Source organism: Kitasatospora sp. NPDC088346 (genome assembly GCF_044740765.1).
Taxonomy (GTDB): Bacteria; Actinomycetota; Actinomycetes; order Streptomycetales; family Streptomycetaceae; genus Kitasatospora.
Genome location: NZ_JBIURH010000001.1, coordinates 171,287 through 227,036, shown reverse-complemented (window position 1 = coordinate 227,036; position 55,750 = coordinate 171,287). Strand labels below are relative to the sequence as shown.

Annotated in this window: 49 protein-coding genes and 3 tRNA genes (2 of these 52 cut by a window edge); 24 read left to right on the top strand and 28 right to left on the bottom strand. The window is 74.0% G+C overall.

The window, feature by feature from the left end:
- The 5 genes from ACIOFR_RS00995 to fabF form a co-directional block, all read left to right on the top strand.
- A protein-coding gene (locus ACIOFR_RS00995) for a PucR family transcriptional regulator (RefSeq protein WP_400992105.1) crosses the window boundary here: on the top strand, positions 1–102 show its 3' portion. Its footprint begins 1,095 nt before the window's first position; only the last 102 of its 1,197 coding nucleotides appear in the window; its start codon lies off the left edge, out of view; the stop codon is at positions 100–102.
- A 91-nt stretch (positions 103–193) separates the two neighbouring features.
- On the top strand, positions 194–1,138 hold the full coding sequence (locus ACIOFR_RS00990; RefSeq protein ID WP_400991498.1) for an ACP S-malonyltransferase: 945 nt from the start codon (positions 194–196) through the stop codon (positions 1,136–1,138).
- Positions 1,135–2,166 carry a beta-ketoacyl-ACP synthase III gene (locus ACIOFR_RS00985; protein ID WP_400991497.1) on the top strand — a complete coding sequence of 344 codons (1,032 nt, stop codon included), beginning with the start codon at positions 1,135–1,137 and terminating at the stop codon, positions 2,164–2,166. The genes ACIOFR_RS00990 and ACIOFR_RS00985 overlap by 4 nt, the downstream gene beginning before the upstream one ends.
- A gap of 76 nt (positions 2,167–2,242) precedes the next feature.
- Complete coding sequence (locus ACIOFR_RS00980; protein ID WP_371496905.1) at positions 2,243–2,485, top strand: acyl carrier protein; 243 nt, start codon at positions 2,243–2,245, stop codon at positions 2,483–2,485.
- Between the two features lie 93 nt (positions 2,486–2,578).
- The gene (gene fabF / locus ACIOFR_RS00975; protein WP_400991496.1) at positions 2,579–3,844 is read left to right on the top strand and encodes a beta-ketoacyl-ACP synthase II; all 1,266 of its coding nucleotides are present in this window, start codon (positions 2,579–2,581) and stop codon (positions 3,842–3,844) included.
- 86 nt (positions 3,845–3,930) lie between these two features.
- On the opposite strand, the gene ACIOFR_RS00970 is transcribed toward fabF, so the two are convergent.
- Positions 3,931–4,425 (bottom strand): DUF3145 domain-containing protein, encoded by a 495-nt coding sequence (locus tag ACIOFR_RS00970; RefSeq protein ID WP_400991495.1) that lies wholly within the window; start codon positions 4,423–4,425, stop codon positions 3,931–3,933.
- Between the two features lie 408 nt (positions 4,426–4,833).
- Complete coding sequence (locus ACIOFR_RS00965) at positions 4,834–5,853, bottom strand: NADP-dependent oxidoreductase (RefSeq protein ID WP_400991494.1); 1,020 nt, start codon at positions 5,851–5,853, stop codon at positions 4,834–4,836.
- A gap of 114 nt (positions 5,854–5,967) precedes the next feature.
- Here ACIOFR_RS00965 and ACIOFR_RS00960 point away from each other — a divergent pair, with 114 nt between their 5' ends.
- Both ACIOFR_RS00960 and ACIOFR_RS00955 read left to right on the top strand, forming a co-directional pair.
- Complete coding sequence (locus tag ACIOFR_RS00960) at positions 5,968–6,411, top strand: MarR family winged helix-turn-helix transcriptional regulator (RefSeq protein ID WP_400991493.1); 444 nt, start codon at positions 5,968–5,970, stop codon at positions 6,409–6,411.
- Positions 6,412–6,565: 154 nt separating this feature from the next.
- On the top strand, positions 6,566–8,065 hold the full coding sequence (locus ACIOFR_RS00955) for an LCP family protein (RefSeq protein ID WP_400991492.1): 1,500 nt from the start codon (positions 6,566–6,568) through the stop codon (positions 8,063–8,065).
- Here ACIOFR_RS00955 and ACIOFR_RS00950 read toward each other — a convergent pair.
- The 3 genes from ACIOFR_RS00950 to ACIOFR_RS00940 form a co-directional block, all read right to left on the bottom strand.
- The gene (locus tag ACIOFR_RS00950) at positions 8,052–8,963 is read right to left on the bottom strand and encodes a 1-aminocyclopropane-1-carboxylate deaminase/D-cysteine desulfhydrase (RefSeq protein ID WP_400991491.1); all 912 of its coding nucleotides are present in this window, start codon (positions 8,961–8,963) and stop codon (positions 8,052–8,054) included. The two genes, ACIOFR_RS00955 and ACIOFR_RS00950, sit on opposite strands and share 14 nt — an antisense overlap.
- Before the next feature lie 27 nt (positions 8,964–8,990).
- Positions 8,991–9,308 (bottom strand): PqqD family protein, encoded by a 318-nt coding sequence (locus ACIOFR_RS00945; RefSeq protein ID WP_400991490.1) that lies wholly within the window; start codon positions 9,306–9,308, stop codon positions 8,991–8,993.
- A 341-nt stretch (positions 9,309–9,649) separates the two neighbouring features.
- A tRNA-Ile gene (locus tag ACIOFR_RS00940) sits at positions 9,650–9,723 on the bottom strand.
- Between the two features lie 233 nt (positions 9,724–9,956).
- On the opposite strand from ACIOFR_RS00940, the gene ACIOFR_RS00935 reads away from it, so the two are divergent.
- Entirely contained in the window at positions 9,957–10,715 is a 759-nt protein-coding gene (locus tag ACIOFR_RS00935; protein WP_400991489.1) for a trypsin-like serine peptidase, read from the top strand.
- A gap of 100 nt (positions 10,716–10,815) precedes the next feature.
- Here ACIOFR_RS00935 and ACIOFR_RS00930 read toward each other — a convergent pair.
- Together ACIOFR_RS00930 and ACIOFR_RS00925 are read right to left on the bottom strand one after the other, a co-directional pair.
- Positions 10,816–10,888 (bottom strand) — tRNA-Asn (locus ACIOFR_RS00930).
- A gap of 36 nt (positions 10,889–10,924) precedes the next feature.
- Positions 10,925–10,997: transfer RNA gene (locus ACIOFR_RS00925), tRNA-Asn, on the bottom strand.
- A gap of 300 nt (positions 10,998–11,297) precedes the next feature.
- Between ACIOFR_RS00925 and ACIOFR_RS00920 the strand changes: the two genes are divergently transcribed.
- From ACIOFR_RS00920 to ACIOFR_RS00910, 3 genes are all read left to right on the top strand, one after another.
- Positions 11,298–11,588, top strand: coding sequence for a hypothetical protein (locus tag ACIOFR_RS00920; protein WP_371496914.1), 291 nt, complete (start codon positions 11,298–11,300; stop codon positions 11,586–11,588).
- Positions 11,589–11,676: 88 nt separating this feature from the next.
- Positions 11,677–13,110 carry an FGGY family carbohydrate kinase gene (locus ACIOFR_RS00915; RefSeq protein WP_400991488.1) on the top strand — a complete coding sequence of 478 codons (1,434 nt, stop codon included), beginning with the start codon at positions 11,677–11,679 and terminating at the stop codon, positions 13,108–13,110.
- Positions 13,111–13,203: 93 nt separating this feature from the next.
- The gene (locus ACIOFR_RS00910) at positions 13,204–14,604 is read left to right on the top strand and encodes a glutamate decarboxylase (RefSeq protein WP_400991487.1); all 1,401 of its coding nucleotides are present in this window, start codon (positions 13,204–13,206) and stop codon (positions 14,602–14,604) included.
- 267 nt (positions 14,605–14,871) lie between these two features.
- Here the strand turns inward: ACIOFR_RS00910 and ACIOFR_RS00905 are convergent, their stop codons facing one another.
- The 4 genes from ACIOFR_RS00905 to ACIOFR_RS00890 all read right to left on the bottom strand — a co-directional run bounded on the left by ACIOFR_RS00905 (position 14,872) and on the right by ACIOFR_RS00890 (position 20,192).
- A complete protein-coding gene (locus ACIOFR_RS00905; RefSeq protein WP_400991486.1) occupies positions 14,872–15,963 on the bottom strand; it encodes an RNA polymerase sigma factor in 1,092 nt (363 codons plus the stop codon).
- A 99-nt stretch (positions 15,964–16,062) separates the two neighbouring features.
- Positions 16,063–17,976, bottom strand: coding sequence for a DNA primase (dnaG, locus tag ACIOFR_RS00900; protein WP_400991485.1), 1,914 nt, complete (start codon positions 17,974–17,976; stop codon positions 16,063–16,065).
- Between the two features lie 44 nt (positions 17,977–18,020).
- Positions 18,021–19,319 (bottom strand): deoxyguanosinetriphosphate triphosphohydrolase, encoded by a 1,299-nt coding sequence (locus ACIOFR_RS00895; RefSeq protein WP_400991484.1) that lies wholly within the window; start codon positions 19,317–19,319, stop codon positions 18,021–18,023.
- A 102-nt stretch (positions 19,320–19,421) separates the two neighbouring features.
- Positions 19,422–20,192, bottom strand: coding sequence for a sirohydrochlorin chelatase (locus ACIOFR_RS00890; protein ID WP_400991483.1), 771 nt, complete (start codon positions 20,190–20,192; stop codon positions 19,422–19,424).
- Positions 20,193–20,351: 159 nt separating this feature from the next.
- Between ACIOFR_RS00890 and ACIOFR_RS00885 the strand changes: the two genes are divergently transcribed.
- From ACIOFR_RS00885 to nirD, 4 genes are all read left to right on the top strand, one after another.
- Positions 20,352–22,418, top strand: coding sequence for a molybdopterin oxidoreductase family protein (locus tag ACIOFR_RS00885; protein WP_400991482.1), 2,067 nt, complete (start codon positions 20,352–20,354; stop codon positions 22,416–22,418).
- A 137-nt stretch (positions 22,419–22,555) separates the two neighbouring features.
- Positions 22,556–23,839, top strand: coding sequence for an NAD(P)/FAD-dependent oxidoreductase (locus tag ACIOFR_RS00880; RefSeq protein ID WP_400991481.1), 1,284 nt, complete (start codon positions 22,556–22,558; stop codon positions 23,837–23,839).
- Positions 23,839–26,448, top strand: a complete 2,610-nt coding sequence (gene nirB, locus ACIOFR_RS00875; RefSeq protein ID WP_400991480.1) for a nitrite reductase large subunit NirB — start codon at positions 23,839–23,841, stop codon at positions 26,446–26,448. Before ACIOFR_RS00880 ends, nirB begins: the two co-directional genes overlap by 1 nt.
- On the top strand, positions 26,445–26,795 hold the full coding sequence (gene nirD / locus ACIOFR_RS00870) for a nitrite reductase small subunit NirD (RefSeq protein WP_400991479.1): 351 nt from the start codon (positions 26,445–26,447) through the stop codon (positions 26,793–26,795). Before nirB ends, nirD begins: the two co-directional genes overlap by 4 nt.
- Before the next feature lie 21 nt (positions 26,796–26,816).
- Here the strand turns inward: nirD and ACIOFR_RS00865 are convergent, their stop codons facing one another.
- Together ACIOFR_RS00865 and ACIOFR_RS00860 are read right to left on the bottom strand one after the other, a co-directional pair.
- Complete coding sequence (locus tag ACIOFR_RS00865) at positions 26,817–27,806, bottom strand: SGNH/GDSL hydrolase family protein (protein ID WP_400991478.1); 990 nt, start codon at positions 27,804–27,806, stop codon at positions 26,817–26,819.
- A gap of 167 nt (positions 27,807–27,973) precedes the next feature.
- Complete coding sequence (locus tag ACIOFR_RS00860) at positions 27,974–28,918, bottom strand: PAC2 family protein (RefSeq protein WP_400991477.1); 945 nt, start codon at positions 28,916–28,918, stop codon at positions 27,974–27,976.
- 686 nt (positions 28,919–29,604) lie between these two features.
- Between ACIOFR_RS00860 and ACIOFR_RS00855 the strand changes: the two genes are divergently transcribed.
- Positions 29,605–30,324, top strand: a complete 720-nt coding sequence (locus ACIOFR_RS00855; RefSeq protein ID WP_400991476.1) for a GNAT family N-acetyltransferase — start codon at positions 29,605–29,607, stop codon at positions 30,322–30,324.
- Between the two features lie 112 nt (positions 30,325–30,436).
- On the opposite strand, the gene ACIOFR_RS00850 is transcribed toward ACIOFR_RS00855, so the two are convergent.
- The 6 genes from ACIOFR_RS00850 to dusB all read right to left on the bottom strand — a co-directional run bounded on the left by ACIOFR_RS00850 (position 30,437) and on the right by dusB (position 38,557).
- The gene (locus tag ACIOFR_RS00850) at positions 30,437–31,135 is read right to left on the bottom strand and encodes an MOSC domain-containing protein (protein WP_400991475.1); all 699 of its coding nucleotides are present in this window, start codon (positions 31,133–31,135) and stop codon (positions 30,437–30,439) included.
- Between the two features lie 75 nt (positions 31,136–31,210).
- Positions 31,211–32,437 carry an ADP-ribosylglycohydrolase family protein gene (locus ACIOFR_RS00845; RefSeq protein ID WP_400991474.1) on the bottom strand — a complete coding sequence of 409 codons (1,227 nt, stop codon included), beginning with the start codon at positions 32,435–32,437 and terminating at the stop codon, positions 31,211–31,213.
- Positions 32,438–32,465: 28 nt separating this feature from the next.
- Positions 32,466–33,308: an alpha/beta fold hydrolase gene (locus ACIOFR_RS00840; protein WP_400991473.1), complete on the bottom strand. Its 843-nt coding sequence runs from the start codon at positions 33,306–33,308 to the stop codon at positions 32,466–32,468.
- Positions 33,309–33,489: 181 nt separating this feature from the next.
- Positions 33,490–33,915, bottom strand: coding sequence for a ribonuclease domain-containing protein (locus tag ACIOFR_RS00835; protein WP_400991472.1), 426 nt, complete (start codon positions 33,913–33,915; stop codon positions 33,490–33,492).
- A 198-nt stretch (positions 33,916–34,113) separates the two neighbouring features.
- The gene (gene ppdK / locus ACIOFR_RS00830) at positions 34,114–36,840 is read right to left on the bottom strand and encodes a pyruvate, phosphate dikinase (protein WP_400991471.1); all 2,727 of its coding nucleotides are present in this window, start codon (positions 36,838–36,840) and stop codon (positions 34,114–34,116) included.
- A 547-nt stretch (positions 36,841–37,387) separates the two neighbouring features.
- Complete coding sequence (dusB, locus tag ACIOFR_RS00825; protein ID WP_400991470.1) at positions 37,388–38,557, bottom strand: tRNA dihydrouridine synthase DusB; 1,170 nt, start codon at positions 38,555–38,557, stop codon at positions 37,388–37,390.
- A gap of 181 nt (positions 38,558–38,738) precedes the next feature.
- On the opposite strand from dusB, the gene ACIOFR_RS00820 reads away from it, so the two are divergent.
- Together ACIOFR_RS00820 and ACIOFR_RS00815 are read left to right on the top strand one after the other, a co-directional pair.
- The gene (locus ACIOFR_RS00820) at positions 38,739–39,362 is read left to right on the top strand and encodes an NADAR family protein (RefSeq protein ID WP_400991469.1); all 624 of its coding nucleotides are present in this window, start codon (positions 38,739–38,741) and stop codon (positions 39,360–39,362) included.
- 169 nt (positions 39,363–39,531) lie between these two features.
- Positions 39,532–40,812, top strand: a complete 1,281-nt coding sequence (locus ACIOFR_RS00815; protein ID WP_400991468.1) for a hypothetical protein — start codon at positions 39,532–39,534, stop codon at positions 40,810–40,812.
- Between the two features lie 64 nt (positions 40,813–40,876).
- Here the strand turns inward: ACIOFR_RS00815 and ACIOFR_RS00810 are convergent, their stop codons facing one another.
- On the bottom strand, positions 40,877–42,259 hold the full coding sequence (locus ACIOFR_RS00810) for a glycine--tRNA ligase (RefSeq protein ID WP_400991467.1): 1,383 nt from the start codon (positions 42,257–42,259) through the stop codon (positions 40,877–40,879).
- A 219-nt stretch (positions 42,260–42,478) separates the two neighbouring features.
- Between ACIOFR_RS00810 and ACIOFR_RS00805 the strand changes: the two genes are divergently transcribed.
- The 4 genes from ACIOFR_RS00805 to ACIOFR_RS00790 are packed head-to-tail and all read left to right on the top strand — an operon-like array spanning position 42,479 to position 45,646.
- On the top strand, positions 42,479–43,426 hold the full coding sequence (locus ACIOFR_RS00805) for a metal ABC transporter substrate-binding protein (protein WP_400991466.1): 948 nt from the start codon (positions 42,479–42,481) through the stop codon (positions 43,424–43,426).
- A gap of 14 nt (positions 43,427–43,440) precedes the next feature.
- Positions 43,441–44,280: a metal ABC transporter ATP-binding protein gene (locus ACIOFR_RS00800; protein WP_400991465.1), complete on the top strand. Its 840-nt coding sequence runs from the start codon at positions 43,441–43,443 to the stop codon at positions 44,278–44,280.
- Complete coding sequence (locus tag ACIOFR_RS00795; protein WP_400991464.1) at positions 44,277–45,200, top strand: metal ABC transporter permease; 924 nt, start codon at positions 44,277–44,279, stop codon at positions 45,198–45,200. Before ACIOFR_RS00800 ends, ACIOFR_RS00795 begins: the two co-directional genes overlap by 4 nt.
- A gap of 35 nt (positions 45,201–45,235) precedes the next feature.
- Positions 45,236–45,646, top strand: coding sequence for a Fur family transcriptional regulator (locus tag ACIOFR_RS00790; protein WP_371496938.1), 411 nt, complete (start codon positions 45,236–45,238; stop codon positions 45,644–45,646).
- A gap of 64 nt (positions 45,647–45,710) precedes the next feature.
- Here ACIOFR_RS00790 and ACIOFR_RS00785 read toward each other — a convergent pair whose 3' ends face one another.
- The 4 genes from ACIOFR_RS00785 to leuA form a co-directional block, all read right to left on the bottom strand.
- Complete coding sequence (locus tag ACIOFR_RS00785) at positions 45,711–46,550, bottom strand: isoprenyl transferase (RefSeq protein WP_400991463.1); 840 nt, start codon at positions 46,548–46,550, stop codon at positions 45,711–45,713.
- A gap of 2 nt (positions 46,551–46,552) precedes the next feature.
- Positions 46,553–47,299 (bottom strand): DNA repair protein RecO, encoded by a 747-nt coding sequence (recO, locus tag ACIOFR_RS00780; protein WP_400991462.1) that lies wholly within the window; start codon positions 47,297–47,299, stop codon positions 46,553–46,555.
- Between the two features lie 109 nt (positions 47,300–47,408).
- Positions 47,409–48,074 carry a TerB family tellurite resistance protein gene (locus tag ACIOFR_RS00775; RefSeq protein WP_400991461.1) on the bottom strand — a complete coding sequence of 222 codons (666 nt, stop codon included), beginning with the start codon at positions 48,072–48,074 and terminating at the stop codon, positions 47,409–47,411.
- A 237-nt stretch (positions 48,075–48,311) separates the two neighbouring features.
- Complete coding sequence (gene leuA / locus ACIOFR_RS00770) at positions 48,312–50,093, bottom strand: 2-isopropylmalate synthase (RefSeq protein ID WP_400991460.1); 1,782 nt, start codon at positions 50,091–50,093, stop codon at positions 48,312–48,314.
- A 329-nt stretch (positions 50,094–50,422) separates the two neighbouring features.
- On the opposite strand from leuA, the gene ACIOFR_RS00765 reads away from it, so the two are divergent.
- Entirely contained in the window at positions 50,423–51,442 is a 1,020-nt protein-coding gene (locus ACIOFR_RS00765) for a M4 family metallopeptidase (protein ID WP_400991459.1), read from the top strand.
- 92 nt (positions 51,443–51,534) lie between these two features.
- A complete protein-coding gene (locus ACIOFR_RS00760; RefSeq protein ID WP_400991458.1) occupies positions 51,535–51,801 on the top strand; it encodes a protealysin inhibitor emfourin in 267 nt (88 codons plus the stop codon).
- A gap of 45 nt (positions 51,802–51,846) precedes the next feature.
- Here the strand turns inward: ACIOFR_RS00760 and ACIOFR_RS00755 are convergent, their stop codons facing one another.
- From ACIOFR_RS00755 to ACIOFR_RS00740, 4 genes are all read right to left on the bottom strand, one after another.
- A complete protein-coding gene (locus ACIOFR_RS00755) occupies positions 51,847–52,689 on the bottom strand; it encodes a phosphate ABC transporter ATP-binding protein (protein WP_400991457.1) in 843 nt (280 codons plus the stop codon).
- A gap of 28 nt (positions 52,690–52,717) precedes the next feature.
- Positions 52,718–53,677 carry a sortase gene (locus ACIOFR_RS00750; RefSeq protein ID WP_400991456.1) on the bottom strand — a complete coding sequence of 320 codons (960 nt, stop codon included), beginning with the start codon at positions 53,675–53,677 and terminating at the stop codon, positions 52,718–52,720.
- Entirely contained in the window at positions 53,674–55,389 is a 1,716-nt protein-coding gene (locus ACIOFR_RS00745) for a hypothetical protein (protein WP_400991455.1), read from the bottom strand. The genes ACIOFR_RS00750 and ACIOFR_RS00745 overlap by 4 nt, the downstream gene beginning before the upstream one ends.
- Positions 55,390–55,540: 151 nt before the next feature.
- Positions 55,541–55,750, bottom strand: partial view of an Ig-like domain-containing protein gene (locus tag ACIOFR_RS00740; RefSeq protein WP_400991454.1) — the 3' end only. The gene runs 1,392 nt beyond the window's last position; only the last 210 of its 1,602 coding nucleotides appear in the window; its start codon lies off the right edge, out of view — the gene reads right to left on this strand; it ends in the stop codon at positions 55,541–55,543.

Below are 55,750 nucleotides of genomic sequence, written 5' to 3'. Positions count from 1 at the left end.
ACCGACGTCACCGGTTATGCTCCGTCCGACGTACGTTCGGCCTTCACCCTGCGCATCGCCCTGGCGCTGGGCCGCCTCGGTACGGCGGCCGACCACGGCTGAGGGGCACTGTGGAGACTCCACAAGCCGACGTGCTTTTCTTCGTTACCGTCGCCTACCCGCCCCCGGGCGTCCGGCGAGAGAGGGTTGAACCGTGCTCGTAATCGTCGCCCCTGGACAGGGTGCCCAGACTCCCGGCTTCCTCAACCCCTGGCTTGAACTGTACGGCGCCGCCGACCGGCTGCGTCAGTGGTCGGCGGTGGCCGGCCTCGACCTGGTCCACTACGGCACCGAGGCCTCCGAGGATGAGATCAAGGACACCGCGGTCGCCCAGCCGCTGCTGGTCGCGGCCGGCCTGCTGACCGCCGGTGTGCTGTTCACGGACGGTCCCGGGCCGCGCGAGCTGGTGGGCGCGGTGGCCGGCCACAGCGTCGGCGAGATCACCGCGGCCGCGCTGGCCGGCGTGCTGACCGCCGAGGACGCGCTCGCCTTCGTCCGCGAGCGCAGCCTGGGCATGGCCGAGGCCGCCGCCGCGACCGCGACCGGGATGACCGCCGTGCTCGGCGGCGACCCGGAGGCGGTGGCCGCGAAGTTCGCCGAGTACGGCGTGACCGCGGCCAACAACAACGGCGGCGGGCAGTTGGTCGCCGCCGGCACGCTGGACCAGCTGGCGGCCCTCAAGGCCGACCCGCCGGCCGGTGCCCGGCTGATCCCGCTGAAGGTGGCGGGTGCCTTCCACACCGAGCACATGGCCCCGGGGGTGGAGCGCCTGGCCAAGCTGGCGCCCTCCCTGAGCACGGCCGACCCGCTGGTCACCTACGTCTCCAACCGGGACGGCGAGGCCGTCGCGACCGGCGCCGAGGTGCTCGACCGGCTGGTCGCCCAGGTCTCCAACCCGGTCCGCTGGGACCTCTGCATGGAGACCCTGCAGCAGTTGGGTGCGACGGCCGTGATCGAGCTGTCCCCGGCCGGCACCCTCACCAACCTGGTCAAGCGCAACGTCAAGGGTGTCGCGACGCTGGCCCTCAAGACCCCTGCCGATCTCGACAAGGCCCGGGAGCTCGTCGCGGAGCACGGCGGTCAGGAGAACGACGCATGACCAGCCCTCAGATCAGGCCCAGCAGCGGCGCGCAGTACGCGCGGATCCACGGCGTCGGCGGCTACCGTCCGGTCCGGGTGATCCCCAACGCCGAGGTGCTCAACTGGATCGAGTCCTCGGACGAGTGGATCCGCTCGCGCAGCGGCATCGCCGAGCGCCGGTGGGCGGGCCCGGAGGAGAGCGTCGCCGAGATGTCGGTGCAGGCGGCCGGCAAGGCGATCGCCCAGGCCGGCATCGCGCCGGAGCAGATCGGCGGCGTGATCGTGGCCACCGTCTCGCACCTCAAGCAGACCCCGGCGATCGCCACCGAGATCGCCGAGCGGCTCGGCTGCGGCACCGCCCCGGCGTTCGACATCTCGGCCGCCTGCGCCGGCTTCGGCTACGGCCTCGGCCTGGCCGACGGCATGGTGCGCGGCGGCAGCGCCGAGTACGTGCTGGTGATCGGCGTCGAGCGGCTCAGCGACCTCACCGACACCTCGGACCGCTCGACCGCCTTCATCTTCGGTGACGGCGCCGGCGCGGCCGTGGTCGGCCCCTCGGACGTCCCCGGCATCGGCAAGGTGATCTGGGGTTCGGACGGCTCGCAGCGCGACGTCATCTCGCAGACCCAGGCCTGGGACACCGCCTTCGCCAAGGAGGACGCCGTCAACGGCGCCGGCGAGGCCGTCAAGTGGCCGGCCCTGCGGATGGAGGGTCAGACCGTCTTCCGCTGGGCTGTCTGGGAGATGGCGAAGGTGGCCCAGCAGGCGCTGGACGCCGCCGGGATCACCGCCGACCAGCTCGGCGCCTTCATCCCGCACCAGGCCAACATGCGGATCACCGACACGATGATCAAGGCCCTGAAGCTGCCCGACTCGGTGCCCGTCGCCCGGGACATCGTCGAGACCGGCAACACCTCCGCCGCCTCCATCCCGCTGGCGATGGAACGCATGCTGGAGAGCGGCGAGGCGAAGAGCGGAGACCTCGCCCTGATCATCGGGTTCGGGGCGGGTCTGGTCTACGCAGCCGCAGTCGTTACTCTCCCCTAGGCATTCCTGCCCACGAAGAAGACCTGCGACGGTCCGCCGGACCGATCGCTTTCCACACTGAAGAGGAGCAGCCACTATGGCTACCAAGGACGAGGTTCTGGCCGGTCTCGCCGAGATCGTGAACGAGATCGCCGGCATCCCGGCCGAGGACGTCGAGCTCGACAAGTCCTTCACCGACGACCTGGACGTCGACTCGCTTTCGATGGTTGAGGTCGTCGTGGCTGCCGAGGAGCGCTTCGGCGCGAAGATCCCGGACGACGAGGTCAAGAACCTCAAGACGGTCGGCGACGCGGTCGACTTCATCGTCAACAACAGCTGACCCAGCTGACCGGCCGGGGTGCCTCACCGCGCCCCGGCCGCCCTCCCTCCCCAGCTCGCCCCTCCCCTGAACACGTGAGAGAAGAAGAAACCAGTGACCGCTGAAAACCGCACCGTGGTCGTCACGGGTATCGGCGCCTTCACGCCGCTGGGCGGCGACGCCGCCTCGTTCTGGGAGGGCCTGCTCGCCGGCCGTTCCGGGGTCGCCGCGCTGACCGAGGAGTGGGCTGCCGACCTGCCCGTCCGGATCGCCGCCCGCACCGCCGTCGAGCCGGGCGAGATCCTGCCCCGCCCGCTGGCCCGCAAGCTGGACCGCTCCGCGCAGTTCGCGCTGATCGCGGCCCGCGAGGCCTGGGCGGACGCCGGCTTCGAGACCCCGGCCACCGACCTGTCCTCCAAGCTCGCCCCCGAGCGCCTGGGCACCGTGATCGCCTCCGGCATCGGCGGCGTCACCACCCTGCTCGACCAGTACGACGTGCTCAAGCAGCACGGCGTCCGCAAGGTCTCCCCGCACACCGTCCCGATGCTGATGCCCAACTCCCCGGCCGCCAACGTCGGCCTGGAGGTCGGTGCCCGCGCGGGCGTGCACACCCCCGTCTCCGCCTGTGCCTCCGGGGCCGAGGCGATCGGCTACGCGATCGAGATGATCCGCACCGGCCGCGCCGACGTCGTGGTGGCCGGCGGCACCGAGGCCGCGATCCACCCGCTGCCGATCGTCGCCTTCTCGAACATGATGGCGATGTCCAAGAACAACGACGACCCCGAGCACGCCTCGCGCCCGTACGACAAGGCCCGTGACGGCTTCGTCCTCGGCGAGGGCGCCGGCGTGGTCGTGCTGGAGTCGGCCGAGCACGCGGCCGCCCGCGGCGCCCGGATCTACTGCGAGGCCGTCGGCCAGGGCCTGTCCTCGGACGCCCACCACATCGCCCAGCCGGAGCCCACCGGCGCCGGCGTGGCCCGCGCGATCGCCGACCTGTTCGAGCGCAACGAGCTGGACAAGGCCGAGATCGTGCACGTCAACGCGCACGCCACCTCGACCCCGCAGGGTGACACCGCCGAGATCAAGGCGCTGCGCAAGGAGCTCGGCGAGCACCTGGACCACGTGGCGATCTCCGCGACCAAGTCCATGACCGGCCACCTGCTGGGCGGCGCCGGCGGCATCGAGACCGTCGCCACCGTGCTGGCCCTGCACCACCGCCTGGCCCCGCCGACCGTCAACGTCGAGCAGCTGGACGACGACATCGACGCGGACATCGTGGTCGGCGAGCCCCGCAAGCTGCCCGAGGGTCCGGTCGCGGCGCTCAACAACTCCTTCGGCTTCGGCGGCCACAACGTGGTGCTGGCCTTCCGCACCGTCTGACACCCGCCACAGCGGCGCACGGGCCGGGGCCCCGACCACGAGTGAATCGTGGTCGGGGCCCCGGCCCGTCGTCCGCCGGCGGCCGCTCAGACCACCTGGTGCAGCCAGCGCACCGGGGCGCCCTCGCCCGCGTACCGGAACGGCTCCAGCTCGTCGTCCCAGGGCTTGCCGAGCAGCCGGGAGAGCTCGGCCTCCAGGTCGCTCCCCTCGTTGCGGGAGCGCAGCAGCACCGCGCGCAGCCGGTCCTCCGGGATCAGGATGTCGCCGTGCATCCCGGTGACGGCGTGGAAGATGCCGAGGCTGGGCGTGCTGCTGTAGCGCTCGCCCTCGGCCGTGGCGCAGGGCTCACTGGTGACCTCGTAGCGCAGCAGCTGCCAGCCGCGCAGGGCGGAGGCCAGCCGGGAGGCCGTGCCGGGCGCACCCTGCCAGGACAGCTCGGCCCGCCAGTGACCGGGCGCGGCGGGTTGCCGGATCCAGTCGAGGCTGACTCGCACCCCGAGCACGCCCGCGACCGCCCACTCGACATGCGGGCACAGCGCGCGTGGCGCGGAGTGGACGTACAGGACTCCACGTGTCGTCACCGGGACCTCCAGGCTGTGGACGAGGGTCGCCTTCCCCAGCTGCCTCGTGCCCATCGCCGGCAGGTACCGACTACCCCGTGGCGCTCATGTTGTTCGACATTAGGTCATCAAATTGAGCAAAACGGACAAGCTTTCACCCAATGTTAGTCGGATCCCCGAGGAGGTCCACCCCTGCCCGGGATCTCTCCCCCGAACGGACCTATCGCCCGGCGGGTGCGCGCCGCACCACGCTATCGGCAGGCGCGGCAGGCCCGGTGACGATCCGTCCGACGGGCCGGGGCGCGGCGCGCCCGAGCGCCCGGTACCCGAACCGCCTCGCGCCGCCGCCCCGCCGCCCCGACCCCGGACGGGACGGGACGGCGGAGCGGCGGGGCGGCGGGGCGGCGGGGCGGTTCGGCCGCGGGTCGGTCAGAGCTTGACGACCATCTTGCCGGTGTTGGCCCCGCGCAGCAGGCCGATGAAGGCGTCGGCGGTGTTCTCGACGCCCTCCACCACCGTCTCGTCGTAGGTCAGGGTGCCGTCCCGCAGCCAGCCGGCCATCTCGGCCACGAACTGCTGCTGCCGCGCGGCGTGGTCGCCGACCAGCATGCCCTGCAGGCGCAGCCGCTTGCCGATCACCAGCGCCAAGTTGCGCGGCCCGACCGGCGGGTTGGTCTCGTTGTACTGGGCGATGGCGCCGCACAGGGTGGCGCGGCCGTTCACGTTGAGGAGGCTGATGGCGGCCTCCAGGTGGTCGCCGCCGACGTTGTCGAAGTAGACGTCGATGCCGTCCGGCGCGGCCTCGGCGAGCTGCGCCAGGACCGGGCCGTCCTTGTAGTTGAAGGCCGCGTCGAAGCCGTAGTCCTCCACCAGCCTGGCGACCTTGTCGGCCGAGCCGGCCGAGCCGATGACCCGCTTGGCGCCCTTGAGCCGGGCGATCTGCCCGACCAGGGAGCCGACCGCACCGGCCGCGCCGGACACGAAGACGGTGTCGCCCTCCTTGAAGGAGGCGACGTCCAGCAGGCCCGCGTAGGCGGTCAGACCCGGCATGCCGAGCACGCCCAGGTAGAAGGAGAGCGGGGCGAGCTGCGGGTCCACCTTGACCGTGCGGGCCGCGTCCACGGTCGCGTACTCGCGCCAGCCGAGCCCGTGCAGGACGGCGTCGCCGACCTCGAAGCCCTCGGCCTCGGAGGCGATCACGTAGCCGACCGCGCCGCCGTCCATCGCCGCGCCGATCGCGAACGGCGGGACGTAGGACTTCACGTCGTTCATCCGGCCGCGCATGTACGGGTCGACCGAGAGGAAGGCGTTGCGGACCAGGATCTGGCCCGGGCCGGGCTGCTGCACCGGGGCCTCGACCAGCGTGAAGTCCGCGGGGGTCGGCCAGCCCTGGGGTCGGGCGGCCAGCTGCCACTCGCGTCCGGTGGTGGGCGTCGCCTGCTCTGCCATGTCGTGCTCCTTGCGTGGTTCGTCTGTCGGTGGCCTGCCTGAAAGGTTGACCAACTAAAGCAATCGTGCGGATAAAAGGTTCACGTTGTCAAATGTTCAGCTAGACTGATGTCCATGGAGAAGCAGCCGCCCGCCGACCCGATCACCCGCGAGGTCGTGGACCTCATGGCGAGCCTGGTCGCGCTGTTCCACCGCGAGTACGAGGAGGCCGCCGCCGCCCGCTCGCTGACCGGCGCCCAGGCGAAGGTGCTCGCCCTGCTCAGCCGGGGCCCGATGCCGATGCGCCACATCGCCCAGACGCTGGCCTGCGAGCCCTCCAACATCACCGGCATCGTGGACCGGCTGGAGACCCGCGGCTTCGTGACCCGCCAGGCCGACCCGCTGGACCGCAGGGTCAAGCGGGTGGCCGCCACCGAGGCCGGCGGCCGGGCCACCGAGGAGCTCCGCGAGTCGCTGAACTTCGCCCGCGAGCCGCTGGCCGCGCTGGCCGAGGACGAGCGGCGCCAACTGCGTGACCTGCTGCGGAGGATGCTCGAAGGGGCCGACACCGCGGGCTGACGCCCGCGCCGGCCGCTCCCCGGGAGGTCGCGGGGAGGCCGGGCGGAAGAAGTTCGGCTCGCATGTGTAACCGGATGCACTCCCGGCCCGTCTATTCATCTGGACCGTATGTGTACCCGTGGCGCCTGCCACACCCGGCAGAGAGCGCTGACCGATGACCGACTCCAAGAGCCGTCCCGCCAAGGGCACCCGGCGGGCCCGGATAGCCCGTGGCCTGGGTGCGACCGCCGCCGTCCTGGTGGTCGGCACCGCCGGCGCCGGCGCGTGGTTCTACCATCGGCTCGACCACAACATCAGTACCTTCTCGGCCGACGGTGTCGCCCCCACCCGCCCGCCGGCCGGTCCGACCGCCAGCGGTGGCGGCCGGCCGGTCAACATCCTGCTGCTGGGCTCGGACACCCGCCAGAACGGCAACAACGACCTGGGCGGCGGCGAGGAGGGCGTGGGCCACTCCGACACCGCGATCCTGCTGCACGTGTACGCGGACCACAAGCACGCCGTCGGGGTGTCGATACCCCGGGACACCCTGGTCACCGTGCCGGCCTGCCGGCTGCCCAGCGGCAACTGGTCCCCGCAGCGGACCAACCAGATGTTCAACTCGGCCTTCACGGTCGGCGAGTACCCGCAGGGCAACCCCGCCTGCACCCAGAACACCGTCGAGGCGCTGACCGGCCTGCGGGTCGACCACACCATCGTGGTCGACTTCAAGGGCTTCGCCGCGATGACCGACGCGGTGCACGGCGTCGACGTCTGCGTGCCCAACAACGTCGACTCCTACGGCATACACCTGGCCAAGGGCCGGCAGACCGTCACCGGGCAGCAGGCGTTGGACTACGTCCGCGCCCGGCACGGCTTCGGCGACGGCTCGGACATCGGCCGGGTGAAACGCCAGCAGGCCTTCCTCTCCTCCCTGATCAAGAAGATCCGGGGCCAGGGCTTCAACCCCACCACCCTGCTCCCGCTGGCCGACGCCGCGACCAAGTCGCTGACCGTCGACCCCGAGCTGGGCTCGGCGGTGAAGCTCGCCGAGTTCGGCCAGTCGCTGCGCGACATCGAGCTCTCCGACATCTCCTTCGTCACGGTGCCCTGGCGCTACCAGGGCGACCGGGTGGCCCTGGTCCACCCCGACGTGGACACCCTCTGGAGACTGCTCCAGCAGGACCGCACCCTGACCGGCCAGTCCGCCGCCGACCCCGCGGCCTCGCCCTCCCCCACCGCCGACCCGGCGTCGGCCGCCGCCTCGTCCCCGGCCGCCGAGCAGGTCGCGCTGACCGTGCACAACGCCTCCCGCGCCTCCGGCCTCGCCGGGCAGGCCGCCACCGCGCTCAGGGCCCAGGGCTACCAGCAGATCACCGTCGGCCCCGACACGGAGTTCCGCCGGACCACCCTGATCGGGTACGCCGCCGGTGCCCAGGAGGCGGCGAACCGGCTCGCGCAGCTCTTCCCCGGCGCCGAACTGCGGGTCGACCCGGGCGCGGAGGGGATCACCGTCACCCTCGGCAGGGACTACGCCTCGGCCCACAGCGGCGAGGGCACGACGCCCGGCGAGGGGGCCGGCGCGCCCACCGCGCTGCCCACCGGCATCCCGACCGGGATCACCGAGAACACCCGGCCCGCCGACAGCGACCTCTGCGCCGACCTCAGCTTCGGCTGAGGCCGTCGCCCGGGTCGGGCAGCCCGGTGACCACCACCGTGACCCTGGTGCCGGCGGCCAACTCCCCCGCCGCCGCCAGGCCGTACACCGCCGACAGCGCCTTCGCCACGTACCGCCGCTCGACCGCCACCCCGTGCCGCCGCTCGAAGCCGGCGGCGAACTCCTCCAGCTCGGCCGGCACCTTGCCGTAGCCGCCCCCGTGGTGGCCGTGGTGGATCCGCCAGTTGGCGAACTCCCGCCCGTACGCGGCCCGGTGCAGCCGGGCGACCTCCCCCTCCAGGTACCCCTCGCCGCGGAGCACCGCCACCCCGAGGGCCCGCGCGCCCGGGGGCAGCCCGGCCGCGATCCCGGCCAGCGTCCCGCCGGTGCCGACCGGGCAGCAGACCAGGTCCCGCTCCCCCGGGTCCGGGAGCCGGCGGGCCAGTTCCTCGGCGACGACCGCGGCCCCGCGCACCGCGAGCGCGTTGGACCCGCCCTCCGGCAGGACCAGGAACCCCTCCCGCGGCTCCCCGCCCCGGGCCGCCAGCTCCCGGTACCGCGAGCGCGGGACGAACTCCAGCGCCATCCCGGCCGCCTCCGCCGCCCGCAGCGACCAGTTCCGCGGCGCCGCCGCCAGCTCCTCGCCGCGGATCACCCCGACGCTCGCCAGCCCGAGCCCGTGCGCGGCGGCCGCCACCGCCCGGATGTGCGTCGAGTAGGCCCCGCCGTACGTGAGCAGCCCGCGCCGGCCCTCGGCGACGGCCCGTTCCAGGTTGGGCGCCAGCTTGCGCCACTTGTTGCCGGGCACGGCCGGGTGGGCCAGGTCGTCCCGCTTGAGCCACAGCTCCACCCCGAGCCGGGCGAGGCCCGGGTCGTCCAGCGGGATCAGCGGGGTCGGCAGCGCGGCGGGGGTGAGCACCGGGCCAGCATACGAAGGGGCCGGCGGTCAGCCGCCGGCCGCCCGGGGGCCCGGTCCGGGCAGGGCCCCGGCCGGGCCGGGGTCCGGCGGCCCGTGATCCGGCGGCCCGTGGTCGATCCGGACCAGCCCCTGCGCGAGCAGCTGGTCGACGAACTCCTGGACGGCCCGCACCTCGACGGCCGCCTGCTCGGCGATGCCGGCCGTGCCGCCGCCCTCGGCGAGCAGCAGCCAGATCCGGGCGGCGGCGCCGTCGAGGGTGCGGAACTCGCGCGCCACCGGGTGGTAGAGCCGCACCTCACCGTCCCCGGGGAACCAGACGACCGCGGGATCGAGCCGGTAGATCATCGGAGCGCTCCCTCCGGACGGCCGTCGCTCCAGTGGAGCTGACGGCAGGCCAGGCACCATCCATCCCAGCTGGACCATCGGAATCTACTCCACCAGCAGAACATGTCAACAGGGCCGTTCCGCATCCGACTTGACACATCCGAGGGGTTCTCGCGGCCGGACGGCACGTACCGGGACAATCACCCGCAGGGGTCACCCCGCCGGAGGTCGCGGCGACTGCACCGGCTCGTCAACGCGGAGTTCCGCGGATGCTCCCGGACGGGTGAATCCCGGTGTGTCGGCGCCGGGGCGCGGTCCCTGCTGCCCTAGAGTTCTCGCAGGCAGGGGCTGGTCTGCCGAGGTGGGGCGGGTGGGACTCGAACCCACGACCAAGGGATTATGAGTCCCCTGCTCTAACCGGCTGAGCTACCGCCCCCGATTCGACCAGCTGGTGACCGGCGGGCCGGCCGTTCCAGCAGCAGACGGCCCCTCAGGGCCGTCCCCGGCAGCATAGCCGGTCGATCAGTCGCGGTGCGCGCCGGGGGCGCAACCGGGTACGCCCCCCGGAGTGGGCCCTGCCTGGCGCGACGCCCGCCCGGGCTGGTAGATCTTGCGTTCCGGCCCGCCGTCCGAGCGGGCCGCGGCGCGCGAGTGCGGGGAGCCAGCGGGATGGGCCGGACGGAACGGGTGGCACGGGCGGCACGGCGGGCTCGGTGGCCGCTCGCGCTCCTGCTGACCGTCCAGCTCGCCGCCTGCGGCCCCGGCGACCCGGCCGCCGACCGGCCCACCGCCCGGCCGGCCCCCGCCGGCGGCGCCGGCGACCGGATCGGCGCCCTCTTCCTCGGCGACGTGAACGGCCCCAGGATGTGCACCGCCAGCGTCGTCACCAGCCCCGGGCACAGCCTGCTGGTCACCGCGGCGCACTGCGTGCAGACCGCCGAGCGCGGCCGCTACGACCACCTGGTCTTCGCGCCCGGCTACCGCGACGGCCGCGCCCCGTACGGCGTCTGGCCGGTGACCTCGATCACGGTCGACCAGCGGTGGAGCCTGGCCGAGGACCCGGAGTACGACGTGGCCTTCCTCACCGTGGGCGAGGTGCGGGGTCTGCGGATCGAGGACCGGGTCGGGGCGAACCCGCTCGGCACCGGCCTCGGCACCGGCCTGCCGGTCTCGGTGACCGGCTACCCCAACGACAGCGGCGTCCCGGTGACCTGCTCGGGCCGGACCGGCCCGCAGGGCCCCACCCAGGAGCGCTTCGAGTGCTCCGGCTACACCGTCGGCACCAGCGGGAGCCCGTGGCTGACCGAGGACGGCCGGGTGGTCGGGGTGATCGGCGGCTACCAGCAGGGCGGGGACACCGACGCCGTCTCGTACAGCATCGCGTTCGACGGGCGGGTGACCGAGCTCTACCGGCGGGCCACCGGCTGACGGGCCGTCAGAAGGGCGCCGGGCCGGGCCGGGAAACACGAAGGCCCCCCGGTCGACCGAGGGGCCTTCGCTCTGTACCGATCGTCTCCGTGGAGGCGAGCTCCCCCAATTGGACTCGAACCAATAACCTGCCGATTAACAGTCGGCTGCTCTGCCAATTGAGCTATGGGGGATTGCACAGCGGGACACTCCACAGGGGGTTGTCCGAGCTCCCCCAATTGGACTCGAACCAATAACCTGCCGATTAACAGTCGGCTGCTCTGCCAATTGAGCTATGGGGGATCGATCTGCTGCCTCCGTCCCGGATCCTCCCGGGCCTTCGGCGCTCGCTGCGGGACATACATTAGCGCACTCAGGGGGGTGTTCCGCCAATCGCTTTCGCCGGCCCCGGCCGGGGACCCGCGCCGCCCCCGCCGCGGCGGCCCGGTCGGCGCGCCCCGCGCGCGCCCCGACGGCCCGCCGGGGATGCTGGGGACGGTGGCGGACGGCCGGGGACGGCCCCGCCACCGGCCGGGTGGTTCGCCGCCCGGTCCGACGGGTAGGGCAATGCGGCAAAGACCGCGACGAAGGGTGGAGCCGAGCATGTGGAAACTGACGTTGATCGTGGGCGTCGGGGTCGGATACGTCCTGGGCGCCCGCGCCGGCCGGCAGCGGTACGAGCAGCTCGCCGGCGCGGCCCGACAGTTCTCCCAGAACCCCAAGGTCCAGGACGCCGCGGGCAAGGCCAAGCAGCAGGCGGGCGCGGTCGCGGGCCGGGCCGCCGGCGCGGTGGCCGACCGGGTCGGCGAGAAGCTGCCGGACGCCGTGACCGACCGAGTCCCGTACTTCACCCGCCGGCAGACGGCCGACGACTGGGGGACGTTCCGGCCGTGACCGGGGGCCCGGCCGGATCCCGTACCGACTGGGCAACACTTGCCGCGGGCGCCAGCACCGCGACCACCGGCTGAGGCATGATCTCCGCATGGCCATCGTCGCGGGCATCGACAGCTCGACCACTCGCACCCGGATCGTCGCGTGTGACTCCGACACCGGTGCCGTCCTGCGCCAGGGACGGGCCCCGCACCCGCTGCCGGAGGGCGTCGACGCCCGGACCACCGAGGTCGACCCGCAGACCTGGCTGCACTCGCTCGGCGACGCCGCGGCCGGCGGCCTGCTGGAGGGAGTCCGGGCGATCGGCGTCTCCGCCCAGCAGCACGGCCTGATCGGCCTGGACGCCGGCGGGGTGCTGGTCCGCCCGGCCCTGCTGTGGAACGACCCCCGCTCGGCCGGCGCGGCCGCCTCGCTGGTGGACGCGCTCGGCGGCCCCGGCCCGTGGGTGGAGGCCATCGCCGCGGTGCCCGCGCCGACGTACACCATCGCCAAACTGCGCTGGCTGGCCGAGTTCGAGCCCGCCTCGGCCAAGCGGATCGCCGAGGTGCTGCTGCCGCACGACTGGCTGGTCTCCCAGCTGCTCGGCAGCCCGAAGCGGCGCACCACCGACCGCGGCGACGCCTCCGGCACCGGCTACTGGTCGCCGATCACCGGCGAGTACCGGCAGGACCTGATCAAGCTCGCGATCGGCCACGAGCTGCGGGTCCCGGAGGTACTCGCCCCCGCCGAACCGGCCGGGCACACCCCCGAGGGCCTGCTGATCTCGGCCGGCACCGGCGACAACATGGCGGCCGCGCTCGGGCTCGGGCTCGGCCCGGGCGACGCGGTGGTCTCACTCGGCGGCAACGGCACCATCTTCGCGGTGCACGACCAGCCCGTGGTCGACCCGTCCGGCCTGATCTCCTCCTTCGCCGACGCGACCGGCCGCCACCTGCCGATGGTCGGCACCCTCAACGCGGCCCAGGTGCTGCGCTCGACCGCCACCGTCCTCGGCACCGACCTGGAGGGCCTGAGCGCGCTCGCCCAGCAGTCCTCCCCCGGCGCGTACGGGCTGGTGCTGCTGCCCTACCTGGACGGCGAGCGCACCCCGAAGCTGCCGCACGCCGCCGGCACCCTGACCGGGCTGCGGATGGAGTCGATGGCGCCGCAGCACTTCGCCCGGGCCGCCGTCGAGGGCATGCTCTGCAACATCGCGGACGCCGTCGACGTGCTGCGCTCGCACGGGGTCGGGGTGCGCCGGATCTTCCTGCTGGGCGCGGTCGGCCGGCTCGGCGCCGTCCGGGACATCGCACCGCTGGTCTTCGGCGTGCCGGTGGTGGTGCCGCCGCCCGGCGACTACGGCGCCCGGGGCGCGGCCCGGCAGGCCGCCTGGGCGCTCGCCGGCACCCGCGAACCGCCGCACTGGGAGCTGCCCGAGGCCACCACGACCGTGCCCGACCAGGAGCACGACCTGGCGGTCGGCAACGCGGTGCGCCAGCAGTACGCCGCCGTCCGCGGACAGGTGCACCCGGAGACCGCCGGCTGAGCCGACCGCCACTCCCGGCGGGCACCGGGGATGCGTCCGGCCCGGGGCGGTGGCAGCGTGGGAGGTCCTGCCCGGCCGGCGAAAGGGACCCCGATGGCCTTGCACAAGGGAGACGGCAGCAGTCGCCGACTCTCCGTCAGCCCGCTCCACGGTTTGCTCGACCCGCTCGGATCGATGGCGGTCGCCCCGCCGGTGCACAAGCTGGGCGACAACCCGGTGCTGCCCCCGGTGGCGTACCAGCTGATCCACGACGAGCTGATGCTGGACGGCAACGCCAAGCTCAACCTGGCCACCTTCGTGACCACGTCGATGGACGACTTCGCGGACCGGCTGATGGCGGAGTGCCGCGACAAGAACATGATCGACAAGGACGAGTACCCGCAGACCGCCGAGCTGGAGCGGCGCTGCGTGTCGATCCTGGCCGACCTGTGGCACGCGCCCGACCCGGACAGCGCGGTCGGCTGCTCCACCACCGGTTCCAGCGAGGCGTGCATGCTGGCCGGCCTCGCGCTCAAGCGGCGCTGGATGCGGCGCAACGCGGAGCGGTACGCGGCCGGGGCCCGGCCGAACCTGGTGATGGGCATCAACGTGCAGGTCTGCTGGGACAAGTTCTGCAACTTCTGGGAGGTCGAGCCCCGGCTGGTGCCGATGTCCGGCGACCGCTTCCACCTGGACGCCGAACAGGCCGCCGCGCACTGCGACGAGAACACCATCGGCGTCGTCGGCGTCCTCGGCTCCACCTTCGACGGCTCCTACGAGCCCGTGGCGGAGATCTGCACCGCCCTGGACGAGCTCCAGCAGCGCACCGGCCTGGACGTCCCGGTGCACGTGGACGGGGCCTCCGGCGGCATGATCGCGCCGTTCCTCGACCCCGACCTGGTCTGGGACTTCCGGCTGCCCAGGGTCGCCTCGATCAACACCTCGGGGCACAAGTTCGGCCTGGTCTACCCGGGCGTCGGCTGGGCGCTGTGGCGGGACAAGGAGGCGCTGCCGGAGGAGCTGGTCTTCAAGGTCAACTACCTCGGCGGCGACATGCCGACCTTCGCGCTGAACTTCTCCCGGCCCGGCTCCGAGGTGGTCGCGCAGTACTACACCTTCCTGCGGCTCGGCCGGGAGGGTTACCGGATCGTCCAGCAGGCCTGCCGGGACGTCGCCACCTACCTGGCGGACGAGGTCGAGCGGCTCGGCTTCCGGGCCCTGACCAGGGGTGACCAGCTGCCCGTGTTCGCCTTCACCACCGACGGCGAGAAGGCCTTCGACGTGTTCGACGTCTCGCGCCGGATGCGCGAGCGCGGCTGGCAGCTGCCCGCGTACACCTTCCCGGACGACCGGACCGACCTGTCGGTGCTGCGGGTGGTCTGCCGCAACGGCTTCTCCCGGGACCTCGCCGACATGCTGCTGGATGACCTGCGGCGGCTGATGCCCGAGCTGCGCAACCAGCCGGCGCCGCTGAGCAGCATGGGGGTGGAGACCCGGTCGGCCTTCCACCACTGACCTCCGCCGCCGACGTGCGGCGAACGGCGGCCGGGCCCGGCCCGGACGGCTCCGGCGGGTGCCGTCACGGGCCCGGCCCGGCCCGCGGGCAGCGCCAGGGGGCGCGCACCTGCCCGCGCCGGGCGGCAGGCGGCCGGCCGGCGGCACCCCACTGCTGTCGGCCACCGTGCCGCTGCTGCTCGCCGTGCGGCGGCCTCCTCCCACCATCGGTCGCCGCGCCGGCGACGTTACCAGCGGTCACCCTATGGTGCAATGTCACATTCCATTTTAGTCCAGGTATCCCCTCAGCTGGTCGGCGCCGGCGTGGGCGCGCAGCTTGGCGAGGGTCTTGGACTCGATCTGGCGGATCCGCTCCCTGGTCACCCCGAAGAGGTGACCGATCTCCTCCAGGGTGCGCGGCAGGCCGTCGCCCAGGCCGTAGCGGAGCTGGACCACCTGCCGCTCGCGCTCCCCGAGGGTGGCCAGCACCGCGTCCAGGTGCTCGCGCAGCAGCAGGAAGGCGGCGCTCTCCACCGGGGAGGCCGCGTCGGCGTCCTCGATCAGGTCGCCCAGGGCGACGTCGTCCTCCTCGCCGATCGGGGTGTGCAGCGAGACCGGCTCCTGCGCCAGCCGCAGCACCTCCCTGACCCGCTCCGGCGAGAGCTGGAGGGCGTCGGCCACCTCGGCGGCGGTCGGCTCCCGGCCGCACTCCTGGACCAGCGTCCGCTGCACCCGCAGCACCCGGTTGATCAGCTCCACCACGTGCACCGGCACCCGGATGGTGCGGGCCTGGTCGGCCAGCGCCCGGCTCATCGCCTGCCGGATCCACCAGGTGGCGTAGGTGGAGAACTTGTAGCCCCGGGTGTAGTCGAACTTCTCGACCGCCCGGATCAGGCCGACGTTGCCCTCCTGGATCAGGTCCAGCAGGGTCAGGCCGCGGCCGACGTAGCGCTTGGCGACCGAGACCACCAGCCGCAGGTTGGCCTCGACCAGCCGGCGCTTGGCTATCCGGCCGAGCACCACCAGGCGGTCCAGCTCGTCGGCGAGCCCGGGGCCGTCCGCGGCCGGGCCCTCGGCGGCGGCCCGGTCGAGCGCCTCCTCGGCGAACAGCCCGGCCTCGATCTGGCAGGCCAGCTCGACCTCCTCGGCGGCGGTCAGCAGCCGGACCCGGCCGATCTCGCGCAGGTACTGGCGCAGCAGGTCGGCGGCCGGGCCCGAGGCCTCGTCCGGTGCGCCGGCCCGCCGGCGTCCGGGCTCCCGGGCCCCGGCCCGGCCGCCTTGGGCGGGCACCCGGGCCGGGGGCCCGGTGGTCGTCGGATCGGTGCCGTCCTCGCGCACGACGGCCTGGGGCCGGCTGACAGCGGCAAGCTCCACGGGCATCCCTCCACGGCCGGGGCGGCGCTGGGGGGACGCCGCGCCACAAGGGATGGGATACCCAGTGACGGGGGACAGACCACACGGCGCCCGGCCCGAGGTGGGTCAGAGTGCCGCCGAGCCCCGGGACCGCAGCTGCTGGGCGTACTGCTGAAGGGCCCACAACTCGCTCTGCACGGCGTGCAGTTCCTCGGCGGTGGCCCGACTGCCGAGCCGCTGGAGATGGGCGCGGGCCTCGTTCACCCGGCGGTCCACGGCCTGCAGCCGCAGCTTGACCAGGAACTCGCCGGCGTAGATCTCGTCGGCCTTGCGGCGGGAGCGGATCGGCTCGACGGTGAGCTCGGTGACCAGGCCGCGGACCTGGTCGTCGGGGCTGGCCTCGCGGACGGCGGCGGTGAAGTCGGGCAGGCCCGCGCCGTACGCGGTGCCGCCGGTGGTGCCGATCGCGCGGCGCACCGCGGCGTAGGGCGGGGTCGGGAACTCGTCCTCGCCGTACTGGTCGAAGGCCGGGCTGACCAGGTCCGGGTGCTGGAGGGCGAGCTTGAGCAGCTCGCGCTCGACGAACTGCGCCGGGTCCCGCGGGTTGAGCCGGAAGACCGGCCGGGCCGGCTGGACGGGCTGCGCGGGCTGGGCCTGGTCCGGGCGGCGGGTGGGGCGCTGGGCGCCGTTCTGCTGGTTCTCGCGCTGCCAGCGGGCCAGCTGGCCGATCCGGCGGACCACGAACTGCTCGTCCAGGATGCCGAGCATGCCGGCCAGCTGGACGGCGTACTCGTGCTGGATCGAACGGTCCTTGATCTTCACGATGATCCCGGCGGCCTCCTCCAGCGCGGCCGCGCGGCCCTCCGCGGTGTCCACCCGGTGCCGGGCGACCGCCGAGCGGAGGGCGAACTCGAAGAGCGGGACGGGGTGTTCGATCAGCTCGCGGACGGCGTCGTCGCCCTTGGCCAGGCGCAGCTCGCAGGGGTCCATGCCGCCGGGGGTGATCGCGATGGAGGTGCGCGCGGCGAACTTCTGGTCGTCCTCGAAGGCCCGCAGCGCGGCCTTCTGGCCGGCCGCGTCGCCGTCGAAGGTGAACACCGTCTCGCCGCGGTAGGTGGAGGTGTCCATCAGCAGCCTGCGGATGATCTTGACGTGCTCCTCGCCGAAGGAGGTGCCGCAGGTGGCCACCGCCGTGGTGACACCGGCCAGGTGGCAGGCCATCACGTCGGTGTAGCCCTCGACCACCACCGCGCGGCCGGACTTGGCGATCTCCTTGCGGGCCAGGTCGATGCCGTACAGCACCTGGGACTTCTTGTAGAGCGGGGTCTCGGGGGTGTTCAGGTACTTGGGCCCGTTGTCGTCCTCGCGCAGCCGGCGCGCGCCGAAGCCGACCACCTCGCCGCCGGAGTCCCGGATCGGCCAGACCAGCCGGCCCCGGAAGCGGTCGATCAGCCCGCCGCGCTGCCCCTGCGAGGCGAGGCCGCCGAGCAGGATCTCCTTGTCGGTGAAGCCCTTGCCGCGCAGGAAGCGCACCAGGTGCTCCCACCCCACCGGGGCGTAGCCGACCCCGAAGTGCTGGGCGGCGGCCTCGTCGAAGCCGCGCTCGGCCAGGAAGCGCCGGCCGATCTCCGCCTCCGGCGAACCGAGCTGCTCCTGGAACCAGGCGGCGGCGACCTTGTGCGCGTCGACCAGCCGGGTGCGCTCGCCCTGCTGGTGCCGGGGCGAGTAGCCGCCCTCCTCGTACCGCAGGGTGATGCCCGCCTGGGCGGCCATCCGCTCCACGGCCTCGGCGAACGAGCAGTGCTCGATCTTCATCAGGAACGAGATGGTGTCGCCGCTCTCGCCGCAGCCGAAGCAGTGGTAGACGCCCTTGCCCGGGTGCACGTAGAAGGAGGCGGACTTCTCGTCGTGGAACGGGCAGACCCCCTTGAGCTGGGCCCCACCGCCGCTGGTCAGCTGGACGTAGTCGCCCACCACGGCGTCGATCGGGAGCGCGCTGCGCACCGCCTGTACATCTTCATCCCTGATCCGACCGGCCACCCTGGAAGTTTACGCACCCGGCGGCCCGTTCCCGGGGCGCGGGATCAGTCCGCCGCCTTCTCGACCAGCCGCCGGTGCAGCGCGAAGGCGGAGGAGTCGGTGAGGGTGGCGATCTGGTCGACCACCGCGCGCAGGGCGGCCCGGTCGTCCTCGGCCTCCTCGTGGAGCGCGGCGAACACCGGGTCCAGGCCGTACGGCGCGCTGCGGGTCAGGGCCTCGGCGAGCTCCGCGATCACGATCCGCTGGCGGGAGCGCAGCTGGGCCTGCTCGTCGCGCTGCATCACGTAGCGGACGGCGACCGCCTTGAGCACCGCGCACTCCAGCCGCACGCCCACCGGCACGACCAGCTCGGCCGCGTACCGGGTGAGCGGGCCGGGGCCGTAGCGGGCCCGGGTGGCCTGCTCGGCGGCCAGGCAGAAGCGGCCGATCAGCTGGCTGGTGAGGTCCTTGAGCCCGGCGCGGGCGCGGGCCGATCCGTCGTACGCCCGGGGCCACCACTCCTGGGCCCGCAGGCGGTCCAGGGCCTCGGCGAGCTCCTCGGCGGAGGCGTCGGGGGCGTACCGCTCGGCGATCTTGAAGAGTTCGGCGCGCTCCTCGGCGGAGCGCAGCGCGGCCGGGTCGACGTGGCCGGCCTGGAAGGCGTCCTCGACGTCGTGGGTGGAGTAGGCGACGTCGTCGGACCAGTCCATCACCGTCGCCTCGAAGCACTTGCGGTCCTCGGGGGCGCCGGCCCGCAGCCAGCGGAAGACCGGCAGGTCGTCGGCGTAGACGCCGTACTTGGTGGAGCCGGGGTCGACCGGGTGGCCGCCGTGCGCCCACGGGTACTTGGTGGCGGCGTCCAGCGCGGCCCGGCTGAGGTTGAGGCCGACGCTGCGGCCGGGCCAGGGGGCGAGCCGGGCCGGGGCCTCGTCGACCGGGGCGAAGCGCTTGGGCTCCAGCCGGGTCAGGATGCGCAGCGACTGGGCGTTGCCCTCGAAGCCGCCGCACGCCCGGGCGGCCTGGTCGAGCGCCTCCTCGCCGGTGTGCCCGAACGGCGGGTGGCCGATGTCGTGCGCCAGGCAGCCCGTCTCCACCAGGTCCGGGTCGCAGCCGAGCGCGGCGCCGAGCTCGCGGCCGACCTGGGCGCACTCCAGCGAGTGGGTCAGCCGGGTGCGGGAGAAGTCGGCGTGCATCGGGGCGACCACCTGGGTGGTGCCGGCGAGCCGGCGCAGGGCCGCGGAGTGCAGGACCCGGGCACGGTCGCGCTGGAAGGCGGTGCGGCCCGGGCGCTTGTCCGGCTCGGGCACCCAACGGGCTTGGGCCTGCGGGTCGTACGGGGCGGTGCGGTGCGCGGTGTCGTCCATATGACAGTCACCGTACGCCCGCCCCCCGACATCGTGCCGGTGCGCCGCGTTTTCCGGCCGGGGTGCGGGCGGTGAACAGCGGGCGCCGGACGGTCGTCCGGGTCAGCGGGTGGCGGACGGCAGGAGCGCCCCCGCGGCGGCGGGCAGCCGGCCGGCGGCCGAGGCGTAGCGGGCCAGCACCAGCCGGACCAGCAGCGGGTGGGCGCCCAGCGGGGCCGCGGCCGGGCCGTCCCAGGCGGCGGCCGCGAGGCGGGCGAAGTCCCCCGGCGCCGTGAAGTACCCGGCCACCGCGACCGGCCCGGGCCGCTCGGCGGCCAGCCGTCCGGCCGTCTCCGCGACGCTCGGGCCGGCCCCGGTCACGTACCCGGGCCGCACCGGCACCCGCAGCCGCACGGCGAGCAGGGCGGCCTGCGCCTCGGCGTCCAGGGCCGCCTGCGGGTCCCGGGAGCCGGCCGCGGCCAGCACCACCGACCCCGTCCCGGACGCCGCGCCCGCCTCCGCCAGCCGGACCCGCAGCAGTTCGGCGAGCAGCGGGTCGGGCCCGAGCGGGGCCGCGATCACCCCGCCGAGCTGCGGTGCGCCGGCCAGCGCGGTCGGCAGGTCGGACTTCACGTGGTGGCCCCGGCCGAGCAGCAGCGGGACGAGCACCGCCGAACCGCCCAGCGCGCCCAGCACCTCGGGCAGCAGCGGGGCGTTCAGGCCGAGGTGGGCGAGCCGGACGTCGAGCTCCGGCCGGGCCGCGGCCACCATCGCCGCGAGCCGGCGGATCTCGGCCGCGGCGGCCGGGTCCCGGGAGCCGTGGGCGACGAGCACCAGGGCCGGGCGGCGGGCGGTGTGCAGCACCCTCGGCGGAAGAACGGAGGCAACGGTCATGGATCAAGCCTCGCCGCACGCTGTTTCCCGGCCGTTGCCCCGTGGTCACGACTGGTTTCCCGGCCCTCACAGCAGGCCCGGACACCGGTGAGCGGGGTGTGCGGCCGCCGTAACCTGCGGGCCGCCGGGGCGAAACAGCGCGTCGGCACGCTGGCGGACATGAGCGACGTGACCGAGACCCACTGCCCGTACTGTGCGCTCCAGTGCGGGATGGGGCTGAGTCCCGCCGAGGGGCCGGTGCCGGTCTCGGTCGTCGAGCGGCCCGGTTTCCCGGTCAACCGCGGGGCGCTGTGCGGCAAGGGGGCCAACGCGGCCGCCGTGCTCGCCCCCGGCGCGCGGCTGACCACCCCGCTGGTCCGGGACGGCGGCGTGCTGCGGCCGGCCGGCTGGGACGAGGCGCTGGGCCGGATCACCGACGCCCTGCGGGCCACCGCGGCCGCCCACGGGCCGGACGCCGTCGGGGTGTTCGGCGGCGGCGGACTGACCAACGAGAAGGCCTACCTGCTCGGCAAGTTCGCCCGGGTGGTGCTGGGCACCTCGGCGATCGACTACAACGGCCGGTTCTGCATGTCCTCGGCCGCCGCGGCCGGCATCCGCGCGTTCGGGCTGGACCGCGGGCTGCCGTTCCCGCTGGACGACGTCCCGCGGGCCGGCTGCGTGGTGCTGGTCGGCGCCAACCCGGCCGAGACGATGCCCCCGTTCGTCCGGTACCTGCGCGAACTCCGGGACAACGGCGGCACGCTGATCGTCGTCGACCCGCGCCGCACCCGTACCGCCGAGCTCGCCGACCTGCACCTCGCCCCGCGCCCCGGCACCGACCTCGCGCTGGCCCTCGGGCTGCTCCACCTGGTGGTCGCGGACGGCCGCACCGACGAGGCCTTCATCGCCGCGCGCACCACCGGCTGGCCAGAGGCCCGCGCCGCCGCGATGGCCCTGTGGCCCGAACACGTCGAGGCCGTCACCGGTGTCCCGCTCCCCCGGCTGCGCGCCGCCGCCCGGCTGTTCTGCGCCGCCGGGACGGCGATGGTGCTCACCGCCCGCGGCCCCGAGCAGCAGGCCAAGGGCACCGACACGGTCAACGCCTGGATCAACCTCTGCCTCGCCACCGGCAACGCCGGGCGCCGGTACGCCGGGTACGGCTGCCTCACCGGCCAGGGCAACGGCCAGGGCGGCCGGGAGCACGGCCAGAAGGCCGACCAGCTGCCCGGCTACCGCCGGCTCGACGACCCGGCCGCGCGGGCGCACGTCGCGGCGGTGTGGGGCGTCGACCCCGCCTCGCTGCCGGGCCCGGGCCGCAGCGCGTACGAGCTGCTCGACTCGCTCGGCACCGACGTGCGGGCGCTGCTGCTGACGGGATCCAATCCGGTGGTCTCCGCGCCCGCATCGACCCACGTCGGCGAGCGGCTGCGCGCACTGGACTTCCTGGCGGTCAGCGACGTCGTGCTGTCCGAGACGGCGGAGCTGGCCGACGTGGTGCTGCCGGTGACCCAGTGGGCGGAGGAGACCGGCACCCTGACCAACCTCGAAGGCCGGGTGGTGCTGCGGCGGCGGGCCGTCGACGCCCCCGCGGGGGTGCGCAGCGACCTGGAGGTGCTGCACGCCCTGGCGGACCGGCTCGGCCACGGCGAGCGCTTCCCCACCGACCCCGAGCAGGTCTTCGAGGAACTGCGCCGCGCCTCGGCCGGCGGGCCCGCCGACTACGCGGGCATCAGCTACCGGCGGATCGCCGCCGAGGACGGGGTGTTCTGGCCCTGCCCGGACGAAGGCCACCCCGGCACCCCCCGGCTCTTCCTGGACCGCTTCGCCACCCCCGACGGCCGGGCCCGCTTCGTCCCGGTGCGGCACCGACCGCCCGTCGAGGAGCCGGACGAGCAGTACCCGGTGCGGCTGACCACCGGCCGGGTGCTGGCCCAGTACCAGTCCGGTGCCCAGACCCGGCGGGTGCCGGCCCTCAACGCGGCCGCCCCCGGCCCGTACGTCGAGCTCCACCCGGTGCTCGCCGAGCGGCTGGGCATCGCGGACGGGGAGCGGGTCGCCGTGGTCAGCCGGCGCGGGCGGACCGTCACCCCCGCCCGGCTGACCACGGCGATCCGCCCCGACACCGCGTTCATGCCGTTCCACTGGGCCGGCGAGGGCAACGCCAACCGCCACACCAACCCGGTGCTGGACCCGATCTCCCGGATGCCGGAGTTCAAGGCCTGCGCCGTCCGGCTGGAACGGCTCTGAGCGGGCGCCCTCCGGGGGCGGCGGCGCCGCTCGGCCGCCGCGCTCACAACCGCCGGGGGGCGGCGCTGAGGCCGAAGTTCCGCTCGCGAAACCGGGCGGCCCCGGACGGGTAACACCTGCGGCCGATGCTCTGGGACATGACAGCAAGCGACAGCCGCGTGGTGGTGGTCGGTGGCGGCATGGCCGGCCACCGGCTCACCGAGCAGCTCACCGGGCAGGGCCGGCGCGAGGTCGTCCTGCTCGGCGAGGAGGAGTGGCCGCCGTACAACCGGGTGCTGCTGGCCGAGGTGCTGGCCGGACGGTACCCGGCCGAGGTGGCCGCGCTCGCGCCGCTGCCCGGGCGGGCCGTCCGGCGCCGGACCCGGGTGGTGCGGATCGACCGGGCGCAGCGCCGGGTGCTGTGCGACGACGGCTCGGCCGTCGGCTACGGCGACCTGGTGCTCGCCACCGGGAGCAACCCCGTCCTGCCGCCGCTGCGCGGGCTGTTCGAGGAGTCGGCGGCCGGCCGGGAGCGGCACGAACTGCCGGCCGGGGTGTTCGCCTTCCGCACCATGGCGGACTGCGCCGACGTCGACGCCTACCTGCCGCGGGTGCGGCGGGCCGTGGTGGTCGGCGGCGGTCTGCTCGGGGTGAGCGCCGCCCGGGCGCTGGCCGCGCGGGGCGTCCCGGTGCTGCTGGCCCACCAGGGCGAGCACCTGATGGAACGCCACCTGGACGCCGACGCGGCCGCGCTGCTCGCCGCCCACCTGACCGACCTGGGGGTCGAGGTGCACACCGAGTGCCGGGTCCGCTCGGTGCTCACCGCGGACCGCCGGGTGCGCGGCATCGAACTGGCCGACGGCTTCCGGATGGAGGCCGAGCTGCTGGTGCTGGCCGTCGGCGTCCGGCCGCGGACCGGCCTGGCCCGGGCCGCCGGGCTCGCCACCCGCAACGGCATCACGGTGGACGACCGGCTGCGCACCGACGACCCGCACGTCCACGCGGTCGGCGACTGCGCCGAGCACCGCGGCGTGGTCTACGGCCTGGCCGGCCCCGCGCTGGCCCAGGCCGACCGGCTGGCCCGGCTGCTCGGCGGCGAGGACGCCGCCCCGGAGGCCGGTTACCGCGGCAGCCGGCCGCTGACCCGGCTGACCCTGGCCGGTCCCGGCGGCACCCCGCTGGACCTGGCCGCCTTCGGCGCGACCGAGGCCGACCCCGAGGACCGGGTGATCCGGCTGGCGGACGCCGCCCGCGGCACCTACCGCAAGGTGATCGTCCGCCCGGACGGGCAGGGCGGCGACCGCCTGGTCGGCGGCGTCCTGCTCGGCGACCTCGACACGGTCGGCACCCTGGCCAACGCCTGGGAGGGCGACGAGGCCCTGCCCGCGCACCCGCTCCACCTGCTCACCACGCAGAGCACCACCACCGGAGGGACTTCCTGATGACCACCACCAAGCCCACGCTGATCCTGGTCGGGTACGGCATGGTCGGCCACCGCTTCCTGGAGGCCCTGGCCGAGACCGGTGCCGCCGACCGCTACCGGGTCGTCGTGCTCGCCGAGGAACCGCGGCCCGCCTACGACCGGGTCGCCCTCACCTCGTACTTCTCCGGCCGGACGGCCGAGGACCTGCTGCTCGCCGAGGAGGGCTTCACCGACCGGCACGGCTACGAGGTCCACCTGTCCTCGCCGGTCACCGCCGTGGACCGGACCGCCCGGACGGTCACCACCGCGGCCGGGCACACCCTGCGCTACGACACGCTGGTGCTGGCCACCGGCTCGTACCCGTTCGTGCCGCCGGTGCCGGGCAAGGACGCCGAGGGCTGCTTCGTCTACCGCACCATCGAGGACCTCCAGGCCATCGAGGCGTACGCGGCCGGGCAGACGGTCGGCGCGGTGGTCGGCGGCGGGCTGCTCGGGCTGGAGGCGGCCGGCGCGCTGCGCGGGCTCGGGCTGGAGACCCACGTGGTCGAGTTCGCGCCCCGGCTGATGCCGGTCCAGGTCGACGAGGGCGGCGGCGAGGCGCTGCGCCGCACCATCGAGGGCATGGGCGTGGTGGTGCACACGGGAGTGGGCACCACCGCCGTCGAGGTCTCGGACGGGGGCCGGGCGGCCGGCATGGCGTTCACCGACGGCTCCCGGCTGGACACCGGCCTGGTGGTCTTCTCGGCGGGCGTGCGCCCCCGCGACCAGCTCGGCCGGGACTGCGGGCTGACCGTCGGCGAGCGCGGCGGCATCGCGGTGGACGAGCTGTGCCGCACCTCCGACCCGGCCGTGTTCGCCATCGGCGAGTGCGCGCTGGCCTGCGACGGCCGGGTGTACGGCCTGGTCGCGCCCGGCTACGAGATGGCCCGCACGGTCGCCCAGCAGCTGGCCCGGCAGGCCGTGCAGCCGTTCACCGGCGCCGACCTGTCGACCAAGCTCAAGCTGCTCGGCGTCGACGTGGCGAGCTTCGGCGACGCCTTCGGCACCACCGCCGGCGCCCTGGACGTGGTGTACTCCGACTCCCGCGCCGGCGTCTACAAGAAGCTGGTGGTCACGCCCGAGGGCGCGCTGCTCGGCGGCATCCTGGTCGGCGACGCCGAGGCGTACGCCGCGCTGCGGCCGCTGGCCGGCACCGGCACCCCGCTGCCCGTCCCGGCCGAGTCGCTGGTGCTGCCGGCCCACCTCGGCGCGCCCGTCCAGCTGGGCAGTTCCGCGCTGCCGGACGAGGCGGTGGTGTGCAACTGCCACAACGTCACCAAGGGCGCCGTGCGGGCCGCCGTCACCGAGCACAGCTGCACCACCGTCCCCGAGGTCAAGAAGTGCACCAAGGCCGGTACCGGCTGCGGCTCCTGCCTCAAGCTGCTGGGCACCGTCGTCGACGACGAGCTGGCGGCCTCCGGCGTCGAGGTCGACCGGGGCCTGTGCCCGTGCTTCGGGCAGACCCGCGCGGAGCTGTACGAGATCGTCCGGGTCAAGCGGATCCCGACGCACCGCCGGCTGCTGGCCGAGCACGGCCGGCTGGGCGGCGAGGGCTGCGAGGTCTGCAAGCCCACCGTCGCCTCGATCATCGCCTCGCTGGCGCCCGAACTGGCCGTCTCCGGGCACATCCTGGACGACGAGCAGAGTGCGCTGCAGGACACCAACGACCACTTCCTGGCCAACCTCCAGCGCAACGGCTCGTACTCGGTGGTGCCGCGCATCCCCGGCGGCGAGATCACCCCGGACAGGCTGATCGTGATCGGCGAGGTGGCCCGCGACTTCGGCCTCTACACCAAGATCACCGGCGGTCAGCGGATCGACCTGTTCGGGGCCCGGGTGGACCAGCTCCCGCAGATCTGGCACCGGCTGGTCGCGGCCGGATTCGAGTCCGGCCACGCCTACGGCAAGTCGCTGCGCACGGTGAAGTCCTGCGTGGGCTCCACCTGGTGCCGGTACGGCGTGCAGGACTCGGTCGCCATGGCGATCCGGCTGGAGCTGCGCTACCGCGGCCTGCGCAGCCCGCACAAGCTCAAGTCGGCGGTCTCCGGCTGCGCCCGGGAGTGCGCCGAGGCCCGCGGCAAGGACTTCGGGGTGATCGCCACCTCCAACGGCTGGAACCTCTACGTCGGCGGCAACGGCGGCGCCACGCCCCGGCACGCCGACCTGCTCGCCCAGGACCTCGACGACGAGGGCCTGATCCGGCTGATCGACCGGCTCCTGATGTTCTACATCCGCACCGCGGACCGGCTGGAGCGCACCTCTGCCTGGCTGGAGCGGATCGAGGGCGGCCTGGACCACGTCCGGGCCGTGGTGGTCGACGACAGCCTCGGCCTCGCCGCCGACCTGGAGGCCATGATGGCCCACCACGTCACCGACTACGAGGACGAGTGGGCCGCCACCCTGGCCGACCCCGCGCGCCTCGCCCGGTTCGTCTCCTTCGTCAACGCCCCCGGCGTGCCCGACCCCAGCATCCGCTTCACCGCCGAACGCGACCAGGTCAAGCCCGACCTGACGCTGCTCGCCACCGAGGCCGACCTGCTCGCCGCCCTCGACCCCGACCGCGCCCCGATCCTGGAGGCCTCCCGATGACCGCACCCGTCCGCACCACCACCCGCGTCGAGCTGTTCGCCGACCGCACCTGGACCCCGGTCTGCGACTGGGACCTGCTCACCCCCGGCCGCGGCGTCGCCGTCCTGCTGCCCGACGGCCGGCAGGCCGCCGTCTTCCGGGACAGCACGGACACCCTGTACGCGATCGCCAACCGCGACCCGTTCACCGGCGCCTACGTGCTCTCCCGGGGCCTGCTCGGCACCACCGCCGACGGCCGGGCGTACGTCGCCTCACCGCTGCTCAAGCAGCGCTTCGAGCTGGCGACCGGCCAGTGCCTGGACGACGACGGCGTCCGGATCCCGGTCCACCCCGTCCGGACGGCCTGAGGGGCCCGGCGGTCGGAGGCGTCAGGGGGTGACCGCCGCGAGCACCGCGGCGGCCATCCCCTGCTCGCCCCTGGCGTTCGGGTGCAGCGGGGCCAGCCCCGCCGCGGGCAGCGGCGGTTCGACCCAGCGCTCGTCCTCGCCCGCGCACATGTCGTGCCCGGCCGACGGGGTGGAGGTGTCCACGAAGACGCCACCGGCCTGCTCGGCGCTGCGCCGCAGCATCGCGTCGAGCTGCCGCTGCTTCTCCGCCAGGAAGGCCAGGTCGCCCGGGGCCACGCCGGAGCCCAGGGTGGCCGCGCAGGCCGCCGGATCGGCCGGCAGCATCGCCGGGTACCCCACCAGCAGCACCCTGGCCAGCGGGGCCCGCCGCCGGATCTCCCGCACGGCCTCGGCCACCTTCGGGCCGGTCGCCTCGATCGCCCGTCCGACCTCGTCCGTGCCGTCGCCGGTGCTGTAGTGGGCCCGGCAGGGCGCCTCGGCCCCCGGCTGCTCGGTCAGCGCCGCGGCCACCGACCGCTTGACGCTCTCCATGGCGCAGCGCCCGAGCACGTCCATGAAGCCGACGTCGTTGCCGCCGATCCCGAGGGTGACCAGCCGGGTGGTGTCCGAGACCGCCTCCAGCTGGGCCGGGTTGGCGCCGCCGGCGGCCTGCTGGGGCGCCGTCAGGTCGCCGGTGCGGGCGCCGCTGCAGCTGACGTCCCGGAAGTCCTGGCCGCTCAGCCCGAGCCGGGCCGCCACCAGCGAGGGGTAGTTCACCCCCGAGCGGGCGCAGCCCCGCGGGGTGCCCTGTTGCGGGGGGATCCGCAGGCCCGAGGTGTACGAGTCGCCGAGCGCCGCGTAGGGCCGCACGGGCGGCGGGGTCGTGGCGGCCGGGGCGGACGCCGTCGGGGCCACGGCGGACGCCGGCGGGGACGGCGCCGGGGCGGGGGCGGACCCGCCGCCGCAGCCGGCGAGCGCCAGCAGCCCGGCCAGGCCGGACAGCAGGCCGGCGCGCCTGAGAGTGGTGCCCATCGCTTCCCCCGGGGTCGGGCCGTCATCGGTGAACGGCGGACGGCCCGTCCCCCGGGCGTCCGAAGAGGACGAACGAGCCGGGGACGGGAATCGATCCCGTCCCCGGCTCGTGTTCACCCTCCCGGCCGCACCGGCCCGCCGGGGGGCCGGGCCCCGGCCGGAGCGGCTCAGTCCGCGTCGCGCTCGTGCTCGGCCAGGAACTCCTCGAAGCGCCGGCCCAGCTCGTCCGCGGACGGCAGGTCGGCCGTCTGGGCGAGCAGGCTCTCGCGGTCCTCGGCGCCCGCCACCGCGTCGTACTGGCCCTCCATGCCGCGGATCGCCGAGCGCAGCTCGCCGTCGCCCTGGGTGAGCTGGTCCTCGATCTCGGCGTACACCTCGTCGACCCGCACCCGCAGCTCGCTGCCGGGCAGCACCAGGCCGGTGGCCGACTGCACGGCCTCCAGGATCACCACCGCGGCGGCCGGGTAGGCCGAGCGGGCGATGTAGTGCGGCACGTGGACGGCGAAGCCGAGCACGTCGTGGTCGGCCTCGGCGAGGCGGTACTCCAGCAGCGCCTGGGCGCTGCCCGGCACCTGGGCCTGCTCGAACCACTTCGGGTAGCCCGGCGCCAGGTCGAGCCGGTTGCCGTGCGGGGTGACCCCGACCGGGCGGGTGTGCGGCACGCCCATCGGGATGCCGTGGAAGTCGACCGACAGCCGGACGTCGAACTCCTCGATCAGGCCGCGTACCGCCGCCGCGAACAGCTCCCACTCGGTGTCCGGCTCGGGGCCGGTGAGCACCAGGAAGGGTGCGCCGACCGAGTCGTGCACCAGCTGGAGCAGGATCTCCGGCGGGTCGTAGTCCGTCCAGCTCTCGCGGTCGAAGGTCATCGCCGGGCGGCGGGCCCGGTAGTCCACCAGGCGGTCGTGGTCGAACCTGGCCACCACCTGCGGACTGCCGTGCTCCAGCAGGTGCGCCACGACCTGACCGCCGGCCTCGCCCGCGTCCATGAAGCCCTCGAAGTGGTACAGCAGTACCAGGCCGCTGTCCGCCTCGGCCGCGGCGTCGCGGGCGGCGGCCAGCGCGGCCACGCCCAGCGGCTCCGACCGGTACAGCTCCTTGGGATCACGCACGGTGCACCCAACCCCGTTCCGTCTCGTCGTCTCACCGGGCAGGCCCTGGCTGGGCCCGCCCACGGCGGAGTGCCTTGTCACGGCCCGGCCGCCTGCTTCAGTCCAGCGTGCCGGAGGCCGCCGACATTCCCGCCGCGCCCGGTGTCTTCTCCCCGTCCCGGAAATCTTCTCACCTGCCCGGAAAACCGCTGGTGGGAACCCCCGAATCGGTCCGCACCGGGCGGATCCGGGCGGGCGGCGGGCCGCGCGCGCCCCCGTTCGCGCGATGCGAGGTGACGCACCGCCCTCGGACGGGTATCGTCCTCTCGCTGCCTCGCATCGTCGCGTCGTCGCCACGCCGTCTGTCACGGCGCGGGCCACGACCCGGTCCGTTGCGCGGCCAGCCACTCCTCTCGCACCTTGCCTTCACCTGGCCGCCTGCTTCCTTCGCGCTCTCATTCCCCTCTCGGCCATCTCGCGGACGCACACTGTCCCCTCGCTCATCCCGCCGGTACGGTCCCGTCGACCCGATGCCGTTCCGGCACCGCGCTGCCCGCTTCCGGGCCGCCGCTCCGCCGCACCGCCCGCGTTCCGGGGGTCGCGACGGGCCGCGGCGGTCGATTCCGGGGCCGGGGCGAAAGACCACAGCCCTCGTGCCGTACCCCGGCACGAACGGCCCCTCCGAATGCCGAAGGACCGAAGGATCCGTGCCCGTACCCGTCACCCTCTACGGCCGCACCGTGCGGCTGGAGCCCCTCGCCGAGCACCACGCCGCGGCCCTGGCCGAGGCCGGCGCCGAGGACCGTACGACCTACGCCTTCACCCCCGTGCCGCACGGCCTGGAAGCGGCCCGGGAGTACGTCGCCCGCGCGCTGGCCGACCGGGCCGCGGGACGGTCGCTGCCGTTCGCCACGGTGAGCACCGCCGACGACCGGGTGGTCGGCTCGACCCGCTTCCTGGAACTGGACTACTGGCAGGGGCCGCTGGTCTGGCCCCCGGTCCCCGGGGTGCCGTACGGCGACCCGCTGCTGGCCGTCCCGGACGCCGCCGAGATCGGCAACACCTGGCTCTCGCCGCGTGCCCAGGGCACCGGTATCAACACCGAGGCCAAGCTGCTGATGCTCCGGCACGCCTTCGAGGTCTGGGGCGTGCAGCGGATCTCGCTGCGTGCGGACGCCCGCAACACCCGCTCGCGCGCCGCGATCGAGCGCCTCGGTGCCACCTGCGAGGGCGTCCGCCGGGCCCACTCGCGGGGGCTGGACGGCGAGGTCCGCAGCACCGCGTTCTACTCGATCCTGAGCGAGGAGTGGGAGGCCGTCCGCGACATCATCGAGCTGCGGATCGCCGCCGCGACCTCGCCGAGCGCGCCGGATCCGGCGCTCAACCAGGAGTGTCTTAGACACGGCGGCCCACTGATCGCGGCCTGACCGCGGTCCGCGGCGCCGACCGGCCGCTGCCCCGGGGGCGGCGGCCGGTCGGCGCCGTGCGTGCGGGTGCCGTCCTGTCCGCGCGCCGTGCGCAGGGGCCCGCGCCGGGCGTTCAGTCGTCGGTCTCCCACTCCTGCGGGTCGAACGGCGGGGCGCCACCGGTCCGCTTGCGGGCCAGCTCCCGGACCTCCTCGGGCAGCGCGTCGACGTCCACCAGCCGGTGCAGCAGCCGGGCCTCCGTCATCAGCGCGCGGAAGCAGAGCTCGACGGTCACGTCGTGGTCCGGACGGTGCTCGACGGTGACGGGGTCACCGGCCCGGATCACGCCGGGTTCGACGATCCGCAGGTAGGCGCCGGGCAGCGCGCCCTGGGCGAAGCGCTTGACCCAGCCCCGCTCGTCCAGCCAGCGGGCGAAGGTCGAGCAGGGGATCCGCGGCGAGGAGACCTCCAGCACCACCTGGTCGCCGATCCGCCACCGCTCGCCGATCAGCGCCCGGTCGACGTCGAGCCCCGCGGTGGTGAGGTTCTCGCCGAAGCTGCCGCCGGTGAGCTCGCGGCCCAGCTCGCGTTCCCAGTGGTCCAGGCTCTCCCGGGAGTAGGCGTAGACGGCCTGGTCGTCGCCGCCGTGGTTGCGGGAGTCGAAGATGCTGTCGCCGATCAGGCCGCTGCCCAGGCCCCCGGTCTTGGGGCCGGGGGCGCGCAGCCGTACCTCGTGCTCCACCGGGCGTTTGTCGATGCCGGTGGAGCCGCTGTCGGGCTTGGCCGGGTTCGGGCGTGGACGGGCGAGGTTCACGGAGAGCAGATGTGCCATGCCCGCAGCCTAGATCGGCCGCGCGACGCCCGCGGCCGCTCCCGGCGGGCGTCACCCGATCAGGCCGGGCCGGACTCACAGCAGCCGCAGCAGCGTCTCCACCAGGCCCTCCGCGCCGCCCCGGTGGGCCGCGGGGTGCGCCTCGTGGACCGCCGAGACCGGGCGCCAGCCGCGGCCGTGGCCGCCGGGCACCGGCTCCACCGCGATCTCGACCAGGGCGTCCCCGCCGGCCGCGAGGTACAGGTGGAGGACGCCCTCGCGGGTGTGGGCCCGCCAGACGCCGTCCGGGTCGTTGGGCAGCACGCCCTGCCTGGTCCGCTGCCACTGCTCCTCGCTCCAGACCGTCTCCGGGACGGGCGCGGGGCGGGGCAGCCGGATCGTCCGCGGCTCCCCTGCGGGGCCCGCGACGCTGCCGGGCACCGGGAGGGCCCAGGCCGGGAGCGGCTCGCGGGCGGCCAGCCAGGCGGCGGGGATGCCCTCGGTCCCGGTCCGGGCTGCGACGATGCCGCCGACGATCGCCGCGGTGGTGTCCACGTCCCCGCCGGCCGAGAGCGTCTCCCTGATCGCGGTCGGGTAGTCGTCGAGGTGGCGGGCGGCGGCCCACAGGGCGAACGGAACGGTGTCGGCGGCGCTCACCCGGCTGCCGTTGCCGAGCACCCGCGCGGCCGTCCGGGCGTCCGCGCCGAGCAGCCGCGCCGCCTCGGCGATGCCCCGCCGGACGGCGCCGTCCGGGGTCAGCTCGCCGACGGCCCGCAGGAAGCCGGCCGGGTCGGTCGCCTCGGTGCGGGCCCGGACGGCGTGGGCGGCGGCCACCGCGACGGCGATGGCCCCGTCGACGGCCTGCGGGTGGGTGTGGGTGATCACGGCGGTGTCGGCGGCCGGCCGGACCACGGCCGCCGGGTCCGCCGCGAACGCCGCCCCGAGCGGGGCGACCCGCATCGCGGCGCCGTTCCCGAACGAGCCCCGGCCGTCGAACAGCGCGGCGGCGAGGGCCGGGGCGTCCCCGCCCTCGCGGACCAGCCGCAGCAGGCGGTTGGCGGCCGGGCCGTAGCCGCGGTCGAAGTCGTGGCGGCGGGCGAACGCATGCGTGAGGTCGAAGGTGTCGACCGCGCCCCGCTCGGTGAAGGCGGCGTGCACCGAGCAGGCCATCTCGGTGTCGTCGGTCCAGGGCCAGACCCCGGGCGGGGCCGGACGCAGGTCCAGGTGGTGGTGGTTGTCGGGGACGAAGAACTGGGCGCCGAGGGCGTCGCCGACCGAGAGGCCGTGCAGGGAGTCGAGGGCGGGATCGGTGGTCTGGGTCATCGGGAGGTGATCCTCCCACCTCCCGCCCTCAGCGGCCGAGGAATTCCACGACCGTGCGCACGAACCGCTCCCGGTCGTCGAGCCACGGGAAGTGGCCCGCGCCCGGCTGCACCCGGTGGACGCCCTGCGGGAACGCCTCGGCGAACTCCTCGGCCCGCCGCGGCGACGGGCCGCCGTCGAGCTCGCCGGACAGCACCAGGACGGGCGCCTTGAGACCGGCCAGGCCCGCCCTGGTGCTCTCCGGGTCGAAGGCGCCCGGTGCCCAGAACGCCCGCGCCGCCTCCGGGTTGCGCTGGGCCGGGCCGGTCGCCGCGTGCTCCCGGGCCGCCTCGTCCCAGCGGCCGTAGAGGAGCGGCTGCATGGCGTCGGACTGCTCGGGGGTGAGGGCACCGGCCAGCGCCGCCTCCATCGCGGCCAGTGCGGCCGGGCCCCAGGCGGGGTCGCCGCGCAGCCGCACCGACTCCCGGAAGTCGTCGAGGTCGACCGGGATGCCGACGGCCGCGGTGACCGGGGTGACCAGGGCGAGCCGGCCGATCCGCTCCGGGTGTTCGGCGGCGTAGCGGGTGGCCAGGCCCGCCCCCGCGGAGTGCGCCAGCAGGTCGATCCGCTCCGCGCCGAGGTAGGCGCGCAGCGCCTCGACGTCGGCGACCTGCCGGTCGCAGCGGTAGCCCGCCGGGTCGTCCGGGCGCCCGGAGCGGCCGGTCCCGCGCAGGTCGAGCAGGACGAGCGTGCGGTGGGCGGCCAGGCCGCCGAGGTCGCCCAGGTACGCGGCGGCGCGCATCGGGCCGCCGGGCAGACAGATCAGCGGCTCGCCGCGGCCGATCCGGCGGTAGGCGAGGGTGGTCCCGTCGGGGGCGGTGAAGGTGGGCATGGTCATGATCCTCGCGACCCGGCCCCTCCGGCGCAAGGAGGCCGGACCGGCCACGTCCGCCCGCGTGGCGCCGGCACCGGCCACGGCGGCCGGTGGTCGGTGGTCGGTGATCGGTGGTCGGGGCGCCGTCGGCCGCGCGGCGGGCGGGCTCCGGTGGCGGCCGCGGGGTGCGGCGGCGCGTTCAGCACCTGACGTCGATCTCCCGGAACGACTCGTAGTGGTCCGCGGTCCAGTAGCGCTCCCCCGCCGTGCCGGTCACCACCCGGCGGGCCCCCCGGTCGCCCGAGCCCGGGGTGGTCACGGTGTACTCGTGGTAGTAGCCGCCGCGCCGGCGGGGCAACCGGTTCTCCCGGTTCTCGAAGACGACCCCGTCCGTGCGGTACGGGTACGGCCCGCCCGCCGCGATCAGCGCGAGGGTCCGGGCGGCCTGCTCCGGCAGCGCGGAGCGGCAGACGTCCGCCAGGGCGGAACTGTCCGGCACCCAGCCGCCCGGCGAGCCCGCAGCGGACACCGTGGACGCGGCGGGGCCCGGCGCGGAGCCGCCGCAGCCGGCCGGGGCGCAGACGGCGAGGACGAGGGCGAGGGCGGTGAGCGGTCGGCTGCGCATGGGCCCAGCTTGCCCACGGCCGGCCCGTTCACCCCGCGAAACGCCGCCGGGGCGGGAACGGACGCCATTGTCCGTTCCCGCCCCGACTGCTCACGTACGGCGGCTCTCCTGCGCCGAGCTCCGCCGTACGCCCCTCCCCGGTTGGAGGGGGTGCGGTCAGCGATGGGACCACGTCGACGGGGGGATGTCCCCGGCCCGTCAGCGCGAGTCGCTGCCCGCCGTCTCAAGGGCGGCGCGGCCTGCCTCCAGGCGCGCCACCGGGATCCGGAAGGGGGAGCAGGACACGTAGTCCAGTCCCACCTCGTGGAAGAAGTGCACCGAGTCCGGGTCGCCGCCGTGCTCGCCGCAGACGCCGAGCTTGAGGTCGGGCCGGGTGGCCCGGCCGGCCTCGGCGGCCAGCTTGACCAGCGAGCCGACGCCGTCCCGGTCGATGGTCTCGAAGGGGCTGACGCCGAAGATGCCCTTCTCCAGGTACGCGGTGAAGAAGCTGGCCTCCACGTCGTCCCGGGAGAAGCCCCAGACCGTCTGGGTGAGGTCGTTGGTGCCGAAGGAGAAGAACTCGGCGGCCTCGGCGATCTGACCGGCGGTCACCGCGGCGCGCGGCAACTCGATCATGGTGCCCAGCTTGATGTCCAGCGACACCCCGGTGGACGAGACGACCTCGGCGAGCACCCGCTCGCACTCGTCGCGCACCAGCTCCAGCTCCTGGACGGTGCCGACCAGCGGGATCATCACCTCGGGCCGCGGGTCGCCGCCGGCCAGCTTGCGCTCGGCCGCGGCCTCCGCGATCGCCCGGACCTGCATCCCGAACAGGCCGGGGATGACCAGGCCGAGGCGCACGCCGCGCAGACCCAGCATCGGGTTCTGCTCGTGCAGCTTGTGCACGGCCTGGAGCAGGCGCAGGTCGTTCTCGTTCGGGTCCTTGCGGGCCTCGGCGAGGGCGACGCGCACCGACAGCTCGGTGATGTCGGGGAGGAACTCGTGAAGCGGCGGGTCGAGCAGCCGGACGGTGACGGGGAGTCCGTCCATCGACTGGAAGAGCTCCAGGAAGTCGCCCTTCTGCAGCGGCAGCAGGGTGGAGAGCGCCTGCTCGCGGTCCTTGTCGTTGTCGGCCAGGATCAGGTGCTCCACCTCCTTGCGCCGCTCCTCGCCGAGGAACATGTGCTCGGTGCGGCACAGGCCGATGCCCTGGGCGCCGTAGCGGCGGGCGCGGTTCGCGTCCTCGGCGTTGTCCGCGTTGGCCCGCACCGCGAGCCGGCGGCGCACGTCGGCGTGCGACATCAGCCGGTGCACGGCCTGGACCAGGCCGCCCTGGACGTCGGCGCCGGCGTGCAGGGTGCCCTCGAAGTACTCGACCACGGGGGACGGCAGCACCGGGACCTCGCCCAGGTAGACCTTGCCGTTCGCACCGTCGATGGAGACCACGTCGCCCTCGTGGACGACCTGGCCGTCGGAGGTGGTGAACTTGCGGTTCTTGGTGTCCACCTCCAGCTCCTCGGCGCCGCAGACACAGGTCTTGCCCATGCCGCGGGCGACCACGGCCGCGTGCGAGGTCTTGCCGCCGCGCGAGGTCAGGATGCCCTCGGCGGCGATCATGCCTTCCAGGTCGTCCGGGTTGGTCTCCCGGCGGACCAGGATGACCTTCTCGCCGGAGCGGGACCACTTGACGGCGGTGTACGAGTCGAAGACCACCCGGCCGACCGCGGCGCCGGGCGAGGCGGCGATGCCGTAGGCCACCGGCCGGGTCTCCGAGGTGGGCGCGAAGCGCGGGAACATCAGCTGGGCCAGCTGGCTGCCGGTGACCCGGTGCAGCGCCTCGTCGAGGTCGATCAGGCCCTGGTCGACCAGCTGGACGGCGATCCGGAAGGCGGCCGCGGCGGTGCGCTTGCCGATCCGGGTCTGCAGCATCCAGAGCTTGCCGCGCTCGATGGTGAACTCGATGTCGCACAGGTCGCGGTAGTGCGTTTCGAGCGTGTGCATGATCGCCATCAGCTCGTCGTACGACTTCTTGTCGAGCTGCTCCAGGTCGGCGAGCTGGAGGGTGTTGCGGATGCCGGCGACGACGTCCTCGCCCTGCGCGTTCTGCAGGTAGTCGCCGTAGACGCCCTGGGCACCGGTGGAGGGGTCGCGGGTGAAGGCGACACCGGTGCCGGAGTCCTCGCCGAGGTTGCCGAAGACCATGCTGCAGATGTTGACGGCCGTGCCCAGGCTGTTCGGGATGCGCTCCTGGCGGCGGTACAGGCGGGCCCGGTCGCCGTTCCAGGAGTGGAAGACGGCGTGGATGGCCAGGTCCAGCTGCTCGCGCGGCTCCTGCGGGAACTCGCGCCCGGTCTCGGTGCGCACGATGCCCTTGAAGGTCTCCACCAGCACCTTGAGGTCCTCGGCGGTGAGGTCGAGGTCGTTCTCGGTGCCCTTGGCGCTCTTGAGCTCGTCCAGCGCGTCCTCGAACAGCTCGCCCTCGACGCCCAGCACGGTCTTGCCGAACATCTGGACCAGGCGGCGGTAGGAGTCCCAGGCGAACCGCTCGTTGCCGGACTGGGCCACCAGGCCGGTCACCGAGGCGTCGGAGAGGCCGATGTTCAGGACGGTGTCCATCATGCCCGGCATGGAGAACTTCGCTCCGGAGCGGACGGACACCAGCAGCGGGTCGTCGGCCTGGCCGAGCTGCTTGCCCATCTCGGACTCAAGGGCCAGCAGGTGCCGGCTGATCTCGTCGTTGAGCGATCCCGGCTCGCTGCCGGTCTCCAGGAAGACCTTGCAGGCCTCGGTGGTGATGGTGAACCCCGGGGGGACGGGGAGACCCAGGTTGGTCATCTCGGCGAGGTTCGCACCCTTGCCGCCAAGAAGGTCCTTGAGGTCCTTGTTTCCTTCGGTGAAGGAGTAAACAAACTTCTGCTCGGACGGCACGGGTCGGTCTCCTCGCACACGGTTGCCCTGACGCCGGAGAACATACCCATTTCGAAGGTGGTGCCGCGCCGTCGACATGACGTACGAGGCTCGGGATCCGCGGAGACCCGACAGATCGAATGCCCGTCAGGGCGTTTACCTCTGTTGGTGAAATCGTCCGGCTGACGCTAGTGATGCTTCAAGTAGTGAACACAACGAAACCTGAAGATCACACGAACCGGACAGAGCGTAGTGGCCCGCGAACCACTGTGTTGCCCCGGCTTGATTTCCTGCATCCAGCCGCGCCGATCCACCGGAAAGCCCCTTCGGGAAGCGATTCACACCCGCTCACCGCCGCAGAGACCTCTGACCGGGCGTCAACTGCAACGATATGTGGCCAGCGTCACGGGCGCATCTCAGCCGTCGGTCGTAGTCGACCTCCGCCGATCGTGGCATTGCGTCACATGGGAACAGCCCACCGTGACTGAAATCTGCCTCAAAGGAGCCCTCTTGGCCAGGTTGTCCAAGAGTGCCCGTCCGAGGCGGCCTGCACGCCGGAGCGGCCCTTTTGTCCACTCCGTAGCGGTCAGCCGCCAGAGGTGTCCAGTTCGGCGTCCACGCTCGGTACCGCGCAGTCGTACGGATCGTCCAACCACCCCTCGGGGAGGACGACGCGGTTGTTGCCACTCGTCCGCCCGCGCGGGCCGTCGGCACCCGCCGGCCACCGTTGTGCCTGGTCAACCTGGGCGAGGGTGTCGCCGAGCTCGGCCAGGGAGCTGGAGCTGGCGAGCCTGACCCGCAGTTCGGAACCGACCGAGAAGCCCTTGGTGTACCAGGCGACGTGCTTTCGGAAGTCGATCACACCGCGGGTCTCGTCCCCGATCCACTCACCGAGCAGCTGGGCGTGCCGGAGCATCGAGCGGGCCACGTCGGCGAAGGCCGGGCGGGCGTAGTCCACCTCGCCCTCGAAGATCGAGACCAGGTCCCGGAACAGCCAGGGCCGGCCCAGGCAGCCGCGGCCGACCACCACGCCGTCGCAGCCGGTCTCGCGCATCATCCGCAGCGCGTCGTCGGCCGACCAGATGTCGCCGTTGCCCAGCACCGGGATCCCGGCCGGGACGGCCTCGCGCAGCCGGGCGATCGCCGACCAGTCCGCGGTGCCCCCGTAGTGCTGGGCGGCGGTGCGGCCGTGCAGGGCGATCGCCGAGACCCCCTCCTCCGCGCCGATCCGGCCGGCGTCCAGGAAGGTGAGGTGGTCGTCGTCGATGCCCTTGCGCATCTTCATGGTCACCGGACGGCCGCCGGCCCCCGCGACCGCCTCCCGGAGGATCTCGCGGAGCAGGTTGCGCTTGTACGGCAGCGCCGAGCCGCCGCCCTTGCGGGTCACCTTGGGGACGGGGCAGCCGAAGTTGAGGTCGATGTGGTCGGCCAGGTCCTCGTCCGCGATCATGCGGACGGCCTTGCCGACGGTGGCCGGGTCCACGCCGTACAGCTGGATCGAGCGGGGCTTCTCGCTCGGGTCGAAGTGGATCAGCTGCATGGTCTTGGCGTTCCGCTCGACCAGTGCCCGGGTGGTGATCATCTCGGAGACGAACAGGCCGCGGCCACCGCTCTGCTCACGGCACAGGGTGCGGAACGGCGCGTTGGTGATCCCCGCCATCGGGGCCAGCACGACGGGGGGCCAGACCTGCATCGGGCCGATGTTCAGCGGCGCGAACTCGGTGGCGGCCGGGGCGGGCGCGGGCGTGGTGGTCATGCGCGGCAAGTCCTCAGGGGGAGGGGTTCAAGACTCTCCATTGTCCCCCACCCGGCACACCGGCCGGCCGGAGTGCTCCGGGGCACCACCGCCCGGCACTCCGGGACGCCGTCCCCGCGCGCTCCGGGGCGCCGCGGAAAGCGATGGTCGGCCGTCGGCGCGCGGTGCGACGATGTGCGCCATGACCACCGCGCAGCCCACCACACCCGCGACGCCCGCCGCACCCACCACACCCGCGACGCCCGCCGCTCCCACCGACGCCCGCAGCCGCGACGAGCTCGCCGCCCTGGTGGCGCACGGAGCCCGGCCCAAGTACCTGCTGTTCTGGGGCCACCAGCCGGAGCGGGACGGCAGCGTCGGGCCCGGCTCGCTGAGCCAGTGGTGGCCGGCCCCGTTCACCGTGGACGGGACGCGCTACCCCACCGCCGAGCACTGGATGATGGCCGGCAAGGCCCGGTTGTTCGGGGACGAGGCGATCGTGCCGCGGATCCTGGCGGCCCGGTCGCCCGCCGAGGCCAAGAAGCTGGGACGGCAGGTCGCGCGCTTCGACGAGCGGCGCTGGGCCGCCGAGCGGTTCGAGCTGGTGGTGCGCGGCAACGTCGCCAAGTTCGGGTCGAGCGAGGAGCTGCGCTCCTACCTGCTGGGCACCGCCCGCCGGGTGCTGGTGGAGGCCAGCCCGCTCGACCGGCTCTGGGGGATCGGCCTGGCGGCCGACGACGAGCGGGCCACCGACCCGTACCGGTGGCGCGGCCTCAACCTGCTGGGATTCGCCCTGATGGAGGCCAGGGCCAGGCTGGAGGGCTGAGCCTGCCGGACCACCGGCCTTACCCTGCACGGCAGTTGATCCACTTCCAGCCGTAAGGGCACCGACTTGTGCCCGTAACATGGCTGCCGTATCGGCGGGCCAGGATGGCTGCCAGGCATGGCCTGGGGCGGGGCAGGAGTCCTCGGGCGGAGAGGTCGGGTCCGACACGATGACAGTCCAGGAGCTGGGCCCCACGACGGACGAGGTCGAGGGGGTGCGGGCCGAGCTCGACGAGCTGCTGCGCGCCCGGCAGTACGCGGCGATGCGCGAGCGGAGGCTGACCGAGGCCGTGCGGGCCGCGGCGCAGCCGCCCTCCGCGCCACCCGACGAGCTGCTGCACCAACTCGGCCAGGCACGCAGGCTCCGGGAGGGGCTGAGCGAACGCTGCCGGCAGCAGGACGAGAGGCTGCGGGAGCTGGAGGGGCGGCGGCAGGAGGCCGGGGCGCAGCCGCGGCGCGCTCCCACCGGCGCCAGGTTCGCCGGCGGCTACGAGGCCGGGCCGCGGGAGACGGCGCCGAGCGCGCCGCCGGCCGCGCCGGTCGGGGCACCGGCGGCGCCGATGCGGGGGGCCCGGTTCGGCGGGGTGCGACCCGACGAGGTCCGCGGTGACGACGTGCGGACCGCCGAGTTACCGGCGGCCGGCCGGCCGGAGCCCGAGCCGGAACCCGCCCCCTCGCCCGGACCGCGGACACGCTCCGAGGAGGAGCTGACCGCGCTGGCCGCGATGATCGCCGACCTGCACCGTCGGGGCTCCGGCGACGAGTCGGCGGCGCTCGCGGCCCGGGCCGCGCTGGCGCTGGCACCGGCCGACGTGGTCCGGCTGGCGGTCCGGCTGCGCGCGGCCGGCCCGGCCGGTGCGGCCGGCTACCTGGTCCGGTCGACCGCCGGCGGGCCGGCCGCCCAGTCGGTCGGGACGCTGGCCGGGCTGCGGGAGGCGGGCCTGGCCGAGGAGGCCGCGCAGCTGTTCCACCTCCTGCGCGCGGTGCCCGCCGCCGGGCTGCCCGAGCTGCTGGCCGCCCTGGAAGAGGCCGGGCAGACCGCCGACGGACAGACCCTGCTGTGGGAGTGGGGTTCCGCCTCGGCGGCCGAACTGGCGCGACTGGCCGAGCGGTTGTCCGCCGCGGGCCGGGCCGGGGACGGTCGCGTGCTGCTCCACCAGGCGGCCGGCCGGCCGATCCCGGAGGTGGTCGAGGTGGTCGGGCAGCTGGCCGACGGGCTCGCGGTGGACCTGGTCGGCGAAGTGGTCCGGCTGCGTTCGGCGAGCGGCCTGGGCGAGTTCGGGCGGGCGGTGCTGCCCCGCCCTCGGCTGTACGAGGGGCTGCTCGCCGCGGTCGCCCTGCTGGACGAGGCCCGCGCCCGGACGGCGCTGGCGGCGCTGCGCACGGCCGGGCTGCCGACCGAGCCGGCCGCCCGGGGCACGGGCCGCAGGCGCTCCCGGGGCCGGGGCTGAGACGCCGGACGGCCCCCGCCGCGCGAGGCGGTGGGGGCCGTCCAGGACCTGGGCGGTGGCCCGGTCAGCAGCCGATCAGGCGGGCGCCGAGGTAGGACTTGACCTGGTCGAGCGAGACGCGCTCCTGCGCCATGGTGTCGCGCTCGCGGATGGTCACCGCGTTGTCCTCAAGGGTGTCGAAGTCGACGGTGACGCAGAACGGCGTGCCGATCTCGTCCTGGCGGCGGTAGCGCTTGCCGATCGCGCCGGCGTCGTCGAACTCGACGTTCCACGCGGTGCGCAGGTCGGCGGCCAGGCCGCGGGCCTTGGGCGAGAGGTCGGCGTTGCGCGACAGCGGCAGCACGGCGACCTTGACCGGGGCCAGGCGCGGGTCGAGCCGCATGCCGACGCGCTTCTCCATGACGCCCTTGGCGTTGGGCGCCTCGTCCTCGAAGTAGGCGTCGAGCAGGAAGGCCAGCATGGCGCGGTTGAGACCGGCGGCCGGCTCGATGACGTACGGGAAGTACCGCTCGCCGGACTCCTGGTCGAAGTACTTGAGGTCCTGGCCGGAGGCCTCGCTGTGCACCGTGAGGTCGTAGTCGGTGCGGTTGGCGATGCCCTCCAGCTCGGAGAACTCGGTGCCGCCGAAGTTGAAGCGGTACTCGATGTCCACCGTGCGCTTGGCGTAGTGGGAGAGCTTCTCCTTCGGGTGCTCGAAGAAGCGCATGTTCTCGGTCCGCAGGCCGAGGTCGACGTACCAGTCCCAGCGCTGCTGGAGCCAGTACTCGTGCCACTGGTCGTCCTCGCCCGGCTTGACGAAGAACTCCATCTCCATCTGCTCGAACTCGCGGGTGCGGAAGATGAAGTTGCCGGGGGTGATCTCGTTGCGGAAGCTCTTGCCGGTCTGGGCGATGCCGAACGGCGGCTTGCGGCGCGACGTGGTCTGGACGGCCTTGAAGTTGGTGAAGATGCCCTGCGCGGTCTCCGGGCGCAGGTAGGCCAGGCCGCCCGCGTCCTCGGTGACGCCGAGGTGCGTCTTCAGCATGCCCGAGAACTCCTTGGGCTCCGTGAAGGCGCCCTTGTTGCCGCAGTTCGGGCAGTTGATGTCGGCCAGGCCGTTGGCCGGCGGCCGGTTGTGCTTGGCCTCGTAGGCCTCTTCCAGGTGGTCGGCGCGGAAGCGCTTGTGACAGGAGAGGCACTCGGTCAGCGGGTCGTTGAAGGTCGCCACGTGGCCGGAGGCCTCCCAGACCTCGCGGGCCAGGATCACCGAGGAGTCGAGACCGACGACGTCCTCCCGAGCGTGGACCATCGAGCGCCACCACTGGCGCTTGATGTTCTCCTTGAGCTCGACACCGAGTGGACCGTAGTCCCAGGCGGCGCGCGTACCTCCGTAGATCTCGCTGCAGGGATAGACGAAGCCACGGCGCTTGCTCAGGCTGACGATGGTGTCGATCTTGTCGGCGGCCACAGTGCTCTCTTCAGTACGACGGCACGGTCAAGGCGCGGCTGGTTGCACGCACCCGAATGCCCCAGGTTACCGGGCGCACGTGCCCCACTGTCACACCGGTTTCACCGCGCGCCCGGCGCGCCAGGCGCTCCCGCGCGGCCGACGTCGCACATTCGTGCTCCACGATCAGCCAATCGGGTGAGTTGACAATCATTTCCACCTAAGATGAGAATGGTTGTCATGACGACCCGACGCTCCTCGATAGCCCTCGCCGCCACCGCAGCCGTCGGCGCCCTGCTGCTCACCGCCTGCGGCGGCAGTTCCAGCGCCACGACCGGTGACGGCAGGCTGAAGGTGGTGGCGTCCTTCTACCCGATGGAGTTCCTCGCCCAGCAGGTCGGCGGCAGCCACGTCCAGGTCACCGGCCTCACCGCGGCCGGCGTCGAGCCGCACGACCTCGAACTCAAGGCCAAGCAGGTCGGCGCGGTCCAGAGCGCCGGCGCCGTCGTCTACCTCAAGGGCCTGCAGCCCAGCGTCGACAAGGCCGTCGCGGGCACCCACTCCCAGCACGTGATCGACGCCACCGCCGCGTCCCCGCTGGTCGACCACCACCTCGACGAGGGCACCGAGGAGGGCGGCGAGGCCGGCCACGAACACACCGGGCCGGCCGGCGACCCGCACATCTGGCTCGACCCGACCCGCTACGCCGCGGTCGCCCGCAGCGTCGGCGCGGAGTTCGCGAAGGCCGACCCCGCGCACGCCGACGACTACCGGCACAACACCGACGAGCTGGTGGCCCGGCTGACCGCCCTGGACACCGAGTTCCGGGACGGCCTCGCCGGCACGAAGACCAAGACCTTCGTCACCAGCCACGCCGCCTTCGGCTACCTCGCCGACCACTACGGCCTGGAGCAGGTCGCGATCAACGGCGTCGACCCGGAGGCCGAGCCCACCCCGGCCCGCCTCGCCGCCATCCAGCAGGCCGCCCGGGACCACGGCGTCGGCACGGTCTTCTTCGAGACCCTGGTCGACCCGCGGCTGGCCCAGACCGTCGCCCACGACCTGGGACTGCGGACGGCCGTGCTCGACCCGGTCGAGGGCGTCAAGGACCCGGCGACCGCCGACTACTTCTCGGTCATGAAGCAGAACCTCACCAACCTGAAGGCCGCGCTCGGCGCCACCAGCTGAGGGGACACCCACCCATGAGCTCCGTCACCTCCCCCGCGGTCGGCCCCGGCCCGGCGCTCCCGCCCCCGGGCCCGGACGCCGCACCGGACGCCGCACCGGACGCCGTCCGCCTCCGCGAGGCCACCGCCGCCCTCGGTGGACGCCCCGTGCTGCGCGGCATCGACCTCACCGTGCGCCCGGGCGAGGTGGTCGCCCTGCTCGGCGCCAACGGCTCCGGCAAGTCGACCACCGTCAAGGCCGTGATCGGCTCGGTGCCGCTGCAACGCGGCAGCCTGGAGCTGTTCGGCACCCCCTCGGGCCGGTTCCGGGACTGGCGGCGGATCGGGTACGTGCCGCAGCGGACCACCGCCGCCGGCGGCGTGCCGGCCACCGTCCGCGAGGTGGTCTCCACCGGCCGGCTGCCGCAGCACCGGATGCTGCCGTTCCGCCGCCGGGACCGCGCCGCGGTCGACCGGGCGCTGGCGGCCGTCGGCATGCTCGACCGCGCCTCGGACGGCGTCGCCGGGCTCTCCGGCGGCCAGCACCAGCGGGTGCTGATCGCCCGGGCGCTGGTCGGCGAGCCGGATCTGCTGATCATGGACGAGCCGATGGCCGGCGTGGACCTGGACAGCCAGCAGGTGCTGGCCGACACCCTGCGCAGCGAGGTCGAGCGCGGCACCGCCGTCCTGCTGGTGCTGCACGAACTCGGGCCCCTGGAGCCGCTGATCGACCGGGCCGTGGTGCTCCGGGACGGCTGCGTCGCCCACGACGGCCCGCCGCCGCGCGGGGTCGGCCAGCACGCCCTGCCCGGCCACGACCACGTGCACCCGCACGCCGACGACCACCACCTGAGCGCCCAGGGGCTGCTGTCATGACCGAGATGCTCCAGTTCGACTTCATGCAGCGGGCCCTGGTCGCGGCCGTCCTGGTCGGCGTGACCGCCCCCGCCGTCGGCATCTACCTGGTGCAGCGCCGCCAGGCCCTGATGGGCGACGGGATCGGGCACGTCGCGCTCACCGGCGTCGGCCTCGGCTTCGTCTTCCAGACCAGCCCGGTCTGGATGGCGGTGGTGGTCTGCGTGCTGGGCGCGATCGTCATGGAGCTGGTCCGCTCGCGCGGCAACCAGCGCGGCGACATCGCCCTCGCGATGCTCTTCTACGGCGGCATGGCCTGCGGCAAGCTGCTCGTCAGCATGAGCCCGCAGGCCGGCAGCAGCAGCCTGGAGAGCTACCTGTGGGGCTCGATCCTCACCGTCTCGGCGAGCGACCTGTGGGTCATCGGCGGTCTGGCCGCCGTCGTGGTGGCCGTCACGGTGGGCCTGCGCCGGCAGCTGTTCGCCGTCTGCCAGGACGAGGAGTTCGCCCGGGTCACCGGCATCCCGGTCCGGCTGCTCAACCTGCTGCTCGCCGTCACCGCCGCGGTCACCGTCACGGTGGCCATGCGGGTGGTCGGCCTGCTGCTGGTCAGCGCGCTGATGGTGGTGCCGGTGGCCGCCGCCCAGCAGGTCACCCGGTCCTTCGCCGCCACCCAGGCCGCGGCGGTGGGCCTTGGGATCGGCGTCGCGGTGCTCGGCGTCGCCGGTTCGTACCAGGCGGACGTGCCGTCGGGCCCGGCCATCGTGCTGCTCGCCATCGCGGCCTTCGCGCTGTTCAGCGCCGCCGCGGCGCCGCTGGCCCGGCGCCGGCACCGGGCCGCCCCCCAGGACGCCCCCGCGGTCTGTGACGTGGCCCTGCCGAGGCAGGACGACGGGAGCCGTACGGACGCCCCGCTCTCCGGTACCGGGCTGGCACAATGAGGTGCGACAGCACCCGACCACCTGGAGGACTCACGGTGACCACCGCAGGCCCGTCGCCGCGCGCGCGATCGACCCGGCAGCGAGCCGCCGTCTCAGCGGTCCTGGACGAGATCGAGGACTTCCGCAGCGCGCAGGAGCTCCACGACATGCTCAAACACCGGGGCGACTCGGTGGGGTTGACCACCGTGTACCGCACCCTGCAGTCGCTGGCCGACGCCGGTGAGGTGGACGTGCTGCGCACCGCGGACGGCGAGGCCGTCTACCGCCGGTGCAGCAGCGGGCACCACCACCACCTGGTCTGCCGCCAGTGCGGCGCGACGGTCGAGGTGGAGGGCCCCGCCGTGGAGCGCTGGGCCAACGCGGTCGCCGCCGAGCACGGCTTCAGCGACATCGCGCACACCCTGGAGATCTTCGGCACCTGCGCCGAGTGCGCCAAGAAGGCCTGACCGGCCGGTACGTGAGCGGGGCCCGGGTTCGTCGAACCCGGGCCCCGCTCGGTCACCGCACCGCTCAGCGCTGGGCCGGCAGCTCCGGCGCCTCGTCCTCGACGGCGTTCGGGATCGCCCCGCCGAATCGGCGGTCGCGGCGCGCGAACTGCTCGCAGGCCCGCCACAGGTCGCGGCGGTCGAAGTCCGGCCACAGCACGTCCTGGAACACCAGCTCGGCGTAGGCGGACTGCCAGGCCAGGAAGTTGGAGGTGCGCTGCTCGCCGCTGGGCCGCAGGAAGAGGTCCACGTCCGGCATGTCCGGGTAGTAGAGGTACCGGGCGAAGGTCTTCTCGTTGACCTTCTTCGGGTCCAGCACGCCGGCCGCGACGTCCCGGGCGATGGCCTGCGCGGCGTCGGCGATCTCGGCCCGGCCGCCGTAGTTGACGCAGAAGTACAGCGTCATCGCGTCGTTGTCCTTGGTCTGCTCCTGGGCGACCTGGAGCTCCTGGACGACGCTCTTCCACATCTTCGGCATCCGCCCGGCCCAGCGGATCCGGATGCCGAGCGCGTCCATCTCGTCGCGGCGGCGGCGGATGACGTCCCGGTTGAAGTTCATCAGGAACTTCACCTCGTCCGGGGAGCGCTTCCAGTTCTCGGTGGAGAAGGCGTACAGCGAGAGGTTCTTGACCCCGATCTCCAGGCAGCCCTTGAGCACGTCCAGGACGACCGCCTCGCCGACCTTGTGGCCCTCGGTGCGCGGCAGACCGCGTTCCTTGGCCCACCGGCCGTTGCCGTCCATCACGCAGGCGACGTGGTTGGGCACCAGCTCACCCGGGAGCTTGGGCGGCCGGGCGCCGCTCGGGTGCGGCTCCGGGGTGATGTAGTCCCGCTTCTTGCTGCCGAACAGGCGTCGCGCTGCCATGCTCACTTCTCCACGTATCTCATCGAGCGGATTCCCCGCTCCAGGTGCCACTGCAGATAGGCGGCCACCAGCCCGCTGCCCTCACGCCAGTACCGGGGTTCGCAGTTGTCCGCCGTCTGCCAGTCCCCCGACAGCAGCGCGCCCAGCAGTACCAGTGTCTCAGGGGAGGGTACGGCACTTCCCGGCACTCGGCAGTCCACGCACAGCACCCCGCCCGCCTGGAGCGAGAAGAACCGGTTCGGGCCGGGCAGCCCGCACTTGGCGCAGTCCGTGAAGCTGGCGCCGTAGCCGTTGACGGCCAGCGAGCGCAGCAGGAAGGCGTCCATCACCAGGTGCGACTGGTGCTGTCCGGCGGCCAGCGTGCGCAGACCGCCGACCAGCAGCAGGTACTGCTGGACGGCCGGGGTGCCCTCGTTCTCGGCGAACCGTTCCGCCGTCTCCAGCATCGCCGTACCGGCCGTGTAGCGGCCGTAGTCGCCGACGATCGGGCCGCCGTACGGCGCGATGGTCTCCACCTGCGTGCACAGCGGGAGGGTGCGGCCGACCAGTTCGCTGCCGCGGCTGAAGAACTGCACGTCCACGTGCGAGAACGGCTCCAGCCGGGCGCCGAACTTCGACTTGGTCTTGCGGACGCCCCGGGCGACCGCGCGCACCTTGCCGTGCTGGCGGGTGAGCAGGGTGATGATCCGGTCGGCCTCGCCGAGCTTCTGGGTGCGCAGCACCACGCCGTCGTCGCGGAACAGGCTCATGCCGGGCCCCGCCGGGAACGGTCGGACAGTGTGGACATCCCACCATTGTCCCGCAGCGCGGAGGTGCTTCCGGACGCGGGCGGCGCCTGGGGCAACGGGTGGGGGCGGCTCAGTGCGACGCGCGGGTGGCCGCCGCGAGGAGTTCCCCGACCCGGGTCGGGGAGAGCTTCAGGCAGCGCCCGACGACCGCCAGCGCGGCCCGCTCCTCGGGGAGGTAGCGGCCGTCCGCCAGGGCGATCCAGGCGCCCTGCAGCAGCAGCCGCTCGCGGCCCTGCTGGGCGAGGTGCGGGGCGAGCGGCTCCAGCGCGGCGTGCAGTTCGACGGCCAGCCCGCTGCCGACCCCGTCCACGTCCAGCGGCTCGCCGCCGGCATGGCCGGAGAGCGCCGCGAGCGCGGCCAGCACCTGGGCCTCGCCGCAGTCCTCGAAGCCGGCGTCGCGGATCACCGAGCAGGCCGCCTCGCGGCCGGCCCTCGCCGCGGTGCCGCCGGCCGCGAGCGCGGCCAGGGCGACGGTGTACTGGGCGTCCCGCAGCATCGCGGCCAGCCGGACGCAGGTGAGCTGGTCCAGCGTCTCGGTGCCGTACCGCCCGTGACAGGAGGTGCACTGGACGCTGCCGATCACCGGGCCGAGCGGCAGCACCGGGGTGCCGAACAGCCGCAGCCACCGCCGGCCGTGCTGTCGGCGGTAGTTGCGGTCCCCGCCGCAGCCCGGGCAGAAGAACTCACCGAGAACGTCCGTCCGCCAGCGCGGGCGGACACCCCACAACCCTGTCACGGTGCCACTCCCCAGACATGGCAGGCGGCCTGCGCATCAGTGGGCAGGTCACGCGACCGGACACCGGGGACGTCCCACCGACCCCGCTTCCGGTGCGTCGATGTTGCCACGGTTACCGGCACGTGTCAGCACCCCGAACGGGTGCCGCCGGGAAAATCTGTGACGCGTGCCACACCCGGGAGGGGTGTGGCACGCGTCGACCGTCGCGGGGTTCACGCGCGGCTTCCCTCGTACGAACTATCCGCGCTGCGCCCGGTTGACGGCGCTCACCATGGCCTTCAGCGAGGCCAGCACGGTGTTGGCGTCGATCCCGACGCCCCACAGCACCTTGCCGTCCACCGCGCACTCGACGTACGCGGCGGCCTGGGCGTCGCCACCCTCGCTCAGCGCGTGCTCGGCGTAGTCCAGCACCCGCACGTCCACGCCGATCCGGGCCAGCGCGTCACCGAAGGCGGAGACCGGGCCGTTGCCGGTACCGGTCAGGGTGACCGGGGCGCCGTCCACCACGGCCTCGGTGGTCAGCGCGTCCCGGCCGTCCTCGGTGGTCAGGCTGCGCGAGCCGCTCAGCACGATCCGGCCCCAGGGGTTGGCCGGGGTCGGCAGGTACTCGTCCTGGAAGACCGACCAGATCGCCGCCGGGGTGACCTCGCCGCCCTCCGCGTCGGTCTTGGCCTGGATGATCCGGGAGAACTCGATCTGCATCCGGCGCGGCAGGTCCAGCTTGTGGTCGTTCTTCAGGACGTAGGCGATGCCGCCCTTGCCGGACTGGCTGTTGACCCGGATCACGGCCTCGTACGAGCGGCCGACGTCCTTCGGGTCGATCGGCAGGTACGGCACGCCCCAGGTGAACTCCGAGACCGGGACGCCGGCCGCCGCGGCGTCGGCCTCCAGCGCGTCGAAGCCCTTCTTGATGGCGTCCTGGTGCGAACCCGAGAACGACGTGTAGACCAGGTCGCCGGCGTACGGGTGGCGCTCGGGGACGGCCATCTGGTTGCAGTACTCGTAGGTGCGGCGGATCTCGTCGATGTCGGAGAAGTCGATCATCGGGTCGACGCCCTGGGAGAACAGGTTCATCCCGACGTTGACCAGGTCCAGGTTGCCGGTGCGCTCGCCCTGGCCGAACAGGCAGCCCTCGACCCGGTCCGCGCCGGCCATGATCGCCAGCTCGGCCGAGGCGACGCCGGTGCCCCGGTCGTTGTGCGGGTGCGCGGACAGGGCGACGAACTCGCGGCGGGACAGGTTCCGCGACATCCACTCGATCTTGTCGGCGTAGACGTTCGGGGTGGAGCGCTCGACCGTGGTCGGCAGGTTCAGGATGATCTCGCGGCCCTCGCCCGGCTGCCAGACGTCCATCACCGCCTCGCAGACCTCCAGCGCGAAGTCCAGCTCGGTGTCGATGAAGATCTCGGGCGAGTACTCGTAGCCGAAGACGGTGTCCTCGCTCAGCAGCTTCTCGCCGTACTCCATCACCAGCCGGGTCCCGTCCACGGCGATGTTGCGGATGTCCTCCCGGGACCCCTTGAACACCACCCGGCGGAACAGCGGCGAGGTCGCGTTGTACAGGTGGACGGTCGCCCGGTGGGCGCCGACCAGGGACTCCACGGTGCGCTCGATCAGGTCCTCGCGGGCCTGGGTCAGCACCGAGATGGTGACGTCCTCCGGGATCGCCCCCTCCTCGATGATCGAGCGGACGAAGTCGAAGTCGGTGGCACCGGAGGACGGGAAGCCGACCTCGATCTCCTTGTAGCCCAGCTTGACCAGCAGGTCGAACATCTTGCGCTTGCGGGCCGGGGACATCGGGTCGATCAGCGCCTGGTTGCCGTCCCGCAGGTCGGTGGACAGCCAGCGCGGGGCCTGCGTGATCACCTGGCCCGGCCAGGTGCGGTCGGGCAGGTCGACGGTGCCGAACGGTACGTACCGCCGGAACGGCATGCCCGACGGCTTCTGCTGGACGGAGGAGGCGGTGACCGGGGTGGGACGGTCGATGAACGCACGAGCGATGGAGGACTGCTCAGTCATGAAGAGACTCTCGGCTTCCGATGTCGATTGCGGGCTGGGTCGGGGCGGTGGACACCCGACCGGGCCGACTACTGCGCCGCATCGAACAGCATCACTGGATGATGCATGGGCACAGCACAGTCCCCGCGGCGAGGGAGCCGGCCTTCTGGTGATCTAGAGGCCCTCGCCGCGGCAGCTAAGAAGAAGCAGCCCGTAACGCATGATGCAGCCCAGCGTAACCCAGCCCGCGGGGCGCACGAAGTGAACCGCACCACGATTCCACCCCTTGAGACGCCCCGTCGCTGCGCGCGATGGTGACAAGAAGTCATGGATGCGTCACCCTAGGCGACATGACTGCTGCCCCGCGTCACTGCACGATCGTCCCGCCCTTCGTCCTCGACCGGCTCGCCGAGCAGGGCCACGAGGCGGCCCGACGCTCCCTCGCCCTGGACACCCTGCACCGGGAGAGCCGGCTCGCCACGGTGCTGCCGGGCGCCGCCCCGGCACACGAGCTGAGCCGCACCATCGGCGACGCCCGACACAGCCGGCGGCTGCCCGGCCGCACGGTGCGCACCGAGGGCGGGCCGGTCTCGGCCGACACCACGGTCAACCGCGCCTACGACGGCCTCGGCGCCACCTTCGCACTCTTCGAGGAGGTCTACGGCCGCCACTCGATCGACGGCGCCTGGCTGCCGCTGGACGCCACCGTCCACTACGGGCGGGACTACGACAACGCGTTCTGGGACGGCAGCCGGATGGTCTTCGGGGACGGCGACGGGGTGATCTTCGTCGACTTCACCTCCTGCGTGGACGTGATCGGCCACGAACTCGCCCACGGCGTCACCCAGTACACCGCCGGCCTGGACTACCAGGGACAGTCCGGCGCGCTCAACGAGTCCCTCTCCGACGTCTTCGGCTCCCTGGTGAAGCAGTACGCCCTCGGCCAGCACGCCGAACAGGCGGACTGGCTGATCGGCGCCGGCCTGCTCGCCCCGGGCGTCCACGGGGTCGCGCTGCGCTCGATGAAGGACCCGGGCACCGCGTACGACGACGAACGCCTCGGCAAGGACCCGCAGCCCGCCCACATGGACGACTACGTGGACACCGTGCAGGACAACGGCGGGGTGCACATCAACTCCGGCATCCCCAACCACGCGTTCTACCTGGTGGCCACCGCGCTGCGCGGCCCGGCCTGGGAGTGCGCCGGCCAGATCTGGTACGACACCGTCACGGCCGGCGGCCTCGCGCACGGCGCCGACTTCGCCACCTTCGCCCGGGCGACGGTGACCGCCGCCCGCAGGCGCTTCGACGCGACCGCCGCCGACACCGTGACGGCCGCCTGGTCCGAGGTCGGGATCAGCACCGCCTGACCGGCGCCGGGCGGACCTTACATCGGGCATCAACGGGCAGAGTCTGTGAAAACCCTCGGCAAGAAGCACCCCTGCGTAGCAAACTGACGACCATGCGTATCCAGGTGACCCGGACCGGCGGTCTCGCCGGTCGCGTCCAACGTGCGGAGCTGGACACCACCGAGCGCCGCGACGCGCCGCACGTCCACGCCCTCGCGCGCGAGGCGGTGGCCGGCGGGCTGCGCGCGCCCTCGTACGGCGTTCCGGACGGCTTCCACTACGAGATCACCGTGGACGGCCGGACGGTGTACTGCGCCGACCCCAAACTGACCGACTCGCAGCAGGAGTTGGTCAGTCTGGTGCTGCGGGAGGGCGAGTAGCGCCGGGCCGGCGGAGGCGGGGCATCCGCCCGCAGGACGGCGGACCTAGCCGAACCGGCCGTTCACGTAGTCGGCGGTGCGGGTGTCCACCGGTGCGGTGAACATCGCGTCGGTGGGGCCGTGCTCGACGATCCCGCCCGGGGTGCCCTGCTCGGCCAGGAAGAAGGCGCAGTGGTCGGAGACCCGCTGGGCCTGCTGCATGTTGTGGGTGACGATCACGATGGTGACCTCCTGCACCAGCTCGCGGATGGTCTGCTCGATCCGCCGGGTGGAGGTCGGGTCGAGGGCCGAGCAGGGCTCGTCCATCAGCAGCACCTTCGGGCGGACGGCCAGCGACCGGGCGATGCACAGCCGCTGCTGCTGGCCGCCGGAGAGCGCCCCGCCGGGCTGGCGCAGCCGGTCCGCGACCTCCCGCCACAGCCCCGCCTTGCTCAGGCACTCCTCGACCAGGTGGTCCTTCTCGGCCCGCGAGGCGCGGATCCCGGTGAGCTTGAGCCCGGCCACCACGTTGTCGTAGATCGACATCGCCGGGAAGGGGTTGGGCTTCTGGAACACCATGCCGATGTCCCGGCGGGCGGCGGTCAGCCGCCGCTCGGGCGCGTAGACGTCGGCGCCGTCCAGCAGCACCTCGCCGGCGAGGGTGGCGCCGGGTATCAGCTCGTGCATCCGGTTGAGGATCCGCAGGAACGTCGACTTGCCGCAGCCGGAGGGCCCGATCAGCGCGGTGACCCGGCCGGCCGGCATGGCCAGCGACACCCGGTCCAGCACCTTGCGGGGGCCGAACCAGGCGGACACCGACCGGGCGTCCAGGGCGCCGGCCGGACCGGCCGGCGCGGCGGGGACGGGCAGGACGGCCGTGGTCTCGACGACCGCGTCGGTGCTGGTCATCCAGCTCTCCTCGGGTTGTGGGGGTGGGTCAGATCAGGTTGGGGAGCAGCTGGGCGACCTGGTCGGCCACCGCGAGGGCCAGGGCGGTCAGCACGGGCACCCCGACCGTCCAGGCCTGGACCCGGCCCCAGCGGACCCAGGCCAGCGCCAGTGCGACCGCGGCCAGCAGCAGCGCCTCGCCCCAGAGCACCAGCGGGATCCAGGCGGCCCCGTCGGTGCCCATGGCCCGCTCGGCGGCGGGCAGCGCGGCGGCGGGCAGCGGCCGACGGTTGGCCGGCTGCACGTCGTCCTCGGTGTCGGGCGCGTCGACCAGGTCGGCGTCGACCAGCAGGGTGCCGGACGGGGCGTAGAGCGGACCGTCACCGGTGACCAGCTGCACCCGCGACCAGCCGGTCCGCGGCGGTGCGGGCACCGGGTCGCCGGCCCGCCGGACGGCGACCACCCGGAAGTCGCGGCGGCCCTGGCCGGTGGTGACGGTGAAGGTCTCACCGGCCCGGAGGCTGCGCAGCACGCCGAACGGGCCGCCGAAACCGGCCTGCCGGCCCAGCAGCACGCTGGTCCCGGCCTGGCCGGGCATCGGGGTGTCCCGGCGGTGGCCGGGGCCCGACTCCAGCACTCCCCCGGACGTGCCCTCCCGGACCACCTCGCGCAGTCCCAGCTGCGGGATCTCCAGCAGCGCGACCGGGGTGCCGGGCACGACCGGCCGGCCGTCCCGGTCGAGCTGGCCGATCGGCGCGGTGCCGGCCGCGAGGCTCGCCCGCAGCTCGGCGTAGCCCGACTCGTGGTCGCGCAGGTGCCGCAGACCGCCGAGCGGCCCGAGGTCCAGCAGCAGGCCGAGCAGCAGGGCCGCGGTGATGGCGAGCGCCGCGCCGATCAACTGCGGCCGGTCGGGCAGCAGTCGGGGCCGGGCCGGGCGCGGCGGGGCCGGGGCGGGCGCCGGCGGCGCGGCGGGCGGGCCCGGCGGGGCCGGGGCGACGGTGGCGCTCACTCGGCGCTCCCCTGCGGGTCGACCGCGGGCCGGGCGAGCCGGCGGCGCAGCGGCGGGACGGCCACCCAGCCGATCAGCAGCAGGCCGCCGGCGATCGCCGCCCAGGAGCCGGCGCCGAGGCCCTCGGCGCGCTGCCGGGCCGCCGTGGGGGCGCCGGCCGGTGTCCCGGCGGCGCCCTGGTCCGGCGCGGTGCGGGCGGGGTCGGCGGCCACCTCGTGGACGGCGCCGGCGGGGGCCACCGCGGCGGTCTGCCAGGTGGTCGGCGTGGTGAAGGTCAGCACGCCGCTGAACTCGCGCAGCGCCGCCGGGTTCACCTTCGCCCGGCAGGTCGCGGTGATGGTGTAGGCGCCGTGCAGGGCGCCCGCGCCGCTGCGGTTGGCGACCACCCGCAGGGTGTTGCTGAGCGGCAGCACGTACCCGCCGTTGGCGGCCTGCCGGTAGGCGGTGGCGGCGACCGTGCCGGCCAGCGGGGCGCCCTCGGGCGGGAAGCCCTCGCCGGTGATCCGCATGCTCAGGTAGGCGGTGGCCGGCTCGGGGCAGGGGCCGGAGGTCAGCAGGTCGATCGAGTCGTCGTCGTGCCCGGCCGGGTAGTCGAAGACCAGGGTGCCGCCGTCGGCGGCGGAGGCGGGCGGCGCGCCGGCGAACTGGCCGGCCGTCAGCAGCGCCAGCAGGACGAGGCCGACGGCGACGGGGGCCGCGGCCGGGCCCGGCACCGGCAGGGCGGCCAGCCGGGCGCGGTGGCGCCGGCGGCGCCACCACCAGCTGCCGCCCAGGGCGAGCGGCAGCAGCACGGCCAGCAGCGACCACGGGATGCCGGCGTAGCGCTGCTTGTGGACGGTGCTGGTCAGGCCGGGGTCGCGGTCGGCGCCGATCGGCAGGGGGTCGACGGTGATGCCGGCCGTCCCGAGGAACGTCGGGTACGCGCCGGAGACCTCGACCCGGTAGGAGACCGCGTTGCCGGGCAGCAGTTCCTGGAGGTCGGCCGGGGCCGAGCCGGTGGCGACCGAACCGAACAGGTTGGTCACCCGCACGGCCTGCTTGCCGCCGAGGCGGACGTTGCCGGTGTTGCGGACGGTGTAGCTGACCGTGGTCCGGCCGGTGCCGAGCGGGTTGGCGCTGGGGTGGTAGGCGACCCGGGTGTCCTCGACCTTCAGCTCGGACCGCAGCGCCCCCGCCACCCGGATGTTGACCCGGGCGCCGACCCGCTGGTCGACGGTGACGGCGTTGCCCTGGGCGTCCTTGCTCTCCTGCCGCAGCGCCGCGACGATGCCCGCCGGGTGGTCGCCCGGCGTGGCGTCGGCGGGGACCGCCAGCGTGAACGGGACGATCTGCCGGCTGCGGGCGGGCAGCGTGAGCGAGTCGGCGGCGGCCTTCAGCCAGGTGCCGGCCGCGCTGGACGGCCGGCCCTCGGGCAGCACGTCGTAGCCACCGGAGTCGGTGTTGAACGCGTCGGCCGGGTACAGCCGCAGGGTGAGCGGCTGGTCGCTGTAGTTCCAGACCGCGACGTGGTCCTTGACCAGGGCCCCGGGCGTGGCCGCGTAGGAGAAGGTGCCCCGGGAGTCCGGCTCGGTGGTGCCGGCCGGCTGGATGCCGAAGGTCTGCGCCTGCGGGCCTTCGGCCGGCGCCGCCCGCTGCGCACCGTACGCGGCGCGGGCACCCGGCAGCAGGAGCAGCATCAGGACGGGGACAAGGGCCAGGAGCCATCGGCGCATCGGCGTCGTCATCCTAGGGAGCGGGAGCGGGAGGGTGGGGCGGCCGGACCGCCCGGGCCGTACGGGCCGCGCACCGGGGTGCACGGCCATCAGGCCGGGGCGGTCCGACCGCCGGGTTGCGACGAGGCCGCGCTCGGGTGAAGAGCGGCCGTCAGATCGCGGTGAGGGTCAGCACGCCCTGGTAGGTGCCGGCCTGGGTGGAGGTCGGCGCGAGCAGGGTGAGGTCGGCGCCGACCTTGGCGGTGCCGAGGCCGGTGGCGGTGGCCAGGGTGCGGGCGGACTTCAGGCCGAGCGCACCGGCGTCGGCCGCCTCGACGGCGTTGGCCGGGGCCACCGAGCCGCCGAGGGTGACCTTGAGGCC

Bases quoted from the DNA above. Each gene is read 5' to 3' on its own strand.
- ACIOFR_RS00985 (WP_400991497.1), top strand. From the start codon at position 1,135: ATGACCAGCCCTCAGATCAGGCCCAGCAGCGGCGCGCAGTACGCGCGG.
- ACIOFR_RS00980 (WP_371496905.1), top strand. From the start codon at position 2,243: ATGGCTACCAAGGACGAGGTTCTGGCCGGTCTCGCCGAGATCGTGAAC.
- ACIOFR_RS00965 (WP_400991494.1), bottom strand. From the start codon at position 5,853: ATGGCAGAGCAGGCGACGCCCACCACCGGACGCGAGTGGCAGCTGGCC.
- ACIOFR_RS00960 (WP_400991493.1), top strand. From the start codon at position 5,968: ATGGAGAAGCAGCCGCCCGCCGACCCGATCACCCGCGAGGTCGTGGAC.
- ACIOFR_RS00955 (WP_400991492.1), top strand. From the start codon at position 6,566: ATGACCGACTCCAAGAGCCGTCCCGCCAAGGGCACCCGGCGGGCCCGG.
- ACIOFR_RS00945 (WP_400991490.1), bottom strand. From the start codon at position 9,308: ATGATCTACCGGCTCGATCCCGCGGTCGTCTGGTTCCCCGGGGACGGT.
- ACIOFR_RS00935 (WP_400991489.1), top strand. From the start codon at position 9,957: ATGGGCCGGACGGAACGGGTGGCACGGGCGGCACGGCGGGCTCGGTGG.
- ACIOFR_RS00920 (WP_371496914.1), top strand. From the start codon at position 11,298: ATGTGGAAACTGACGTTGATCGTGGGCGTCGGGGTCGGATACGTCCTG.
- ACIOFR_RS00915 (WP_400991488.1), top strand. From the start codon at position 11,677: ATGGCCATCGTCGCGGGCATCGACAGCTCGACCACTCGCACCCGGATC.
- ACIOFR_RS00910 (WP_400991487.1), top strand. From the start codon at position 13,204: ATGGCCTTGCACAAGGGAGACGGCAGCAGTCGCCGACTCTCCGTCAGC.
- ACIOFR_RS00905 (WP_400991486.1), bottom strand. From the start codon at position 15,963: ATGCCCGTGGAGCTTGCCGCTGTCAGCCGGCCCCAGGCCGTCGTGCGC.
- ACIOFR_RS00895 (WP_400991484.1), bottom strand. From the start codon at position 19,319: ATGGACGACACCGCGCACCGCACCGCCCCGTACGACCCGCAGGCCCAA.
- ACIOFR_RS00890 (WP_400991483.1), bottom strand. From the start codon at position 20,192: ATGACCGTTGCCTCCGTTCTTCCGCCGAGGGTGCTGCACACCGCCCGC.
- ACIOFR_RS00885 (WP_400991482.1), top strand. From the start codon at position 20,352: ATGAGCGACGTGACCGAGACCCACTGCCCGTACTGTGCGCTCCAGTGC.
- ACIOFR_RS00880 (WP_400991481.1), top strand. From the start codon at position 22,556: ATGACAGCAAGCGACAGCCGCGTGGTGGTGGTCGGTGGCGGCATGGCC.
- nirB (WP_400991480.1), top strand. From the start codon at position 23,839: ATGACCACCACCAAGCCCACGCTGATCCTGGTCGGGTACGGCATGGTC.
- nirD (WP_400991479.1), top strand. From the start codon at position 26,445: ATGACCGCACCCGTCCGCACCACCACCCGCGTCGAGCTGTTCGCCGAC.
- ACIOFR_RS00865 (WP_400991478.1), bottom strand. From the start codon at position 27,806: ATGGGCACCACTCTCAGGCGCGCCGGCCTGCTGTCCGGCCTGGCCGGG.
- ACIOFR_RS00850 (WP_400991475.1), bottom strand. From the start codon at position 31,135: ATGGCACATCTGCTCTCCGTGAACCTCGCCCGTCCACGCCCGAACCCG.
- ACIOFR_RS00845 (WP_400991474.1), bottom strand. From the start codon at position 32,437: ATGACCCAGACCACCGATCCCGCCCTCGACTCCCTGCACGGCCTCTCG.
- ACIOFR_RS00840 (WP_400991473.1), bottom strand. From the start codon at position 33,308: ATGCCCACCTTCACCGCCCCCGACGGGACCACCCTCGCCTACCGCCGG.
- ACIOFR_RS00835 (WP_400991472.1), bottom strand. From the start codon at position 33,915: ATGCGCAGCCGACCGCTCACCGCCCTCGCCCTCGTCCTCGCCGTCTGC.
- dusB (WP_400991470.1), bottom strand. From the start codon at position 38,557: ATGACCACCACGCCCGCGCCCGCCCCGGCCGCCACCGAGTTCGCGCCG.
- ACIOFR_RS00820 (WP_400991469.1), top strand. From the start codon at position 38,739: ATGACCACCGCGCAGCCCACCACACCCGCGACGCCCGCCGCACCCACC.
- ACIOFR_RS00815 (WP_400991468.1), top strand. From the start codon at position 39,532: ATGACAGTCCAGGAGCTGGGCCCCACGACGGACGAGGTCGAGGGGGTG.
- ACIOFR_RS00805 (WP_400991466.1), top strand. From the start codon at position 42,479: ATGACGACCCGACGCTCCTCGATAGCCCTCGCCGCCACCGCAGCCGTC.
- ACIOFR_RS00800 (WP_400991465.1), top strand. From the start codon at position 43,441: ATGAGCTCCGTCACCTCCCCCGCGGTCGGCCCCGGCCCGGCGCTCCCG.
- ACIOFR_RS00795 (WP_400991464.1), top strand. From the start codon at position 44,277: ATGACCGAGATGCTCCAGTTCGACTTCATGCAGCGGGCCCTGGTCGCG.
- ACIOFR_RS00785 (WP_400991463.1), bottom strand. From the start codon at position 46,550: ATGGCAGCGCGACGCCTGTTCGGCAGCAAGAAGCGGGACTACATCACC.
- recO (WP_400991462.1), bottom strand. From the start codon at position 47,299: ATGAGCCTGTTCCGCGACGACGGCGTGGTGCTGCGCACCCAGAAGCTC.
- leuA (WP_400991460.1), bottom strand. From the start codon at position 50,093: ATGACTGAGCAGTCCTCCATCGCTCGTGCGTTCATCGACCGTCCCACC.
- ACIOFR_RS00765 (WP_400991459.1), top strand. From the start codon at position 50,423: ATGACTGCTGCCCCGCGTCACTGCACGATCGTCCCGCCCTTCGTCCTC.
- ACIOFR_RS00760 (WP_400991458.1), top strand. From the start codon at position 51,535: ATGCGTATCCAGGTGACCCGGACCGGCGGTCTCGCCGGTCGCGTCCAA.
- ACIOFR_RS00755 (WP_400991457.1), bottom strand. From the start codon at position 52,689: ATGACCAGCACCGACGCGGTCGTCGAGACCACGGCCGTCCTGCCCGTC.
- ACIOFR_RS00745 (WP_400991455.1), bottom strand. From the start codon at position 55,389: ATGCGCCGATGGCTCCTGGCCCTTGTCCCCGTCCTGATGCTGCTCCTG.